Genomic DNA, 51,601 nt, shown 5'->3' on the forward strand with positions numbered 1-51,601 from the left:
CTTTCTTCTATCTTCAGTTTTCAAAGAACAGACATCGTCAGACACGATGTCGCGGCCCGCCTTCACTCTAGCTCCAGGGGCCATCCGAGGTCGCTCACGCGGCTCGCTTGATTTCGTCAACCAGGGCCTCTCAGAAGCGAACTTCCTCGCCGCCAGCGGCGCACCGCCCTCGTTGTTGAGGCGTATATAGGCCCCACCCTCCCAAACTGTCAACGACCTTTTCGACGTTTTTGAATTTTTTGCGACACTAATCGCCAATCCCAGCAATCCCCTGCGGAAGGTCCGGGAGGAGCCGCAACTTATCCCCAGCCGGCCCCTCGCCGAGCCCTAATGCAGCCCCAATCGGGGTCGATCTCTTACCTAACGCAGGTCAATTTCCGGCCTCGCGCGCGTTCCTTGGTAGGGGGACAGCTTCATCAGGAGCGCCTACAGGGGGAGCTTTCGTTGACTTCGACCGCCGCGGCAGGCAATTGTCGCGGCCATAGAGTTTGAACCGGGGCCGATCAGGGACGGGATACGCCACCGCTCTTCATGCAGGATGTGGACAAAGCCATAGCCGAACTCGGCAATGAGGCGCCGCTGATCGCGGACGGCCGCAGTGGGCCGCCCGACAGGCGCGAGGTCTCTGCGCGCTGGCTGTCGGGCACCTTCCTGACCGGCGTGACCTCCAGCGTCCTGATGGGCGTGGCGCTGTTTGCCGCCCTCGACGGCCGTGAGCAGCTGGCAACCCCGCCCGAGATCGCCGAACTTGCGGCCATGAGTTCGAGCAGCGACGACGGCGGCCAGAACGCCAAGGCCGATCGCCTCGTCCAGCCGCGCCAGATCGCCCGGGCGAAAGACCGGCGGCGGATGGAAGTCTCGATGTCCAGCCGTATCGGCGACCGCGACGTGGTGCGCACCGTTCCCTTCGTCCAGATCAAGATGGCGCTCGCCGGCGGCTACAAGACCAGCCGCTCCTACCCGCCCTTCGATCCGCTCGACGTCTTCGCCGAGGACGGCGCGGCCCAGACCGCAGCCCCCGCTGGACAGATCTACGGCGTGAAGGTCGAAAGCGAGATGAGCCTGAAGACGGTGGATTTCCCGATGGAAACCGCCGCCTTCGACGAAAAGAGCGACCTTTCGGCCGACGAGGTGGAGGAAGTCGTGCGCACCACCGGCGCCATTCTCACCGACGGCGACGTGCAGGTTGCGGCCCTTCACTATGTCGATCCCGAGCGATTCGGCGATTCGCTCGCCACCCAGGCGCTGACCGGCTCCTATGGCGTGCGAATCGTTCCCGAAAACGTCTCGGTCGCCTCGCGCAACGCCGCCGACGATTCGGCGATGGCCTATGCCGAGGAGATCATCCCCTTCTCCACCGAGCGCGAGATCGAAGACGCGCTGGCCGATTCCGGCTACACCGGCCAGGACGCCGCGGACATGGCCGAGGCCATTTCCAAGATGATCAACGGCACGACGCTCAAGGCCGGCACGGTGCTGCGCGTCGGGCTCGAAGTGCGCGGCGACGAGGCCCGCATCGTCCGCACCAGCGTCTATGACCGCACCCAGCACATATTGACCATCGCGCTGAACGATCAGCACCAATATGTGACGACCAACGAGCCCGACCCCAATCCGGAGCTGCTGACCGCCTTCGACGATTCGGTGCCGACGGTTGCGCGCGGCAATCTGCCGAGCGTCTATGACGGCATCTACCGGGCGGCCTTCTCCTACGGCATGTCCAAGGACATGACCAAGCAGCTCATCAAGCTCTTGGCTTCGGATGTCGACTTCCAGTCGCGCCTCAACCCGTCCGACCGGCTCGAAGTGCTGTTCTCCGAGCCCAATGGCGACGACCAGGCTTCCGACGATTCGCAGCTTCTCTATGTGTCCGCCACCTTCAGCGGCACGACTCGGAATTTTTACCGGTTCCAGTCGAACGACGGCAGCTTCGACTATTTCGACGAGGAAGGCCGCAGCTCCAAGCAGTTCCTGCTGCGCAACCCCCTGCCCAACGGCACCTTCCGCTCGGGCTTCGGCGCGCGGCGCCATCCTATCCTGGGCTACACCCGCATGCATACCGGCGTCGACTGGGCGGCCCCCACCGGCTCGCCGATCATCGCCGCGGGCAATGGCGTGGTGGAAAAGGCGGGCTGGGCCGGCGGCTATGGCAAGCAGACCATCATCCGCCACCCCAATGGCTACGAGACCTCCTACAACCACCAGAGCGGTTTTGCGTCCGGTATCGTGGCCGGCGCGAAGGTGCGGCAGGGTCAGGTCATCGGCTATCTCGGCTCGACCGGCCTCGCGACCGGCCCGCACCTGCACTACGAGCTGATGGTCAACGGCACCAAGGTCGACCCGATGCGCGTGCGCCTGCCGCTCGGCAAGGTGCTGAAAGGCGACGACCTGGTTGCGTTCAAGCGCGAACGCGAGCGCATCGACGACCTGCTCAAGGAAGACAAGAAGACCGCCTCGCTGAAGGTCGCCAGCGCCAAGGCCGGCGAATAATCATTTTTTTCTGTCCGGCCATGAAGGCTGGGTCACCCAGGCCACCGCCACCGATGCCGCGCAAAGTGCGGCCGACACCCAGGCGATCACCTCGAAAGCCCGATTCGTCGCCTCGACCCGCAAGGCCTCGGTTTCCGGAGCCAGCGCGGTTTGCGGTGCGGCACCAAACTCCACGCCCGCGACCGGGGCGCCGAGCACGCCGGTAAACACCAGCCCGGCAACCGCGCCGAGGGCTGCGACCGCCATCAGGCCGGCGGCGCGGGCGACCGCATTGTTCACGCCCGAGGCCAGGCCCGTATCGTCATCCGAAACGGCCAGCATCACCGCCGCCGAAAGCGGCGATACGATGATCGCCATGCCGAGCCCGTTGAGCAGAAGCACCGGGAAGGTGACCTCCCACAGTCGCATCATCGGCATGGTCAGCGCCAAGAGCGCATAGGACACGGTCATGATGGCCGCCCCCAGCGTCAACGGCAGGCGCGGCCCCCAGCGATCCGCCAGCCGCCCCGAATATCCCGACAAGAGCGCGATGAACAACGACAGCGGAATGAACAGCAGGCTTGCCTGCCACTCCTTCACGCCCCAGCCGGTAATCACCGTCATGGGCAGGAAGAACAGCACCGCGCTGAAGGCGAAGAACAGAAACAGCGTGTAGATGTTGGCGCCGGAGAAGATGCGCGAGCGGAACAGCTGGAGCTTCACCATCGGCGTGCGCGTGTGGCTTTCCCAAAGCACGAAACCGGCAAAGAGCAGCGCGCCGATCAGCAGCCAGACGCCCGGGCTGAGCCACTGCCCTTCCCTGGGCAGGCCGAAGCTGGTCATGCCCCAGGCCAATACGCCCAGGCTGACGGTCGCGAGGATGGAGCCCAGTATATCCAGCCGCCGCTTGGCCGAAGGCCGGTCGGCCGGCACCCGCGTCAGCAGCATCACCAATGTCACGATGCCGATCGGCACGTTGATGGCGAAGATCAGGCGCCACATCCAGGGTTCACCGAACGAAAGCACGACACCGCCGATGAACGGCCCCATCGCCGTCGCCAGCGAGGAATAGGCGGCCCATTGCCCGATTGCCGCGCCGCGTATGTCGGCGGGGTAGGCCTTGGCAATGATGGCGAGGCTGCCCGGCACCATGAAGGCAGCGCCGATGCCTTGCGCGGCGCGCATCACGATCAGCATCTCGGCATCGGCCGAAATCGCGCAAAGCAGCGACGTGACCATGAAGATGGCAATACCGCCGGCAAAGATGTTGCGCACGCCGAAGACGTCGCCGGCAACTCCGCCGAGCAGCACCAGCGCGGACAGAAAGAGCATGTAGCCATTGCTGATCCACTGCGCGTCGACCAGCGTGGCGCCGAGATCGGTGCGGATCACCGGCATGGCGAGCGAGACGACGGAGCCGTCGATGAAGCCCATGCTCGATGCGAGGATCGCCGAGAGCATGACGAACCGGCGGCCCTGCGGCGGGCAAAAGGTTCGTGTCACCGCCGGCGCAGCGTCTATGGTCGAATCGGATGATCCCCGTGCGGACATCGCCGGAATCTATGTCGGCGGCGTTTTCCCGGCTAGCCCCCGCCATCCAGACCTTTTTCGGCCCGGCGGCGTGCCTTCCAACAACCTATTCGACGAACTCGACCGGCACGCCGGGGCTGACCAGCTTGGCCAGCTGCTCGGCATCCCAGTTGGTCAGGCGCACGCAGCCATGGCTTTCGGTCTTGCCGATCTTGGACGGATCGGGCGTGCCGTGGATGCCGTAGGTCGGCTTGTCGAGCGCGATCCACACCGTGCCGACCGGCCCGTTCGGCCCCGGCGGAATGGTGAGGATCCTGTCGTTGTTGCCCTGCTTGAAGTTCAGCTTGGGATTGTAGGTGTAGTTGGGATTCAGCGCCACGCGCGACACGGCATGCGTGCCGGTCGGCGACGGCGTGTCGGACGAGCCGATGGTGGCCGGGTAGGCGACGACCAGCTTGCCGGCAGCGTCATAGGCGCGGACCTGCTTGCGTCCCTTGTCGGCGATGATGCTTGCAACCTTGCTCGCGGCCTGCCGCTTGGTATTCGCCACCCGGATGATGGTGCCGGGACGGTTGAAATTCGCCCCAGGATTGAGGGCCTTCAGATAGCCCTCGTCCATGTGGAAGCGCTCACCCAGCATTTCGATCACCGAGGTGTAGCTCATGCGGTCGAGCTGCGCTTTCTCGCTGTAGTCGGCAGGCACGGACGCCACGAACGGACCGGCCGCATCCTCGGGCGTGATCGTGTAGTTGACGAACGCATCGCCGCCGGTGGCCGCAAGCTGGGCCTTGATCTCGGCTGTATCGGTCGACCTCAGGCTGACGCCGGTGATATCGCGATAGGCAAGCAGGGCCTTGTCGACATTGCTGCCGAACTTGCCGTCGATGACGCCCGGCGAGGCCCCTGCCCGGTCGAGCAGTATCTGGATCGAAGCGACGTCTTCGCGCGCCGTAAACGTCGTGGGCGGTTCGGTAACCGCAGTGTCGTCGGCCGAAGGCGCCTCGATGATGGTCAGCTGCTCGGAGCTGTCCGGCGCGGTGCCCGGCTGGCTTGCGTTCGGCTCGCCGAGCGGTGCGCGCGTCACCGGTTCGCGCCGCACCACCTGCGGCTGCTGCTGCCGGTAGTCCGGATAGGACTGCTCGTCCGGGAACGCGCTGCCGGGCGGTGGCGGGAAATGGTCCTGCCCCAGCGAATAGTCCTGGTCGTCGTCATAGCTCGGCGATTCGGGATAACGCTCGCGCCAGCGGCCGCGCGGCTGGCTGTCGGTCTCGTAGGAATAGTCGTCGTCATAGTTGCGCTCGCGCGGCTGCGGACGCACCGCCCGCCGGTCGTTGCGGCTGCCAACCACGCCTCGGGGCGGCTGAACGGCGATGATCTCTCCGGTATAGGAATCGACGATGACGCGGTTGCCCTTGCCGTCGAAATAGATTTGTACGTCATGCGCTTGGGCCAGCTGCACGCCTGCGTCGGCTGGTTTGCTGATTCGCGTCGCCTCGAGCGCGCGCATGTCAGGCGCCGTCGCGGCTTCGGCAGCATAGGCCCAAAATCCGGCCGCAACCGCCGCAAGAAAACCAATCCTGCTGATCATATTCGCCAAATTTCCCCGGTAGTGCGCTGCCCCTCGGCAGCCTCCGCATGTTCAATCGCAAATGCGAAATCCGCCTAACGGTTCTCACATGAACCGGGCATGAAAATGGCCGCCCAAAGGCGGCCATTTGTCTGCGATTGCGCCCGTATCCTCAGGCGGCCTTTTCTTCTTCCACCGGCTTGGCCGCCTTGGTGCGGAAGTTCAGCCTGTCGGAGCCGGCGGTGATCTTCACCGTCGATCCGTCGAGGATATCGCCGAGCAGGATCTTCTCGGCCAGCGGATCCTGCAGTTCCTTCTGCATCACCCGCTTCAGCGGCCGGGCGCCATAGGCCGGGTCGTAGCCCTTGTTGGCCAGCCACTCGATTGCGTCGTGATCGAGCTGCAGCGTGATCTTGCGATCGGCAAGCAGCTTCTCCAGCCGCTTGAGCTGGATCTCGACGATCTTGTCCATGTCCTGGCGGCGCAGGCGATGGAACAGGATCACCTCGTCGATGCGGTTGAGGAACTCCGGCCGGAACGACGCCCTGACCACGGCCATGACCTCGTCGCGGACCTTGTCGACATCCTCATGCTCGCCGAGGCCGACCAGATATTCGGCACCCAGGTTCGAGGTCATGATGATCAGCGTGTTGCGGAAGTCGACCGTGCGGCCCTGACCGTCGGTCAGGCGACCGTCGTCCAGCACCTGCAGGAGCACATTGAAGACGTCCGGATGCGCCTTCTCGACCTCGTCGAAAAGCACGACCTGATAGGGCCGGCGCCGCACCGCTTCGGTGAGCACGCCGCCTTCCTCATAGCCGACATAGCCGGGAGGCGCGCCGATCAGCCGGGCGACCGAGTGCTTCTCCATGAACTCCGACATGTCGATGCGCACCATCGCGGTCTCGTCATCGAACAGGAAGGAGGCAAGCGCCTTGGTAAGCTCCGTCTTGCCGACGCCCGTGGGGCCGAGGAACATGAACGAGCCGATCGGCCGGTTCGGGTCCTGCAAGCCGGCGCGGGCACGGCGAACCGCCTTGGAGACAGCCTGCACCGCCTCGCCCTGGCCGACGACGCGCTTGGCAAGCTCGTCTTCCATCCTGAGCAGCTTCTCGCGCTCGCCTTCCATCATCTTGTCGACCGGAATGCCGGTCCAGCGCGAGACGATGTGGGCGATGTTGTCCGGCGTCACGGTCTCCTGAACCATGCCGCCCTTGCTGTCCTTGTCCTGCGCCTCGGCTTCCTTCAGCTTGCGCTCGAGCTCGGGGATCTTGCCATAGGCAAGCTCGCCGGCGCGCTGGAACTCGCCCTTGCGCTGGGCAATCGCCAGTTCGTTGCGTGCGTCTTCGAGCTGCTTCTTGAGGTCGGCGGCGAGACCCAACTTCTGCTTTTCGGCCTGCCACTTGGCCGTCAGCGCGTCGGATTCTTCCTCAAGCGAGGTCAGTTCCGTCTCGAGCCGGGCGAGACGATCCTTCGAAGCCTCGTCCTTTTCGACGCGCAGCGCCTCGCGCTCGATCTTCAGCTGCATGATGCGGCGGTCGATCTCGTCCAGCGCCTCGGGCTTGGAATCGACCTGCATCCTGAGCCGCGAGGCTGCTTCGTCCACCAGGTCGATCGCCTTGTCGGGCAGGAAGCGATCGGAGATGTAGCGATTGGACAGAGTCGCTGCCGAAACCAGCGCCGAGTCGGAGATACGCACCTTGTGGTGCTGCTCGTACTTCTCCTTCAGGCCGCGCAGGATCGAGATCGTGTCCTCAACCGTCGGCTCGTCCACGAACACCGGTTGGAAGCGGCGGGCAAGGGCCGCGTCCTTCTCGATATACTTGCGATACTCATCGAGCGTGGTGGCGCCTACGCAGTGCAGCTCGCCGCGCGCCAGAGCTGGCTTCAGCAGGTTCGACGCATCCATCGCGCCGTCTGCCTTGCCGGCACCGACCAGCGTGTGCATCTCGTCGATGAACAGGATGATGCCGCCGGCAGCCGACGTAACTTCCGAAAGAACCGCCTTCAGCCGCTCCTCGAACTCGCCGCGATATTTCGCGCCGGCAATCAGCGCGCCCATGTCGAGCGCCATCAGCTGCTTGTCCTTCAGCGATTCGGGCACGTCGCCATTGACGATACGCAGCGCCAAGCCCTCGGCGATCGCAGTCTTGCCGACGCCGGGCTCGCCGATGAGCACGGGGTTGTTCTTGGTGCGCCGCGACAGCACCTGGATGGTGCGGCGAATTTCGTCGTCGCGGCCGATGACCGGGTCGAGCTTGCCCGCACGGGCGTCGGCGGTCAGGTCGCGCGCATACTTCTTCAGCGCGTCATAGCCCTGCTCCGCGCTCGCCGAATCGGCGGTGCGCCCTTTACGAATCTCGTTGATCGCCTGGTTCAGCGCCTGCGGGGTGACACCGGCCTTGGCGAGAATTTCCGAAGTCTTGGCCGACTTCTCCATGGCCAGCGCCTGCAGCAGGCGCTCGACGGTGACAAAACTGTCGCCGGCCTTCTGGGCCAGATCCTCGGCGGTGGCAAAAACCTTGGCGAGCGGCTGGGCCATATAGAGCTGGCCATTTCCACCCTCGACCTTCGGCAGCGCATCGAGCGCGGCTTCGACGCCGAGCTTGACTTCGCGGGCGCGGCCGCCGGCGCGCTCGATCAGCGACGCGGCGAGGCCTTCGTCGTCATCGACGAGCACCTTCAGGATATGCTCAGGCGTGAACTGCTGGTTGTTTCGGGAAAGGGCAAGCGTCTGGGCCGACTGGATGAATCCCCGCACCCGTTCGGAATATTTCTCTAAGTTCATGTCTGTCTCCTTGCCGGTCCGGCCCGCTTTGCGGCACCGGATCAGATTGCGGTGACGAACCCGCTCAGCAGAGCCGGGTCCATTTCCAGCCAGATATGGGTATGCGCGGAATTTCCTCAAGACGGATTTTCCGGCCGCGCAAACAAAAACGGCGGAGACCTGAATCTCCGCCGTTCCAAACCTTGAAATCTGCCTGCCGCTCAGCCGTTGGCAGCTGCCAGAACCGAGTCGTCGCCCGGCCCATCGCTTGCCGGAGCTTCGCCACCGGCAGCTTCGTCCGGCTGGCGCTCGCCACGGCGCGGACGACGACCGCGACGCGGTGCGGCGGCCTTTTCCTCGGCCGGCTCGGCGGTCTCGGTCGAGCCGCCATTTGCTTCCGCCGCCGTCTCCGGCTGCGACTGCTCGACGGGCTGCGACTGGTCGACAGACTGCTGTTGGTCGGCAGACTGCGGCTGCGCCTGCACGGGATTCGGGCGGCGACCACGGCCACGGCCGCGGTTGTCGCCGCGGTGGCCGGCATTGTCAGCCGCCACTTCGCTGCTCAGCGCGACTTCGGCGGGCATGCCCTCGATCACCGGCTGCGGGCCCGAACCATTGCTCACGACCGGCGCTGCGACCTGCTCCGGCGCCGCTGCCGGGGCGCTCTGCTGCTGCTGGCCGCCGCTTGGTTGAACATTGCCGGCATTGTTGCCGTCGAACTCTTCGCGATCCTGATCATCGTCGTCGAAGTCGTCGCTGCGAGTGTTCTGGAATTGCTGCACCTGCGCCTGGGCGGCTGCGATGATGCGGTTGTAGTGCTCGGCGTGCTGCAGATAGTTTTCCGCCATCACCCGGTCGCCGGCGCTTTGCGCGTCACGAGCGAGGGTTGCGTACTTCTCTGCGATCTGCTGGGCAGACCCGCGAATCTTCACGTCCGGGCCGTTGCTCTCGTAATTGCGCGTAAGCGGATTTGGGCCTTTGCGACCATTGTTATTGTTGTTGTTGTTGTTACCGCCGCCATTGTTACGGCCGCGCATACGCCTGTTCTGCTGTTGTGGCCTCATCCGACTCTCTTCATCTTGAAAATAACCCGCGAGCGGGGCGCGTCAGCGGCCAGCCATCTCGTGGTGTTCCGACGGTGTTCGCCCGCAGTGCTTGCGTTGGCGTCACGTACCATTCCGTTCCGGTCTCATGTCACTTGCCGGGTGATCCCCGCACGAAGCAAAAGCGTCGTCTACGCAAGAAGGCAGTTTGTTTCCATGGGAACCGAATCGATAACAGCACTGCCTGCTTCGTCTCATCCGGTATCTCGAACCTAGCGGCATTCCCGAGAGTTGCCAAGTATTTTTTCGATCTACTACAACGCTTTGATTCGTCGCTGGAAAAGCAGCGTACGATCGTTTCCCGCAAGGTCATTTCCAGCTGCGAGAAGTTCAAATCCGGCTACGCCGAAAATGTCCGTTACACTTGTTCTCTGATCGAACCCGATTTCCAAGGCGACCCTGCCGCCAACTTCCAGATATGCCGCTGTCCCGGCGGCGATCACGCGATAAGCATCGAGACCATCATCCCCACCGTCAAGGGCAAGAAGCGGATCGAAGCCCCGCACTTCGCGCTGGAGAGCGCCAATATCCGTGTTCTTTATATAAGGCGGGTTTGAGACGATTAAATGGAAGCGCCCCGAAATTTTTGAGAACCAGTCGGATTCGACGGTTTCGAAGCGATCCGACAGGCCAAGTTGCTCGGCATTGCGGCGCGCGGTAGCCAGCGCGCCCGGCACGACATCGGCGCCAATGGCCGTCGCCTGCGGCACCTGGCTCAGCAGCGCAAGCGGAATGGCGCCGGTTCCGGTCCCGAGATCGAGGATGCAGCAGGCACCTTCCCGCTTCGCCACCTCGCGCACGAAGGGCAGCACCAAGTCGACCAGCGTCTCGGTATCGGGGCGCGGCTCGAGCGTTTCGGGCGACAGGAAGAGCCTCAGGCCGTAGAACTCGCGAAAGCCCAGGATGCGATGCACCGGCTCGCCTGCAAGGCGGCGGGAAAGCGCCGCTTCGATTTCGGCCAGCACCGGCGGCGCGAGCTCGCGGTCGGGCGAAACGATCGCATCGGTGCGGGTCGTGCCGGAAAAATGCTCGACGATCAGCCGCGCATCGAGGCCGGCGTCTCCGATGCCGGCTTCAGCGAGCCTCGCGCGCACGGTGCGCAGCAGCCCGGCCAGGGTCGCTGGTGTAGCCGTCGCGCCGGTCTCGGTCATATGCGTTGCCTTGCTCAGCCTTCCGAAAACTCGGCCAGGAGCTTCGACTGGTGGTCGGAAATCAGCGCGTCGACGATCTCGCCCATCTCGCCCATCATCACCCGGTCGAGCTTGTAGAGGGTGAGGTTGATGCGGTGGTCGGTCACGCGCCCTTGCGGGAAATTGTAGGTACGGATGCGCTCGGAGCGGTCGCCCGAGCCCACCTGCGCCTTGCGCGATTCGGAGCGCTCGGCATCGGCCTTCGAGCGCTCCATATCGAACAGGCGTGCGCGCAGGATCTGCATGGCGCGCGCCCGGTTCTGGTGCTGCGATTTTTCCGCCTGCACCACCATGATGCCAGTGGGCAAGTGTGTGATTCGCACCGCCGAATCGGTGGTGTTGACGTGCTGGCCGCCCGAGCCCGAGGCGCGCATCGTGTCGATGCGGATATCCTCCGCCCTGATCTCGATGTCGACCTCTTCGGCCTCCGGCAGCACCGCGACCGTGGCCGCCGAGGTGTGGATGCGGCCGCTGCCTTCCGTTTCCGGCACGCGCTGCACCCGGTGCACGCCCGATTCGTATTTCAGCTTGGCGAACACCCCCTTGCCGGAGACAGTCGCGATGATTTCCTTGAAGCCGCCGACCTCGCCTTCGCTGGCCGACGCCACTTCCATGCGCCAGCCCTGCTCGGCCGCGTAGCGCTCATACATACGGAACAGGTCGCCCGCGAACAAAGCCGCCTCGTCGCCGCCGGTGCCGGCGCGGATTTCGAGGATGGCGTTCTTTTCGTCTGCCGCATCCTTGGGCAGCAGCAGGATCTGGATCTCCTTCTGCAGGTCCTCGATCTTCTCCTCCACCGCCGGCAGTTCGCCTTCGGCGAGCGCGCGCATCTCGGCATCGGTGCCCTTGTCGGAGAGCATGGCCTCGAGGTCGACCACCTCCTGCTCGGCCGCGCGCAGCTCGCGGATCTTGGCGACCATCTCCTGGATGTCCGCATATTCCGAAGCCATCTTCACATAGGCATCCGGATCGGGGCCGGCCGCCATCTGCGCTTCGAGCATGTCGAAACGCTTGACTACCTGGTCCATGCGGTCGCGGGGCAGATTGATCATATGCGGTCTTTATACTTTTACAGCGGGATGGCGCGGTCGTCGGCGAAGGTCTGCAACAGCCCGCGCATCGGCAGATCGACACGCGGCCCGCCGAGATTGTCCTCGAGGAACGCCTTGATCTCATTCACCGGCAGTTCGGTCAGCATCGCCTTCACCGGGCCGATCGCGGCCGGCGACATCGAGATGGAGCGATAGCCGAGCCCGATCAAGGCCATGGCCGAGATCGGCTTGCCGGCAAGCTCGCCGCACAGCGTCACCGGCGTGTGGTTGCGCCGGCCGGCGTCCGCAATGTGCTTGAGCACGCGCAGGAACGGCACTGACAACGGGTCGAACCGGTCGGACAGCTGGGTGTTGCCGCGATCGGTAGCCATGACGAACTGGAACAAATCGTTCGAGCCGACCGAGACGAAATCCACCGACTTCATCAGCTCGTCGAGCTGCCACAGCAGTGAGGGCACCTCGACCATCGCACCGACCTTGAGGCTGGTCGGCAGCAGATGCGCGAAACGCGACAGATGCCGCACCTCGCGGTCAATGATCTCGCGCGCCTGGGCGATCTCGGCAAGCTCGGTCACCATCGGCAGCATCAGCTTGAGCTCGCGCCCGCCGGCCGCCTTGAGCAGCGCGCGCACCTGCGAGCGCAGCAGGCCCGGCCGGTCCAGCGTCAGGCGGATGGCGCGCCAGCCGAGCGCGGGGTTTTCCTCATGCGCGGTGTTCTTGAAGTAAGGCAGCACCTTGTCGCCACCGATATCAATGGTGCGGAAAGTGACGGGCTTGCCCTGCGCGGCGTCGAGCACGTCGCGGTACAGCCCCTCCTGCGCCTCGGCGCGCGGGAAGGTCGAAGCCACCATGAACTGCAGCTCTGTGCGGAACAGGCCGATGCCGCCCGCGCCGGCTTCCGCCAGCTGCGGCAGGTCGACCATCAGCCCGGCATTGATCAGGAGATCGACATGCACGCCGTCCTTGCTCTTGGATGGCTTGGTGCGCAGCTCGCGATAGAGCTCCTGCCGGCGTGCCCGGAACCGCACCTTCTCGGCATAGGCGGCCTCGACATCCGACTGCGGACGCAATTGCAGCGTGCCGTCCTCGCCGTCGACGATGATGGCGTCGCCATTTTCGGCCATCGACACGGCGCCCTTGGCCTGGCCAACCACCGGAATGCCCATGGCGCGGGCCACGATGACGACATGGCTGGTTGCCGTGCCGTCCTCCAGCACGAGGCCGCGCAGCTTTTCGCGAGGATAGTCCAGCATCTCCGCCGCGCCCATCGAGCGCGCGACGATGATCGCATCCTTGGGCAAGGTGGCGGCAACGTCTTCCGGCGCGCGGCCCATCAGCTGGCGCAGCAGGCGATTGGCGAGATCGTCGAAATCGCTCATCCGCTCGCGCAGATAAGGATCGGTCATGTGGAGCATGCGCGCGCGGGTGTCGCTCTGCACCTTTTCCACCGCCGCTTCCGCCGTCAGGCCGTTGCGGATCGCCTCTTCCAGCCGGCGCACCCAGCCGCGATCGTTGGCGAACATGCGGTAGGCTTCCAGCACCTCGCGGTGCTCGCCCTCGAAGGCCACCTCGCGGCGCTCCAGCATGTCGTCGATCGATAACCTGAGCGAGCCGAGCGCGGTTTCGAGGCGGCGCAGCTCCTGGTCGCTGTTCTCGTTGAACAGGTTGGTCACCACGATGCGCGGCTCGTGCAGCACTACATGGCCGAGGCCGACGCCATCGTTGAAGGCCAGGCCCTTGATGGTCGCAGAGCGGCGCAGGTCGAGTTCGAGGCCGCCATGGCGCGACAGCCGCGCCAGGTCGCCGGTGGCGATCATCTCGGCGATCACCATGGCGGTGGTTTCCAGCGCCTCGAGTTCCTCGTCGCGATAGTGGCGCTTGGTGCGGTTCTGCACGACCAGAACGCCCAGCGTGCGCCCTGCCCTCAGCACCGGCACGCCGAGGAAGGAGTGGTAGATCTCCTCGCCCGTTTCCGGGAGATAGGCGAAGGCCGGGTGTTCCTGCGCGTTGGAAAGGTTGAGCGGCCGGGCGCTCGCGGCAATGGTGCCGACCAGACCCTGGCCGAGCCGCAGCTGGGCCAAGTGGACCGACCCGGGATTGAGACCTTCGGTGGCGTAGAGTTCGAGCACCGAGTCGGCGCGCAGCACGTAGAGCGAGCAGACTTCCGCCACCATGTTGGAGGCGATGTCGCGCACGATACGGTCGAGCCGCTCCTGCGGCTCGAGCGGCTCTGCCATGAGCTCGCGGAGCCGTTTCAACAGAACGCGGGGACCGCCAGCCGTGTCACGCATCAGGCGTCGCTCCAAAATAACGTTGGCCGGCGTGCATTGTGCCACACGCCGGCTAACACGCGGGACGAAAAATCGTCTGTCTACTGCTTATCGAGCCCGTAGACGGAATGCAAAGTCCGAACGGCAAGTTCAGTATAGGGGCCGTCGATCAGGATCGAGATCTTGATCTCGGAAGTGGTGATCGCGCGGATGTTGATGCCCTTGTCGGCCAGCGCCTTGAAGGCGGTGGCGGCAACGCCGGCGTGGCTGCGCATGCCGATGCCGATGACCGACACCTTGGCCATGCCCTCGTCGTGCTGCACGGCGTCGAAGCCGATCTCGGAATTGATCTTCGCGAGCACGGCCAGCGCCTTGGAGACGTCGCCCGACGGCACGGTGAAGGTCATGTCGGTCGACTTGCCGTCCTCGGAGATGTTCTGGACGATCATGTCGACATTGATGTTGGCTTCAGCCAGCGGCCCGAAGATGCCGGCGGCGACGCCCGGCCGGTCGGCGACGCGGCGCAGCGAAATCTGGGCCTCGTCCTTGGCGTAAGCGATTCCGGTGACGACCTGCTGTTCCACGATTTCATCCTCGTCGCAAATAAGCGTTCCGGGCGGATTGTCGAAATCCCCCATTCCTGGCGCATCCGGGTCCTCGAAGGAGGAGCGCACGAAGGTGCGCACGCGATGCACCATGGCAAGCTCGACCGAGCGCACCTGCAAGACCTTGGCGCCGAGCGAGGCCATTTCGAGCATTTCCTCGAAGGAGATCTTGCTCATGCGCCGCGCCTTGGGCTCGATGCGCGGGTCGGTAGTATAGACCCCGTCGACATCGGTGTAGATATCGCAGCGGTCGGCCTTCACGGCAGCGGCGATCGCCACAGCACTAGTGTCGGAGCCGCCACGGCCAAGCGTGGCAATGCGGTTGTCCGGGCCAAGACCCTGGAAACCTGCAATGACGGCGACCTGCCCCTGCTTGAAGCGCTCGACCAGGAACGAACCGTCGATGTCGAGAATGCGGGCGGCGCCATGGGAGTTGTCGGTGCGGATCGGGATCTGCCAGCCCTGCCAGGAGCGCGCGTTGACGCCGATGTTCTGCAGGGCAATGGCCAGCAGTCCGGCAGTCACCTGTTCGCCGGACGCGACTACGGCGTCATATTCGCGCGCATCGTGCATGGCAGAGGCTTCGCGGGTCCAGGCAACCAGCTCGTTGGTCTTGCCTGCCATGGCCGAAACGACCACGGCAACCTCGTGGCCGGCATCGACCTCGCGTTTGACGTGGCGGGCCACATTGCGGATGCGGCTGATGTCGGCGACGGAAGTTCCGCCGAATTTCATCACAATACGCGCCATGGAAACCGGTCGCCCTTCACACTGTCCCCAGGGCCTGTCACGGCACCGGAAAATCCAAACGAAAGCGCCACGGATTCCGGGGCGCCAAGTCGCGGCCTCCATAGCCAAAAGCTGGCTGTTTCGCAAGTCGCGCATTGCCGCGTCCGATATGCGGCAAAGCATACTGATGGCAGGTTCGCGAGAGCCTCTACCCCAATCGTCATCCTCGGGCCGGAGCATGAGCGAAGCGAGTGCGGAGTTACGGCGACCCATGCCAGCTGCGCCAGAGCCGCCGCGGCGCAGAATGAGCATGAATCACGGCCCATGGCGCCATGGCGCCCCCTCTCCGTCTCGGGCTTCGCCCGAGCCATCTCTCCCCGAGAGCGGGGCGAGGAACCGTCACCCGCCAAGGTCGCGACCCCTCAGGACTTGGGTTCCTCGCCCCCATGAAATGGGGGAGAGGTGGCGCGCGAAGCGCGACGGAGAGGGGGGTGCGACGGCAGGAAACGGGGATGGATTCCTGAGAATTCCAAGATTGACCCGATCTAACTCCCTGAAATCATTTGCGTCAAAAGAAAATCTTAGCTTCTTTTCTCCCCCACATTCGCGCCTCCCCCATAATCCTCCCCATCGGCCTCACCGGGAACACGGGTCATGAACCGGATGAGCGTGGAGGGCGACGATGTCCGGGCTGGTGGCGCTAACGGTGGCGCTGCTGGATGATGAATCCCCAAGTCCGGGCCCAGGGTGTGGCTGGCCGCGCGAATGCGGAGGCGAACAAACCCAGGCAAGCGCATCGAACGGGCGGTCGAAGGGCCGCAAGATTTACCAAAACGAGCGCGTCCGACGACCGCCCGTCTTCCCAGGTTCCCTCATCCTGAGCATGTCGAAGGATGACAATGGCCAGACGGCAAAAGCCGGGCGTGGCAAGGACGAAACGCGCGCGCAAAAAATGTTGCCTTGACAATCCGCGCCGCACCGCCGACTTCCTTGAAACGAAGGAGACGAGCCATGCCCGAAGCCACGCGATCGACGATCGACACCGCAGAGGTGGAACGCTTTTCGGCCCTCGCCGCCGAATGGTGGAATCCGAACGGAAAATTCCGCCCTCTGCACAAGTTCAATCCCGTGCGACTGGCCTATGTGCGCGACCAGGTGGCCGCGCGCTTTGGCCGTGATTCGCATCAGGCGCGACCCTTCGAGGGCCTGCGCATCCTCGACATCGGCTGCGGCGGCGGCCTTCTGTGCGAGCCGATGGCCCGGCTTGGGGCCGAGGTCGTCGGCGCCGACGCCTCGGAGACCAATATCGAGGTGGCCAAGCTGCACGCGGCCGAATCCGGCGTGACCATCGACTATCGGGCCACCACCGCCGAAGCGCTGGCGGACGCCGGCGAAAAATTCGACGTGGTGCTCAACATGGAAGTGATCGAGCACGTTTCGGACCCGCAGCTCTACATCACCAAAACCAGCGAACTGGTGAAGCCGGACGGCATCATGTTCGTGGCCACCATCAACCGCACGCTGAAGGCGCTGGGCCTGGCGATTTTCGGCGCGGAATATGTGCTGCGCTGGCTGCCGCGCGGCACGCATCAGTTCAGCAAGCTGGTGCGGCCCGAGGAACTGGAGCAGATGCTGAGCAATGCCGGCATGATGATTACCGACCGCACCGGCGTCACCTACAACCCGCTTGCCGACCGCTGGCAGCGCTCCAGCGACATGGACGTCAACTATATGGTGCTGACGGAGAAGCGGCGGGTCGCCTGACGGGAACTCAGGCCGCCCGCAACTGCGCCTTGGTGGTCATTACCAGACCGATGGAAATCAGCACGGCGCCCAGCCAGGTTTCGAGCCGGTAGCTTTCGCCGAGGAACAGCATGCCTGAAATCAGGCCGATGGCCGCGGCGACATAGCCGATCTGGCTGAGATAGACCGGCCCGCCCACCGCCTGCAGGCGGAAGAACACGGCAAACATCGCCGACGAGACGATCACCTGCGCCACCACCAGCCAGGGCACATCGGCGAGCGGGGCGAAGGGACTGCCGCCCGCGCTGGACGCAGCCGCCACCAGCAGCATCACCGCCGCCGCAAGATGGCTTCCCGCCGCCAGCTGGATCGGCCCGCTGCCCTTTGGCCAGTCGACCGTGCGGTAGACATTGCCGACCGCGAGGCTGACCGGGATCAGAAGGCCGGCGGCAACCCAGATGGGGTCTGCGGGCTGGCTCGCCTCCCCGCGCGTCGTCGCAACCACCAGCGCGCCGACGAAGCCGACGCCGATGCCGGCAAGGCCCAGCATGCTCGGCCGTCGCAGCTTCAGCATCAGCGAAAAAGCCAACGTGAACAGCGGCGACATGGTGAACATGATGCCGGTGAAGCCGACCCCGAGATGCGGGATGGATGCGAATAGCAGCAGGTTCGGGATCGCATAGGACACCGCCGCCACGACCACGAAATAGCGCAGCTTGCGCCGGTCGAGGCCGATGCTGCCGCCGTTCGCCACCAGAGCCGAAAACAGCACCGCCCCCGCGCCGAAGGAGATGACGAAAGCCCAGATTGCCGGCGGAACGCCCGCCGCCGTCGCCATCTTGCCGAACGGCAAGGTGAGACCCAGCAACAGGCCGTTGACCAGCAGCAGGCCGATGGCCGAGTTCCAAAGAGCTTTCATCGCGCTTCCTTAATCGAATTCAGCGCGATCTGACCGAAAAACCGGCAAAGACGAATGCGCCAGCAGGCGGGAATGTGAGGGGCAATGAAAGCGGCCCGCCCGGAACCCGAGGTCGGACGGGCCAGCCGGCATGAGTTCAGTTGCGATCGTCTGGAAACACCGGCAGCGGCATGAAGTCGACGCCGTCATCGGCGAGGCTCTTTGCCTCGTCGGGTGTCGCCTCGCCATAGATGCCGCGCGCCTCGGTTTCGCCGAAGTGAATCTTGCGCGCCTCTTCGGCAAACTTATCGCCGACATAGTCGGAATTCTCGCGGATCTTTTCCGACAGCGCCTTGAGCTGCGCCAGCGCTTCGCGCTGCTGCGCGTTCACGGCGAGCGCGATCTTTTCCTGCTTGCGGCCGGTGGAAACGGCAGGCGCCATCAGCGCCTTTTCCACTTTGTGCGAGCCGCAGACAGGGCAATCGACGAGCTTGCGCTTCTTCTGCGCCTCAAAATCGTCATTGCTGCGGAACCACCCTTCGAACTCGTGGGCGTTATCGCAGGTAAGCGAAAAACTGATCAAGATGCTGCTCCCCGCAGCGGCTCTCCCTCGTTCGCCGTCACGGAACTGACGGAGAATTCGCGTGCATTCTTCAGATTGGGGATCTTGCCGCGCGCGGCGGCCGACAGCGAGGTATCGATCTCGGCCACGATCACGCCCGGTTCTTCGTGGTCGGCCTCGGCGAGGACCCTGCCCCACGGGTCGATGATGATCGAGTGGCCATAGGTCTCGCGGCCGTCCTCATGCTTGCCGCCCTGTGCGGCCGAGATCATGAAAGCGCCGTTCTCGATGGCGCGGGCGCGCTGCAGCACATGCCAGTGCGCCTCGCCGGTCTGGCGCGTGAAGGCGGCCGGAGCGGTGATCACATTGGCGCCTGCAAGAGCCTCGGCGCGGAAAAGCTGCGGGAAGCGCACGTCGTAGCAGATGGCAAAGCCCAGCTTTGCAAACGGCAGATCGGCGACGACAGCCTGCGTGCCCGGCTCATAGGCCGACGATTCGCGCCAGCTCTCGCCGTTGTCGAGATCGACGTCGAACATATGGATCTTGTCGTAGGTGGCGACGGTCTTGCCTTCGGGCGAAAGCAGTAGCGCGCGGTTGGCCAGCTTGCCGTCCTCGCGCACGATCGCCGTCGAGCCGACATGGATGTAGATGCCGAGTTCGCGCGCAAGCCTGGCGGCGGTTGCGGCGACGAGGTCCTTGTCCTCGGTGGTGAAGGCCGTCTGCCGGGCCTCCGCGTCGCGCACCATGGCGCCGGTCATTTCCGGCGACTGCACATAGGTCGCGCCCTTGGCCGCCGCTTCCCGCACCAGTGCTTCGAAGGTCTCGGCATTCTTCTTCGGATCGGTGCCCGACCGCATCTGGATGGCGGCTGCCTTGAATTTGCTCATGATCGTCTCCTCGGGGATCGGCGCTTATGCCAGCGTTCCGGTGGCGAGCAGCCCGTCGAGCCGCCCCTGCGCATCCAGGTCATGCAGATCGTCGCAGCCGCCTACATGGAAGCTACCGACAAAAATCTGCGGGAAGGTAAACCGTCCGGAGCGCTCGATCATTTCCTGGCGCAGTTCCGGCGCGGAGGTCACATCGCGCTCCTGAAAGGCAACGCCCTTCTTTTCGAGCAAACGCTTGGCGGCGCTGCAGTAGCCGCACATGGCACGGGTATAGATCGTTACATCGACCATCATCAACGTTCCCGGCGCAATCCGTCCTGTTCGAGGCGCTCCCTCCGATCAAGCGAAAATGCGCAAACAAATCAAGCCGCCGACGCTCGATATGCTCCGAGAATGGGCATTCCGTGCGCCGGCTATCGTCAGTCTATATAGTCTCTGCCTTGCCGGGCCGGAAGTCCCCCGGCAGCACGCGCGCAAATGTCAGCACGTCGACCGCGCTGGCGCCTCCCTTCTTCAGCGCCTTTGCCACGGCGCCGACGGTCGCCCCGGTGGTGTAGACATCGTCGACCACCAGCACTCGCCTGCCCCGCACCTCGATGTCGCGTTCGGGCGGCACGCGGAACGCGGCGCGCACATTGTCCTCGCGTTCTGCGCGCTGCAGCCCCACCTGCTGGCGCGTGACCTTGACGCGAACCAGCGCCATCGGCGCAAAAGGCAGGTCCGAGAGCTTTGCCACCACGCGGCCAAGCTCGGCCGACTGGTTGAAGCGCCGATGCAGGAAGCGTCGCCAATGCAGCGGCACCGGCACCACCACATCGGCATCGGCCACCAGGTCAGCGCCGGCACGCAGCATCCAGCGCGCCATCCATGGCGCCAGATGCGTGCGGTCGGAATATTTCAGGCCCTGCACCAGCTGCCGGGCCACCCCCGAGTAGGAAACAGCCGCGCGCGCCCGCTCGAAGGGCGGCGGATTGGCAATGGCCTCGGCAGACAGGAAGCCAACCCCCATATCATGGGTGAAGGGCGTGCCCATCACCTCGCACCAGGGCTTTTCGAGAAAGCGCAGCTGCGGCCAGCAATGCGCACAAAGCGAGCCCGGCTGCGAGACATGTCGCCGGCAGCCGGCGCAGACCGGCGGAAACAGCACGCGCGCCGGCCAATCCAGCGCGGCAAGGGCAAGGCTCTTGAATTGCGGCATCGGATCGGCCACGAGGTTCAGGCTGCTTGTCCGACCATAGGCTGGGCGCGGCCACAACATCAAGGATTTCGGCATTGCAGCCTCTGTTCGACACCAAGCTTCTCATCGCCCGCAAGCGCCGCGCCCTGGCGCGCCCAGTTGCAGGCGCCGATTTTCTTCTGACGCGAGTTGCCGAAGAGCTTTCCGACCGGCTCGCGACGGTGGAGCGGCGCTTCGAGAATGCCGTCGCCGCATTCTGCGTCACGCCCGCGGCGCGCGATGCGGTGCTGGCGAGCGGCAAGGCGGAAAAAGTGCTGCGCATCGAGTCCGATGCGGCCTTTCTGGCGGGTGACGAAGGACAGGTCGCAACGCCGGAAACCCTGCCGCTCGAACCCGAAAGCGTCGACCTCGTGGTTTCCCTCCTGGCGCTTCAGGAGGTGAACGACATTCCGGGCATGCTGATCCAGACGCGCCGGGCGCTGAAGCCGGATGGCCTCTTCCTCGCAGCCATGGCCGGAGCCGATACTTTGACGGAGCTGCGCGAAAGCCTGCTTGCGGCCGAGACCGAGATGTTTGGGGGCGTGAGCCCGCGCGTCAGCCCCTTTACCGACGTGCGCGATGCCGGCGCGCTTCTGCAACGCTCGGGCTTTGCGCTGCCGGTCGCCGACATCGATACGGTGACGGTGCGCTACGACCACATGTTCGCGCTGATCCGGGATTTGCGCGCCATGGGCGCGACCAACGCCTTGATCGACCGCTCGCGCCGACCAGCCACGCGGGCCCTTTTTTCGCGCGCGGCCGAAATCTACGCCGAACGCTTTTCGGATCCGGACGGGCGCGTGCGCGCCACTTTCTCTTTCGTCTGGCTGTCGGGCTGGGCCCCACACGCCTCGCAGCAGAAGCCGCTGAAGCCGGGATCCGCGCAGGTATCGCTGGCGCAGGTGCTGGACGAGCACAAGGAGAAGTAGGCCTCGGGCTGGGAGGCCGTGGCTCCGCCGGTTAGTTGCCGGTGGCCTTGAGGGCCTGGATCAGACGACTGTTGTTGTCGCTGAACAAGAATTCGAGGGCATCGCCTGCCTTGCCGACCCCGGCGACGATCGTCAGCGACAGGACCGCGACAATCAAACCGTATTCGACGGCTGTGGCGCCGCGCTGGTCTTTTAGGAATCGCCTGATGAATGATCGCATCGGTTCTCTATCCCTTTGCCGCGACCATAAGGACAAGCCATTAAGAAAGGTTAATGGAACAGCCTTAACGGTGGGTGAACCTGCAAAAACCGCGGTCCGCGCGCCTGTGAGGACAAAATCCCTCAGCAGTTGCCGCGGCGGGCGTCGTTCTCGCGAATGATGCAGACGGCGTTGGGCGAGGCTTGCAGCACGCTGCGCCGGATCGTGTAGTTGGTGGTGGTGCCGCTGATCGAGCCGGTGGTGGTCATGTCGACGCCGGATCGCGCCACCTGCGTGCGGGTGCGGGAGTCCAGCAGGGGAACTGCCAGCAGAGCAAAGGCAACCGCAGCCGTGCCGAACAACAGGGCAACGCGCAGGGCGCCCATGCCGGCTTCCTCGATACTCAGACCGCGACCGCCGCGAACCAGTTCCCACTGCTCCTCGGACTTCATCCGATCATCCCCTTGCGCCAATCGCCGGCGAGGCCAGCGTTGGCTCAATCTTTCACGATCGGTTAAATATTTGCTTAACGCTTTGCCTGCGCCGCCGGCTCCGCCTGCGCCGCGCCCTCCACGGGCCGCGCCAGCCAATTGTAGGCCGCGCCCGCAGCCATAAGCACGGCCGTGCCCACAAACACCGCGCGCATCCCGATGTGTCCACCGACGAAGCCGCCGGCGAGAGGCCCGACCACCTGCCCCGCATATTGCGCCGAAGTCGAGATGCCGAGCACGTTGCCGGCGATCCGATCCGGCACGTTGTGACGGATGACACTTGCGATACAAGGCAACAGGCCGCCCAACGCCAACCCCATAAGGAACCGCAGTCCCACCAGCTGCCAGCCGGACGTGACAAAGGCTTGCGGAACCAGCACGCCCGCAGACAGCGCCAGACATCCGGTTATGACCGCCCAGTGGCCGATGCGATCGGCGAGCTTGCCGAGCCGCGAAGCCGACAGGATGGCGCCGAGTGCGGCCGCCGACATGGCAAGGCCCGACACCATGGTGACCCGGCCAGCGTCCTGTACAAGCTGCGCGACATAGACGGTGATGATCGGCTCGATCGACATGGTGGCAACCATCAGCAACATGCCGGTGGCCAGCATGGCCAGGATCGGTCGCTTGTCGGGGATGGCGGCCCAGCCGCCCTTCTCCTTCGCCGCTTTCTTGTGCCGCGGCCGCGCCTCTTCCCGAATGAGGAAGGTGGTCGCCAGGAAGGTGACGAAGATCACGCCGCCGGCCAGCAGGAAGGTTTCGCGAATGCCGATGAGCTGCGGCAGGGCGCCGCCGATCAGCGGCCCGACCAGATTGCCGGCCATGACGCCCGACGACAGCACGCCAAGCGCCCAGCCCGAGCGCTGCTTGGGCGTCTGCGTGGCTACGAGGATGACGGAGCCTGAGGCATAGCCGCCGGCAATGCCGGCAAACAGCCGCAAACCCACCAGCTGCCACACATTCTGCGCCATGCCGATCAGCGACATGGACACCGCCATGCCGAGGCTGGCGCGGACCAGCATCGATTTCCGGCCATAGCGGTCGCCAAGCTGGCCCCAGAGCGGCGCCGTCAGTGCCGCGGAAAAGAAGGTCGCACCATAGGCGATGCCCGACCACTGCACGATCGATGCATGGTCGGTGACGCCGAGCTGCTCGACATAAAGAGGCAGGAACGGCAACAAGAGCGTCATGGCGATGATGGTGGTGAAGGAGCCCAGCAGGCACACCACAAGGTTTCGCCGCCAATGGACCGATTGGCCGTCGTCGCCGGCCGGCTCTTCGGCCGTCGGCGTCTTCTGCATTCCACTGTCCATGGGTCAGGCCTTTCCGACGATCGCAAAGCCGCGTGCCCTGAGACTTCGGCGATCCTCTTCCAGCGAAGTCAGAAGCCGGTCGCGCGTGTCACGTATGTGTTCGCAGATGGCCTGCGCCGCCGCATCGGCCTCGCGACGGCGGATGAGATCGAGCAGCAGCCGGTGCTCGGCCCAGGCATGGTCGCGCGATTGCTCGGTGCGCAGCTCCAGCCACCGCGCCCGCGACAGCCGAGTCATGGCGCCGGCGACTGCCTTGATCAGGAATTCATTGCCCGAGAGGCGCGCTACCTCGACATGGAAATCGGTGCCGACCCGGTGCCACTCTTCGCGCGGCGCATCCGGCTCGCAGGCATCGAGCAGTTCGGTAACCGCATCGATGTCGACCTCGGAGGCGCGCTCGCAGGCGAGCCGCACCGCACTTGACTCCACCGCCTCGCGGAATTCGGCCAGCGCCGCGATCTCGCCCAGCTCGATCGGCGCAACCATCCAGTTGCGACCGTCGCGGCGCACCAGTTCTTCCGCCTCCAGCCGCACGAGTGCTGCACGCACCGGCGTGCGCGAGCCGCCAAAGCGGCCTTCGAGCCAACGCTCGGTCAACCGCTCGCCGGGGGCGACTTCCAGCGACAGGATCATTTCCCGCAACTGGTCGTGGATCTGCTGCATCTGCGACATGGACACTCCAATCGGCCGCGCGGCCGCATCAGTCAAAGCTTGGATACCATCTTGGGATACCAAACTGGTATCCCATAGCAATCATGCCTGGCATCGGCAAGTGCCGGCTGGCGGGGCTTGCGCAAAAACGGTTGTGGACACTGCTTGACCCGCCATAAATTCAACCGAAACGGAAAGACGATCCGCGTAGTACGGGCCACGGGATCGACCGATGCAGCGACACGCGCCAGGCACTTACCCACCCCTCAACACGTTGAAGCCGGTCTGCGACAATGTCTGGATCGTCGACGGCCCGATCATCCGCTTCGGCCTGCCCTGGCCCAAGATGCACTTTCCGACGCGCATGACCGTCATACGCGTGGGCACTGAGCTGATGATCCATTCGCCGACGCCGCTCGTGCCCGAACTCAAGGCCGAGATCGAAGCAATCGGGCGCCCGCGCTGGATCATCGGCCCGAACCGCATTCACTATTGGTGGATTCCGGAATGGCGGGCAGCCTTTCCGCAGGCGAGCGTCTATCTTGCGCCGCGCGTCGAGGAACAGGCGCGCAGCCGCATCGATTTCGACCATTTCATGCTGGATCGGGACGGCGGCTATCCCTGGGATGCCGACATCGCCACGCTGCGTGTGACCGGCAGCTACATGACCGAGGCGGAATTCTTCCACCGGCCGAGCCGCACGCTGGTGCTCACCGATCTCGTCGAGAATTTCGAGCCCGGCAAGCTGAATTCCTGGTTCATGCGGCTTCTGACCCGGCTCGGCGGCGTGCAAGACCCGGACGGCCAGATGCCCAAGGACATGCGCCGCACCTTCCGGTCACGCCGCCAGCAACTGAAGGAGGCGGTGCAGACGATGCTCTCCTGGAATCCGGAACGCGTGATCCTCGCGCATGGCCGCTGGTACGAACGCGACGGCGCCAGGGAATTGCGCCGGGCCTTCCGCTGGCTGCTCGACTGAAGCGCGAGATTCCAGGTCTGGCCGAGGTTACCCGGCGAAGATCAGAGCAGGTCGATCAGGAAGGGGATCAGCGGCTCGTCGGCCGGCGGCATCGGGTAGTCGCGCATCTGGCGCGGGCGCACCCATTTCAGCGCCTGCCCCTCGCGCGGATGCGGCGTGCCCTCGAAACGCCGGCAGACATAGAGCGGCATCAGCAGGTGAAAATCTTCGTAAGAGTGGCTGGCAAAGGTCAGCGGCGCCAGGCACGCTACCTTGGTCTCGATGCCGATCTCCTCGTGCAACTCGCGGATCAGCGTCTCTTCCGGGGTTTCACCGGGCTCGACCTTGCCGCCGGGAAACTCCCACATTCCGGCCAGCGCCTTGCCTTCGGGCCTCTGCGCCAGAAGCACCCGGCCGTCGGCGTCTACAAGCGCGCAGGCCGCCACGAGAAGGATGCGCTTGCTCATGCTTCGACCTCCGGCGGCCTGCGGTAGTGGTAGCGGTACACCTCGGCGAAGCCGAGCGTCTCATAGAGATGGCGGGCAGCATCGTTCGATGCACCGACCTGAAGCCAGGCCTCGCGCGCGCCGCGCAGCCGCGCCCATTTCAGAGCCGAGCGGACGAGCCGTCGGCCGTGCCCCTTGCCGCGCTCGGCGGGGTCGGTTGCGATCTCGAACAGGCCGGCAAGCTCTCCGTCATGCACGCAGATGGCGGTGGCGAGCGGCCGGCCATCCTCCTCGAGCACGAACAGCCCAGCCTCGGGCCGGATCGCGCCGATGATTTCGGCAAGGCCGCTCCTCTGGGACTCCGGCAGTTCGTGGACCTTGGCCGAAGCAGCGACGAAGCGGCCGATATCCTTGAGCGGAATCTGGTCCAAGGCGTTTTCCACCCCGGCCTGCGCGAGCGGCAGTCGCATGACCAGCGATTCCTCGAACGCGCTCCAGCCCTTCTCGTCGAGATGCCGCGACAGTTCCGATCCCGAGAGCGGCGAGATGCGAAAGGTCAGCGGCCGGCCGCTTGCATCGAAGCGCTGGGCTGCGCGCGCGATGCGTTCGTCGAGATTGCCGACGTCGCTGGGATCGAGCGGATTGATCGAGTTCAGCCGCTTGGCCGAGTGCCCGGCCGTGAGGCGCACCAGCCATGTGCCGTCGTAATGCACGGCGGCAGCCGGCCAAGCGCGAAAGCCCGCCGCCTCGAGGCGGCGCACTTTCGCCAATGCCGGCGTCGGGCGCTGTTCGTCTTCCACGCGGGGTTTTAGCTCCGATAGTCGCCGTTGATGGCGACATATTCCTTGGTGAGGTCGCAGGTCCACACCGTGGCCTTGCCGCGACCGATGCCGATATCGGCACGGATGCTGATATCGTCGCGCTTCATATAGGCCGAGGTTTCCTGTTCCGAATAGTTCGGATCGCGCTCGCCATCGACGGCCAGGCGGTTGTCGCCAAACCAGATCGACAGGCGGTCGCGGTCGGCCGGCTCGCCGGACTTGCCGACGGCCATCACGACGCGGCCCCAATTGGCGTCCTCACCTGCAACCGCCGTCTTGACCAGCGGCGAATTGGCGATCGACAGTGCGATGCGCTTGGCCGAGCGCGCGGACTTGGCGCCGGTGACGGTCACTTCCACCTGCTTGCGGGCGCCCTCGCCGTCGCGAACCACCTGCAGCGCAAGGTTCTTGAGGATCTTGTTGAGCGCGCGCTTGAACTGCGCGAGACGCGCGTCCTTGGCGTCGGTGATCTTCGGCGCGCCGCGCTTGGCCGCAGCACCGGTGGCGAACAGCAGCAGCGTGTCGCTGGTCGAGGTGTCGCTGTCGACCGTCACGGAGTTGAAGGTGGGCGCAACGCCCTTGGAAAGCAGCGCCTGCAGCGCAGACGCCTCAATCGGCGCGTCGGTGGCGATGAAGGACAGCATCGTCGCCATGTCGGGCGCGATCATGCCAGCGCCCTTGGCGATGCCGTTGATGGTCACATCGACATCGCCGAGCTTCACGGTTGCGGTGGCCACCTTCGGATAGGTGTCGGTGGTCATGATCGCCTTGGCGGCTTCGGTCCACACTTCGGCCTTGGCGTCCTTGACCATGCCAGCCAGCAAATGGCTGAAGCGGTTGGCGTCGAGCGGCTCGCCGATCACGCCCGTCGAGGCCTGGAACACCTCGCCCGGCGTACAGCCGGCGGCAGCGGCTGCGGCCTTGCCGGTCATGCTCGTGGTCTCGCGGCCCTTCTTGCCGGTGAAGGCATTGGCATTGCCCGAGTTCACGACCAGGACGCGTGCCTTGCCACCGGAGAGGTTCTCGCGGCAGAAATCGACCGGCGCCGAGGGGCACTTCGAACGGGTGAACACGCCGGCAACCGCCGTGCCCTCGTCGAACACCATGGCCAGAAGGTCAGTGCGGTTCTTGTACTTGATACCGGCTTCGGCAGTGGCGATGCGCACGCCTTCAATGGCCGGCATCTTGGGATACTTTTTGGGCGCGAGGGGGGAAATCGTCTCGGACATGGGACCTCGTCAGGCGTAGAGCGCAAACCGAGGCCCCGTTTGCCCCATAGCGCGAAACCGCGCAAGGCGTTTTCGCGCATCAATACCTAGCAGCGGCGGGGATTGATGAAGCCAGAGAACAGCTTGTGCACGCCGGGAATGAGCCCCCAGACCATCGACGTCACCATGATGGGCACGATGATCAGCGTGCGCTGCCAGATCGACCAGCCTTCGGTCAATGGAGACACGACGTAAAGCAGCGTGGTGATGAGCGGATAGACGCCAAGCAAAACGAGCAATGCAAAGCGCGGGCGGGAAAAGCGCGAGGGGGCAGGAGCAGTCATGGCAACCTCAATCGAAACGGAACGTTCCGTTAAATAAAACGGACCGTTTCGTTTCGTCAAGCCCCTGTGCTATGCTGCCGGAAAAGAAAATGAGGGGGCTCGGAAGTCCGGGCGCAATGGCATGACCGAAACCACAGACGAAACCCGCCGCTCCATTGGCGCGCGCCGCAATCCGGCCAGCGCCGACGCCATTCGCGAGGCGGCCGAAGCCGTGCTGCTGGAGGCTGGCTACGCCGGCTTCTCCATCGAGGCGGTGGCCCGCCGCGCCCGTGCTGGCAAACCCACCATCTATCGCTGGTGGCCGAGCAAGGCGGCCCTGCTGATCGACGTCTACCAGCGCCAGAAGCGCGTCGACAATCCGGACACCGGCAATCTCGAGGACGACCTGGCACAGTTTCTGCAGTCGCTGTTCCAGCATTGGCGCGAAACGCCCGCCGGCAGCATTTTCCGCTCCGTCATTGCGGAGGCGCAGACCGACGAGGCGGCCGCAACGGCACTCACCGAATATGCACACAACCGCCGCGCCCACACCGGGCGCATGGTGGCCCGCGCCATCGAACGCGGCGAGGTGCGCGCCGATGTCGAGCCCACCGTGGTGGCCGACCTTGTCGCCTCCTATGCGTGGGTGCATCTCCTGACCGGCCGCATCACCGAGGACGAGGCGACCACGCGGGTCGCCATCCGCGCCATCGTCCACGGCATCCTAGCTGCGCCGACAGGCTGACAGCAGCAACCTCAATCCAAAAGCTGGACCGCCTTTTCCGGTGGACTGAAACATTGCGCGCGAAGGGTCTTCCGGCCCAGCCTTCACCATTCAAAGCAAGGATCATTTCATGACGGAACTGTCGGAACGCGCCGAAACGGGATGGGCCGACTTGCTGGCCGACGGCAGGCTGCCGCGCTTTGCCCTGATTTGCCTCGGCATCTGGCTGAACGCCGCCGACACGCTGGTAACCGCCACCATCATGCCGAGCGTAGGTGCCGAGCTTGGCGGCTATGCCTATTTCAGCTGGGCGGTGGCCGGCTTCCTGATCGGCGCGATCCTGGCAGGCGCAAGCGCCGGGCGCCTTTCCGAAATCCTTGGCCTGCGCCTTGCCACCACCATAGCCGGCCTGGTGCTGGCCTTCGGCTGCGTGCTCAGCGCGGCCGCACCCGACATCGGCGTCTTCCTTATCGGCCGCCTGCTGCAAGGCATCGGCTGCGGCTGGATCGCCGGCTTTGCCATGGTCGCCATCGCCGTTCTGTTTCCCGAGCGGCATCTGGCGCGGGTGTTCGCTTCGGTTTCCGGCGTCTGGGGCATCGCCACGATCCTTGGTCCGCTGTTTGGCGGCATTTTTGCCCAATCCGGCGACTGGCGCCTGGTGTTTTGGCTGTTTGCGGCACAGGCGCTGATCTTCGGCGCCGCCGCACCCTTCCTGCTCAAGGGCACCGTGAAGTCGCAGGGGCATACCGGCGTGCCCTGGCTCCAACTCATCACGCTGGCGCTCGGCGTCAGCGCCATTTCGCTCGCCGACACGATTCCCCAGCCGGCGATCACCATAGCGCTCGTCGCGGTTGGGCTTGTCGTCCTCGCGCTCGTCCTGAAGATCGACGGCAAGGCCAGAGTGCGACTGCTGCCGCACCGCGCCGGCGACCTTCGCACCATCTGCGGCTCGGGCTATGCGGCCATCTTCGCTCTGACCGCTTCTTCCATGGGCCTGACCGTCTACGGCCCGGCGATCCTGCAAACCTTGCGCGGGCTGTCCCCGCTCATGGCGGGTTATGTCGTGGGTGTGCAGGCCCTGTCATGGACGCTGGCAGCCTTCACGGTTGCCGGTGTGACCGGCCGAGAGGGTGAAATGCGCTGGATCCGGCGGGGTGCGGCCTGCATCCTAGCCGGCGTCACGCTGCTCGCTCTCCTGATGAAGAGCGCCCCGCTTGCACTGGTAATCGCCGCCGCGGTGGTGGTCGGAGCCGGCTTCGGCTTCTCTTCGAGCCTGATGAACCGGCGCATCCTGGGCGCCTTGGCCGACGAGGACCGCGCCATCGGCGCTTCGGCCTTCATCGCGGTGCGCCAGTCGGGCGGCGCGGTGGGCGCCGCGATTGCCGGCGCGACGGCAAATCTCGTCGGCTTCGGCGCCGGACTGACGGTCGCCAGCGCGGAGGCCACGGCCGTCTGGGTCTTCGTTACCGCCTTGCCGATGGCAATCGCCGGCTTCTTCGCAGCCCGACGGCTGACCGGATCGGCCGTAAAGGCCTGACCCGACAAGCGACCAAAAGAAAAAGGCAGCGCACGCGGCGCTGCCTTTTCGATTTTCTTGTGGGGACATCGCCCCGACAAAGAACTTACTTCGACTGGTCGATCTGATCGACGGCCTTCTTGAGGTCCGGATCGGTCACGTCAACCTTGGCGTTGCCGCGCAGCGACTTGACCAGCTCGAAATACTTGTCGCGCAGCAGCAGCGAACGGATCTGAGCCTTGACCTGGTCGAATGCCGGCGGCTGCTGGGTGCGCTTGTCCTCGACCTTGATGATGTGCCAGCCGAACTGGGTCTTAACCGGCTCCTTGGTGTAGGAGCCCGGCTCCAGCGCGAAAGCGGCCTTCTCGAATTCCGGCACCATCTGGCCGGGGCCGAAATAGCCGAGGTCGCCGCCATTGGCGCCCGAACCCGGATCGCTCGACTTCTCCTTGGCGAGGTCTTCGAACTTCGCGCCGCCGTCGAGCTGCTTGATGATCGCCTCGGCTTCTTCCTTGGTCTTCACCAGAATGTGACGGGCGTGAACCTCGTTGACCGGCGGTGCTGCGGCGATTTCCTTGTCGTAGCGGGCGCGGATCTCATCGTCGGTGATCGCCTTCGACACTTCCTTCTCGACGACTTCGCTGTGCAGCGCGCGGTCCTTCAGGAACTCCATGCGGCGCTGGAAGTCGGGATTCTTGTCGAGCCCCTTGGCTTCGGCTTCACCGGCCAGGAGACGGATTTCGATGACGGCGGAAAGGGCCGCAGCACGACGCTGCTCGGCCGGAAGCCGCGAAAACTGTTGATCAAGATCGCTTTCGGCAACCTGAAGATCACCTTCGGTGATGGGCTTGCCGTTGACGGTGGCGATGACGGCAGCGGGGTCGACGGGCTTGGCCGGCGCCTCGGCGGCGGGCGGCGTCTCCTGCGCAAAAGCCTGCATGGCAGCCGGCGCAGACAGCGCAAGCATCACGCCCAGGCTGGCAAGCGAGGCGCGTCGGAACGAAAAAGGCATCAGAAATTCTCCAGTGGGTATGGATGAAACCTTCAAGTCAGCACAAATAAGGCCGAATTAGGCGCGGGCAAGAGCAACGCTGCCACGTTGACATCGCTTGAGCCCCCTCTTATCTGTCCTTCGACTTCGCGTCCAGAACCCTTTTCCGGGCGCTTTTCGGTGTTACCTTCTAAGATGAACCTTGGCGGGTTCCGCCGGCACCCTGTCGGCAAGTTTCGAACTGAAAGGCCTTTTGATGGTCAGTCTCGGCGGCATCGCCCGTAAGATTTTCGGCTCCTCCAACGATCGTCGCGTGAAAGCGACCCGGCCGCGCGTCGCGGCTGTCAACGCGCTCGAGAACGAAATGCGCGCGCTTTCGGATGATGAGCTGCGCGCCCTCACCACCAAGTTCCGCGAAGAACTCGCCAATGGCGCAAACATCGACGACTACGTGGTCCCGGCCTTTGCGGTGGCCCGCGAAGGTGCCCGCCGTGCGCTCGGCATGCGCCCCTTCGACGTGCAGCTGATCGGCGGCATGGTCCTGCATGACGGCGGCATCTCCGAAATGCGCACCGGTGAAGGCAAGACGCTGGTGGCCACCCTGCCCGTCTATCTCAACGCGCTGACCGGCAAGGGCGTCCACGTCGTCACCGTCAACGACTACCTCGCCAAGCGCGACTCCGAGTGGATGGGCCGCATCTACAAGTTCCTCGGCCTCACCGTCGGCGTCATCGTGCACGGCATGAGCGACGAGGAACGCCGCGCGGCCTACGCCTGCGACGTGACCTACGCCACCAACAACGAGCTCGGCTTCGACTATCTGCGCGACAACATGAAATATGAGCGCGCCCAGATGGTGCAGCGCCCGCACAATTACGCGATCGTCGACGAAGTGGACTCGATCCTGGTCGACGAAGCGCGCACGCCGCTCATCATCTCCGGTCCGCTCGAAGACCGCTCCGAGATGTACAATACGGTGGATGGCTTCATCAAAACGCTGCTCCCGGCCGACTATGAGGTCGACGAGAAGCAGAAGACGGCGATCTTCACCGAAGAGGGCACCGAGAAGGTGGAGAACGTGCTGCGCGACGCCGGCCTGCTCAAGGGCGAGTCGCTCTACGACGTCGAGAACGTCGCCATGGTCCACCACGTCAACAACGCGCTGAAGGCACACCAGCTCTTCCAGCGCGACAAGGACTACATCGTCAAGGATGGCGAGATCGTCATCATCGACGAGTTCACCGGCCGCATGATGCCCGGCCGCCGCTATTCGGAAGGCCTGCACCAGGCGCTCGAGGCCAAGGAGCACGTGCAGATCCAGCCCGAGAACCAGACGCTGGCCTCGGTCACCTTCCAGAACTACTTCCGCATGTATGAGAAGCTGGCCGGCATGACCGGCACGGCCTCGACGGAAGCGGAAGAGTTCGGCAACATCTACGGCCTCGAAGTGACCGAAGTGCCGACCAATCTCCCCGTCCAGCGCATCGACGAGGACGACGAGGTCTACCGGACCGTCGAGGAGAAGTACAAGGCGATCGTGCGCGAGATCCGCGAGGCCCATTCCCGCGGCCAGCCGACGCTCGTTGGCACCACCTCGATCGAGAAGTCCGAGCATCTGGCCGCGCGCCTGCGCAAGGAAGGTTTCAACAATTTCGAAGTGCTGAACGCCCGCCACCACGAGCGCGAGGCATCCATCGTCGCCCAGGCCGGCAAGCCGGGCGCGATCACCATCGCCACCAACATGGCCGGTCGCGGCACCGACATCCAGCTCGGCGGCAACGCCGAGATGCGCATCGCCGAAGAGCTGGGCGATATGCCGGAAGGCGCGGAGCGCACCGCGCGCGAGCAGGCGATCCGCGATGACATCGCCAAGCTCAAGGAAAAGTCGCTGGCTGCCGGCGGCCTTTACGTCATTGCCACCGAGCGTCACGAAAGCCGCCGCATCGACAACCAGCTTCGCGGCCGTTCCGGCCGTCAGGGCGACCCTGGCCGCTCGAAGTTCTTCCTCTCGCTGCAGGACGACCTGATGCGCATCTTCGGCTCCGAGCGCATGGACGGCATGCTCCAGAAGCTCGGCCTGAAGGAAGACGAGGCCATCATCCATCCCTGGATCAACAAGGCCCTCGAAAAGGCGCAGAAGAAGGTCGAGGCGCGTAACTTCGACATCCGCAAGAACCTGCTCAAATATGACGACGTCCAGAACGACCAGCGCAAGGTGGTCTTCGCCCAGCGTCTCGAGCTCATGGACGGCGAGAACCTCTCCGAGACCGTCGCCGAAATGCGCCAGGACGTGATCGACGATCTCGTCGCGAAGCACATTCCGGAAAATGCCTATGCCGAGCAGTGGGATTCCGCTGGCCTGAAGGAGGAGGTGCAGCAGTACCTCAATCTCGACCTGCCGATCGAGGAGTGGGCGCAGGAAGAAGGCATCGGCGAGAACGACATCAGCGAACGCATCACCGAGCGCGTTGACGCCGCCGCCGCCGACCGCGCCGAGCGCTTCGGTCCCGAGGTAATGGCCTATGTCGAGCGTTCGGTCGTTCTGCAGACGCTCGACCATCTGTGGCGCGAGCATCTGGTCAATCTCGAGCATCTGCGTTCGGTGGTCGGCTTCCGCGGCTATGCCCAGCGCGATCCGCTGAACGAATACAAGTCCGAATCCTTCGAGCTGTTCCAGGCCATGCTCGGCAATCTGCGCCAGGTGGTGACGGCACAGCTGATGCGCGTCGAGCTGGTGCGCGAGGCTGCCGAAGCTCCGCCGCTGCAGGCGCCGGAGACTTTTGGCCAGCATATCGATGCCACCACCGGCGAGAACGATTTCGCCGATGGCGACACCATGGTTGCGACGGCCGTTCTGGAAGACACCCGCGTGGTGGCTCCGGAAGACCGCGATCCGAAGAACCCCGCCACCTGGGGCAAGGTCGGCCGCAACGAGGCATGCCCCTGCGGCTCGGGCAAGAAATACAAGCACTGCCACGGCGCTTTCGCCTGAGGCTTCGCTTAAGCGGAAAAGTTCGAAACGGCGGCCCAGTGGCCGCCGTTTTGGTTTCAGGCTTGCCGAATTCAGATGGACAGATAGTTGCCGATCTCGGCCTTGATGCCGTTCTGCGCCAGGAACTCCTGCGGGTCGAAGTTCATCTTGCGCTGCATCGCCTGGACATTGACCTTCGCCGGCGCCAAAGCCGCCGCATCCTCCCACTCGACGATGGTCACGATATGGTGCTCGTTCCCGGCAGCCTGTTCGAGCAGCATGTCCTGCAGAAAGCCCGGTTGCGTGCGAAGCACTTCATGCGTCTGCCGCACCCTGTCGAGAAACTCCGCTCGCACCGAAATGGGGACCGCGAACCTGTCCACCCTGTAGATGCGCTGTGATTTGCTTGTATTGCCGGGCATTGATCTCTTCCTCTCGTTACGTTGACGAACGAGGCTCTACGACCTCAAGTTAAGTTGAGGTCAAGCGAAGATTTCAACCACCACGTGACGCCCGCTCGGGCAGCATGAACAGCGCGCCCGAACCGTTTCTTAAAGAGTTTGGCTTATCGCGGATGGGTAATGTGCAAGATCGGAGTCTAGTGCGTGCGCTTTTCCGCGGCAACGACGGCTGAGCGTCTCCTGCCCGCGCCGCTGGCCGGCGCACAGATCGTCAGCAATCCAGCGACGGCTACGACCATCGTGTTCGCCGCCGTTGCGGGCTTTCCTGCACCGTCTAGCGCAGGCTTGGTATCGACCTTCGTGCCCGCCGCACAAGCGCAGGAGGCCTACTGATGGCGGCAATCCCCCTTCTGGAGGAAACCAGCGGCGGTCCTGCCGGAGCGATGATCTCCGGCTTCGTCGGTTTCGGCAGCCGGGCCGCCGATCCGGCGCACGAGGAACTTTTGGCCAGTCATCGCCCGCCACGCCGGCTGGCGATCTACCCGGCCTCGGCCGGCTTCGACCTGATCGAAGAGCTGGATCATCTCTGCGCGCGCACGATCGAGCCCAACATCTTCTTCAACCCGCGCTTCCTCGCGCCGGCCATGCCGCGGCTGGAGGACCGTGAGGTGCGCCTCGCGGTGATGCGCGACGGCAATGAATACCGCAGCCGCCTGCGCCTGCTGCTGCCCTATTCGATCGAAAGGCCGAACGTTCCGCTCGGCGTTCCGATTCTGCGCACCTGGGCGAACCCGTTCGGGCCGCTCGGCACGCCGCTTATCGACCGCGACGATCCCGAAGGCGTGCTGGAAGATTTCTTCGACATACTTTCGCGGCCGCATCTGAAGCTGCCGAAGGTATTTGTGCTGCCTGACATGATGCTGGACGGAACCGTGGCAACCGTGCTGCGCCGCGTGGCCGAAACGCGCGGCCTGACCATTACCACGACCAACGAGGTCGAGCGCGCCTTCCTGGATAGCGAGCTCGAAGGCGACGACTATCTCAAGGCCTCGCTCAGGCAGCACCATTACCGCGAGTTCCGCCGGCTGAAGCGGCGGCTGGCCGAGCAGGGCAAGCTCGAGCACGTCGTGGCAAGAGGACCGGACGAGATCCGCGAAGGCGTCGAGACCTTCCTGACCATCGAGGCCGCCGGCTGGAAGGGCCGTCGCCGCACGGCCATGGCCGTCGACCGCTTCCAGGCCGCTTTCGCGCGCGAAGCCATGCATCGCCTGGCTGAACGCGATCTCGCCCGGGTGCACTCGCTGAAGCTAGACGGCGAGACCATCGCCTGCCTGCTCGTCTTCATCGAGGCCGGTGTAGCCTACACCTGGAAGACGACATATGACGAGCGTTATTCGGCCTTCTCGCCGGGCACGCTGCTCATGATCGAGGTGACCAAGCAGCACCTCGACGATCCCAACGTCATGGTGAGCGACTCCTGCGCGAGGCCCGACCATCCGGTGATGAACCGGCTGTGGTCGGAGCGGCGACGGATAGGAACCATCCTGGTCGGTCTGACCCCCGACGCCGACCGTCTCACGCGGCAGGCGGCCTCGCAGTTCCACCTTAATCGCGAAACGCGAAACATCGCGCGCCTGGTGCGAAATCGGGTGCGCAGCCTGCTCAAGCGGCGCTGACGCCGCTCACGCTTAGAGCGAGGCCTCGCGCCGGGCACGATCGCGGAATATCCGTCGGATGACCTTGCCGCTGGTGGTCAGGGGCATGGAATCGACGAACTCCACCTCGCGCGGATATTCGTGCGCCGACAGCCGCTCGCGCACCCACAGGCTGATCTCGTCGGCCAGCTCGGCGCTGCGCGGAAAACCTTCCTTCAGCACCACATAGGCCTTGACGATCTCGGTGCGCAGTCTATCCGGCTTGCCGACGACGGCCGCCAGCGCCACCGCTGGGTGGCCAGTCAAACAGTCCTCGATCTCGCCGGGGCCGATCCGGAAACCGGCCGAGGTGATGACGTCGTCGTCGCGGCCGAAGAAGTGCACATAGCCGTCGCCGTCCTCGATGCCCTGGTCGCCCGTAGTCATCCACTCGCCGATGAACTTCTTGGCCGTCGCTTCCGGGTTCTGCCAGTATTCGAGGAACATCACCGGGTCCGGCCGCCGCACCGCGATCTGGCCGACCTCGCCGGCCGCGACCCGCCTGCCCTCCCCGTCGATGATCGCAACGACATGGCCCGGCACCGCCTTGCCGATAGCGCCGCCGCGCGAGACGCCGATGCCGGCGCAAGACGAAAGTACGAGATTGCATTCGGTCTGGCCGTAGAATTCGTTGACGGCAAGGCCAAGCTCGCTGCGCGTCCAGTCATAGGTCTCGCGCCCGAGCGCCTCGCCGGCCGAGCCGACGCTGCGCAGGCCAAGCCGGAAGCGGCTTCCGATGCCGCGCACGCTCTTCAGCATCCTGAGCGCCGTGGGCGGGATGAAGGCATTGCGCACCTTCATCCGCTCCATGAGGACGAGAGCAGCCTCCGGATCGAATTTCTCAAAACGGCTCGCAACCACCGGCACGCCGAAATAGAGCGCCGGCAAAAGGGCGTTGAGCAGGCCGCCGGCCCAGGCCCAGTCGGCAGGCGTCCACATCAGGTCGCCCGGCTGCGGCAGGAATTCATAGGCCATCTGCGCCCCCGGCAGATGACCGAGCAGGACGCGGTGACCGTGCAGTGCGCCCTTGGGCGGCCCCGTCGTGCCCGAGGTGAAGATCATCAGCGCCGGATCGTCAGGCGTGGTGTCCTCCGCAACGAAGGTAGCAGGCTGGCGGGCAAGCAAGCGGTGATAGTCGAGCGCGCCATTTTCGGCACCGTCGATCGAGACAACGGTCTCCAGTTCGCTCAGGCGACCGGCGATCTGTGCAAGCTTGCCGCAGCCGGCGGAGTTGGTGACGACCAGTTTCACGCCTGCGGTCTGCAGCCTGTATTCGAGCGCCTCGACCCCGAACAGCAGCGCCAGCGGCACGGCGATGGCGCCAAGCTTGTAGATGGCGAGATGCGCGATGACAGTCTCAAAGCACTGGGGCAGGAGTAGCGCGACGCGATCGCCGCGCTGGACGCCCAGACTGCGCAGCGCATTTGCGAATGCGTTGGATTTTGCGGCAAGCTGGCCAAAGCTCAGGCGCTCGACAGTACCATCGGAACCGTAGTCGAACAGCGCCGGGCGATCCGGCTCGCGCGCGGCCCAGTGATCCGAGACGGCCACGCCGATGTTGAAGCGTTGCGGGATCTTCCAGCGAAAATCGCTGTAGAGGCTCGCGTAGTTCTCCCGCCGTTCGAGCATGAATTTCTTGTCTGCGCCTGTGGATGAGCCGGCTTTCTCTCCGGCACGCGCAGATAAGGACGGCACGGCCCCGGCGTCAACCGGAGCACGTCATTTCCATGCCCCACGGAATCAAAGACCCGGTGCCAAGGGCTACCTTTTGGGAAAAGGCGCTGCCTTGGGTCACCGGGTCTTCGCGCCGGCGCGGGGGACGGGCGCGGGCGGGAATAGGACCGTTAGCGGCCAGTCCTATTCCATAGCGAATGCTGCTTACTTCGCAGGGGCAGCAGGCACCACCACCGGTGCTACCGCCTGCGGTATCGGTAAGAGACAGCCGTAGAACCCGCCGAAGCCATACGCGCCCGTGCTGCCGACCTCGCAGAAGGAGTAAGGGCCACTGCCGTTCCGATCGCGTTGATTCAGATTGATGGTCGGGGTGGGCGTAGGCTTGGGTGGCTTCGGGGGCTTGGGCGGCTTCGGGTGATGCGGATGGTGCCCGTGATGGCCGTGGTTTCCGTTGCCATTTCCGTTGCCATTGCCATTCCCGGAATTTCCGTTGCCGTTGTTGTTACCGTTGCCGTTTCCGGAATTTCCGTTGCCGTTGTTGTTGCCGTTACCGTTTCCGGAGTTTCCGTTCCCGTTATCGTTGCCGTTGCCGTTCCCGGAATTGCCATTGCCGTTGCCATTCCCGTTACCGCTTCCGGTATTGCCGTTGCCATTTCCGTTGCCGTTGTCGTTGCCGAGATTTCCATTTCCGTTGCCGTTGCCGTTGTGGTCACCGGCGCTGCTGTTGCCATTCCCGCCGCCGTTCCCCTCGCCGGCAGCGGAATGGACAGCCGTGAGGATTGGAGCAGACAAGAACAACGTCGTAGCCAGGACTAGTGGCAAGCGTTGTATGGCGATAGGAACTCTATACATCTTCGCCTCCTGCAATTTCCGTGGCGATTACTCAGCTATTTCCGTTGTTGTTGCCGTTATTGTTGCCGACGTTGCCGTTGCCGTTGTGGGAACCACCATTGTGGGTGCCATTCCACGAACCGACATTGCCGTTGCCGTTATGCGACCCGCCGTTGTTCCAGCTGCCGTTGTTAGAGCCGACATTGCCGTTGCCATCGTGTGAGCCGCGGTTCCAGCTGCCGTTCCAAGAGCCGATATTGCCGTTACCGTTGTGCGAGCCCTTGTTCTTGCTGCCGTTCCAGGAGCCGACATTGCCGTTGCCGTTGTGCGAGCCGTTGTTCCAGCTGCCGTTCGAGCCGCCGACGTTGCCGTTGCCGTTGTTCGAGCCGTTGTTCCAGCTGCCGTTTGAGCCGCCGACGTTGCCGTTGCCGTTCTTCGAGCCGTTGTTGTAGCTCCCGTTCACGCCGCCAACGTTGCCGTTGCCGTTGTTCGAGCCGTTGTTGTAGCTGCCGTTCAAGCCGCCAACGTTGCCGTTGCCGTTGTTCGAGCCGTCGTTGAAACTGCCGTTGTAGGCGCCGACGTTGCCGGAGCCGTTGTTCGTGCCGGTATTGCCGACGCCATTCATGGCGCCGATGTTGCCGTTACCGCCGTTGAACGCGCCGATGTTGCCGGAGCCGGTATTGCCGTAGCCCCAATTGGCCCCGCCTTGGGGCCCTCCCACCTTGGCGGCCTCGGCCATTACGCCCGAGACATCGACCGCCGAGGCAGTTCCCACGGATGCCAGGCAGCCCGCCGCGACGGCCATGCTGACAAAAGATGCTTTCACATAGTTCATGACACACTCCTGAGGCTGAACGCGGCGGCCGGCCACCGCGTCACTGCTTGGAATTTTGGGTGAACGAGTTCGGGGCCGCCGTCACGCCGAACCAAAGGCGGCGGCCCCGACCGCAGGCTGACTAGTTGTAGTTGCCGTTGTCGCTGCCGTTGTACCAGCCGCGGTTCGTGTTGCCGTTGTAGTTGCCGTTCCAGGAACCCCAGTTGCGGTTGCCGTTGTGACGACCGTTGTACCAGCCCCAGTTGGCATTGCCGTTGGCGTTGCCGTTGCCATCGCCCCAGTTGCCGTTGCCGTTACCGTTGCCGTTATACGATCCGGAATTGCTGTTGCCGTTGCCGTTACCGTTGCCACTGCCCCAGTTACCGTTGCCGTTGCCGTTACCGTTGTGCGACCCGGAATTGCCGTTACCGTTGCCGGTACCGTTGCCACTGCCGCTATTGCCGTTGCCGTTGCCGTTGCCGTTGTGCGACCCGGAGTTACCGTTGCCGTTGCCGACACCGTTGCCGCTACCGCTATTGTGGTTGCCGTTGCCGTTCCCGTTGTCGGAACCGCTATTGGCGTTGCCGTTGCTATTGCCGTTTCCGTTACCGGTATTGTTGTTTCCGTTGTTGTTGCCGTTGTTGGAACCGGTATTGCTGTTGCCGTTGTTGTTGCCGTTGTTGCTACCAACGTTGCCGTTGCCATTACCGTTTCCGTTACCGCTACCACCGCCATTACCGCCGCCACCGCCAGCAGCGGCAAGGGCAGTCATGGCGACAAGCGCAGTCGCTGCGAGTAGGATCTTTCTCATGACGGATTCCCTTCAGTGTCAGTTAATTGAGAGAATTCTTAAAAGATAAGTTGCCATACAAAGCTCGGCTTACTGGAGCCTCGTCCGCAATTAGGTCATGGTTGCTTCTAAGCAGATGAATAACAATTCGGGATAAATACATTTATTTGTCAGGCTAAGGACGAATTCATGCTTCGTCTCAGTACGGGGCCATTAGGGAAAAACCTGACAGGAGGGGTCCAAGATAATGGAATAGAAGGTTGCGGATTGTTCCGCATTCAATTCTGGAACTCCTGAGCTATAATCGGGTTATCAAGAAACCGTCTGGTTTTGAGCTAAAAGTTGTTTGGATCAAGCAGGGGCGGAGGGTCCTAGGAGCACGAGCGGTCGGCGGGAACCGCGACGCATTCCACGATCGCCCCACGGCATCGGAGCCATCGATATATGGCTCCGCACAGGAAGAGGGTGCTTGTAATGTCGGAGACATTCCGCTTTCCCGACCTGCGCGGCATGGATCCTGCACGGAACCTTGGCGGCCGCCAGAAGCTGATCGCCAGCCTGACCTTGACCATCGGCTTCACCGTGCTCGTCAGCAAGGTCCTCTGGGTCAGCTTCCTGTCCCCTACCTATCGCCGCTATGGCGAGGAGGATTGGCTGCTGATCTTCGCCCTGTCCCTGATCGTCATGCTGGTTTTTGCGCTGGTTCGCTCGGCGGGCCGGGTGGCGGCGTCAGAAGCGGAATGGCAGGACGTGCAGCGCGCCCTGCAGGAAAGCCAGGCGCGGCTTCATGCCGTGGTGCGCAGCCTGCCTGTCGGCGTCGCGGTCGCCGAGGCCTCGAGCCACCGCATCGTGCTCAGCAACGACCAGTTCCGTCATCTCTGGCGCGTCAGCGACAGCGAGCAGGTAAGCATCGCCACTGGCGCCGACCTCGGTTACCGCCAGGATGGCCGCGCCTACGAAACCAAGGACTGGCCGCTGGCCCGCGCGCTCGAAAACGGCGAGGTCACGCTCGACAAGGAAATATGGATCAAGCGCGGCGACGGCACGCGCGGCTGCGTCTCGACCAATGCGGCGCCGATCCGCGACGAGAATGGCGAGATCAGCGCGGCAGTCGTCGCGCTCACCGACATCACCGACCGCAAGGCTGCCGAGGCGGAGCGCGACCGGCTCACTCGCCGGCTGCTGAAGGCGCAGGAGGAAGAGCGCCTGCGCATCGCCCGGGAACTGCACGACGAGCTGGGCCAGGACCTGACCGCGCTGTCTCTGGGCCTGAAGAGCCTGGAGCCCGTGCTGCAGGATGACGCGAAGTTGACGAAGTTGGCCGAGTTGCGCGCCATCGTCGAGCATATGAGCGTCGAGGTCCACAGCACGGCCTCTTCGTTGCGACCGACCTCGCTGACGGATCTCGGCCTGCGCCAGGCACTGGACTGCCTTGTCGCCTCCTGGGCCGAGCGACTGGGCATCGCCGCCGACGCCCATCTCGAAGGGCTCGACGAGCAGCTGAGCGACGAAGGACAGGTGGTCATCTATCGGGTCGTCCAGGAGGCCCTCACAAACATCGCCAAGCACTCCGGCGCAAATTCCGTCAGCGTCACCGCGCAGTGGGCCGACGGTATCGTCAGGGTGGCCGTCGAGGATGACGGCCGCGGCTTCGACCCGAGCGACCCGACCCCAAACGAGGACAAGCACATGAAAAGTCTCGGCCTTTCCGGCATGCGCGAGCGGCTGGCGCTCGTCGGCGGCTATCTCAGCGTCGAGACGGCCCCCGGACAGGGCACCACTGTCTATGCGGCACTCCCTACATCCCCATCGTTCCAACTTTGAGCGAGCAAATGACGCAGTCGCAACAAAAACGTGTCTTCCTGGTTGACGATCATCCCGTGGTTCTGGCCGGCGTGAAATCGATGGTCGAAGCCCAGCGCGATCTCAAGGTCGTGGGCCTGGCAGGCGAAGCCGAAAGCGCCATGCGGGGCATCGAAGAAACCGACCCGCATATTGCCGTCGTCGATGTGTCCCTGCCGGGAACCAACGGCGTCATGCTGATCGAACGACTTCGCCAGCGCTTTCCGGAACTGGCGGCCCTGGCGCTGACGGTCCACGAAGAGTCGGCCTACGTCCATCAGCTGCTGCAGGCCGGGGCGCGTGGCTTCATCCTGAAACGGTCCGCAGCCGAAGAGCTGATCCACGCCATCCGTTCGGTCCTCGCCGGCGGCATCTATATCGACCCGGTGATGGCGGCCAAGATCCTCAGTACGCCAAAGACCCCGATCGCCAGCGCCGAGTCGCTGAGCGATCGCGAGGTCTCCGTCATCAAGCTGGTGGCCAAGGGCTACAGTAACAAGGAGGTCTCGGCGCAGCTGTCGCTCAGCGTCAAGACGATCGAGACCTACCGGGCGAGAGCGGCCGAAAAGCTCGGCCTGCGCACGCGCGCAGCACTCGTTCGCTATGCGACGCTGGAAGGCTGGATGGTGGAGTAGCGGGCGCGATCAGCCTTCGCCTTCATTTCGCGGTGGCGGCGCGGCTCGGCTTTTTGGACGCCCGGTCGGATGTTGCGGCGGCGCGTTCCGCTCTTTTCGCGGCACGCTCGCAGAGCCCCCTGAATTGCTCCACCTCCTCCTCGGTAAGATGCTCGATGCCGATGAAGCGGTTTTGACCCTCGCCGACCCGGATGAGCTCATCGAGCTTGGCTTGAATGGCGGCACCCTCGCGGTTCTGCGTGTTCTGGATCAGGAAAACCATCAGAAAGGTGACGATGGTGGTGCCGGTGTTGATGATGAGCTGCCAGGTATCGGAGAAACCGAGAAACGGCCCCGTCGCCGCCCAGATCACGATGATAAGGCAGCAGACGATGAACGTCGTCGGCATGCCCGCTGCATGCGCGACCTTGTTGGCAATCGAAGAGAAAAGTCTGTCTGATGTCATTGTCGGCAATTCCCGATGAAGGCGAGGCGCCGGCAGATGGTCGCGGGCGGCCAGATAAAAAACGGAGCGACCAGCTTATTGTTCCTGCAAGGGGAATTGGCAGCAAGAAACGGATTTTCAACCAGAGTGCGGAGTGCGAGGATTCCGGCAGATACCGATACCAGCATACGAGGTCTGCTCATGAACGTCGAACCGAAACCGATCCCTGCTGGAGAGACAACTAGGTCCGCCGAAGAGCGCATCGCTGCCCGGGATTGGCCCGCCCTCGCCACCGAGCTGGACGACTATGGCTGCGCCATCATCGATAGCTTGCTGACGCCCGAGGAATGCGCGGAGATCGCCGCGCTCTATCCGCATGAGGAGCATTTCCGCAGTCACATCCACATGGCGCGGCACGGCTTCGGCAAGGGGGAATACCGCTATTTCAGATATCCGCTGCCCGATCTGATCGTCGGGCTGAGGACCGCGCTATATCCCCGCCTCGCGCCGATCGCCAATGCCTGGAACGAGCGCATGGGGGTGGACGCTCGCTATCCGCAAAGCCATGCCGATTTCCTGAAACTCTGCCACGAAGCCGGCCAGACCCGCCCGACGCCGCTTCTGCTGCAATATGTTCCGGGCGACTTCAATTGCCTGCATCAGGATCTCTATGGCGACCTCGCTTTTCCCCTGCAGGTGGCGGTCCTGCTTTCCGAACCGGGCCGCGATTTCACGGGCGGCGAGTTCGTGCTGACCGAACAGCGGCCACGGATGCAGAGCCGCGCCGAAGTGGTGCCGCTGAGACAGGGCGATGCGGTCGCATTTGCCGTGCACAACCGGCCAGTCAATGGCTCCAGAGGCGTCTATCGGGTCAATCTGCGCCACGGCGTCAGCCGCCTGCGCTCGGGCCGGCGGCATACACTCGGCATCATCTTCCATGACGCCAAATAGGATACGCATGACGGCCGGAACCCAATCACCACTCGCGCTGGTTCTCGAGACGCTGGACACGCCGCTGGGCGGCTTCACGGTTGTGACGGACCGGCAAGGCTGGTTGCGTGCCGCCGAGTTCGCCGATCGCCGGCACCGTCTCGACCGGTCGCTCGGCCTGCGCTTTGCCCGCGAGGGCTTCGAGCTCAAGGAAGGCACAACGCCAGCGAATATCAGTTCCGCACTCCGGAACTATTTCGACGGCGATGCCGGCGCTATTGATCGCATTCCCGTAGTCCTCGACGGCACGGATTTTCAGAACAAAGTCTGGAATGCGTTGCGGTTGGTCGAAGCGGGCAGACCGATCTCCTATTCGACGCTTGCCGCCCGCATCGGCAAGCCCGAAGCGGTGCGGGCGGTGGGTGCCGCCAATGGCGCCAACCCGTTTTCCGTCGTCATTCCCTGCCACCGGCTGGTGGGTGCCAATGGCGCATTGACCGGCTACGGCGGCGGCATCGAGCGTAAGCGCTGGCTGATCGATCACGAGGCATCGAGCCCACGCTTGCGCTGACCAGTCAGCCATCGCCCGTTCACGACCCCGTCGCGGCCATGTCGACCGGCTGGGCGGGCGCGACACGGAGTGGCCGAAGCGTCTGGCCACGCGGATCCCTTCCCAGATGCAGGGTGCGCGTAAAGAAGTGCCCGTTGATACCGCGGCCGATATTGATGATGGCGGCATCGGGCAGATGATGCTCCAGCATCGCGAAGATGCGGTGGCGCGCGTCGCTCTCAAGCATGTCCAGCGCCTCGTCGATCACCACCCAATCCGACTTGTGCAGAGCCAGCCGGGCAAAGGAAATGAGCCGCTGCTCGCTCTCGACGAGCTCCCGGTCCCAGCGCGCGGTGCGGTCGAGGGATTCGGTCAGTCGCCCCAGCCCCGACTCCACCAGAACCGCCGTCAGGTCGGCCTGCGCAAACGTTTCGGAGCTTCGCGGGTAGCATAGCACCTCGCGCAGCGTGCCCGGCGGCAGATAGGGCATGCGCGGCACGAAGGTCGGCGGCTTGCCCGATGGCAGGCCAATGCGTCCACTGCCCCAAGGCCAGAGCCCCGCAACCGCACGGAAGAACAGCGTCTTCCCCACGCCTGGGTCGCCGGTGACCAGCACCCGTTCGCCGGGCAGTACTTCAACATGCTTGTCGACCAGCCGCGTGCAGCCGCTTGGCGAAGCGACCTCGAGATTGTCGAAGGTCATGCGTTCGCCATCCAGCGGCACCAGTTCGATGCGCTTTTCCATATCGTGCAGAACGTCGGTCTTGAGCAGCCCCATCCGGAAGGCCGAAACACGCAGCAGCGTGGCGCGCCAGTCCGCGATATTGCCGATGTTGTCGATGAACCAGCGGAGCGAAGCGTGGACCTGGTTGAAAGCGCTGACCGCCATCATCAGCCCGCCGAAGCTGATGTCCCCATGGAAATAGACCGGGGAAGCAACGATGATCGGCGCGATCACCGTAAGCCAGCCATAGCTCGCGGTGACCCAGGTGAGCCGCGTGGTCGCAACGACGATGCTGCGCAGTGCGGACAGCAGGCTCGCGAGATCGAATTCCAGCCGGCGCTTCTCATCTGCCTCGCCGGCCGCAAGCGATATCGCATCGACGTGTTCGTTGACGCGCATCAAGGAGGAACGCAGCTCGGCCTCGCGCGCATAGCGGTCGCCGTTGAGCTTGATGAGCGGGCGGCCGACCAGCCAGCTCAGCCATGAGCCCATCCCGGCATAGGTGATCGCCGCCCAGACCATATAACCGGGGATGACGAAACTCTTGCCGGCGATATGGAACGTAAATCCCTGGGAGAGCGTCCAGAGCACGCCGATGAAGCTGACGAGCAGCACCGAGGCCTGGAAAAGGCCGACGCCGAGGTCGGTCGAAAGCTCGCTCAGGTGGCGGGCATCCTCGTGCAGACGCTGATCCGGGTTGACGCCGATGGCACCGGCATTGGCCAGGCGGAAGGCCCGGCGCGGGCGCATCCACTCGGTGATCAGGTCGAGCGTCAGCCCTTCACGCAGCTTCAGCCGGAGCATCTGGTTGAGCCATGTCTGCGCAACGTTCAACAGCAGAAGGAAGATCGCGATGTAGGCGAATACCGAAAGCTGGTGGAAGAATTCATGCAGATCACGCCGTTCCAGCGCGTCGTAGAAGGGCCGGTTCCAGCTGACCAGCAGGACCTGCCCATACGCCGTCGCGGTGACGACGATGATCATGCCCGCTCCCAAGCCGAACAGAACGTAGCGGACCGGCGAGGCCATGAAAGCTCGCCACATCATGATCAATTGCCGGGCAAGGCTTTCCTCGATGCCGGCGGGCGGTTTGATTTTCGACTTGCCTTGTGCCTGATCCGCCATCGGTGCAGATCCTTTCCTCGCAGCATGCACTGTAGAAATATAGTGCTTCGCAAGGCGGTCCTTTTACCAGCCCCTCTTAAGCAAATGTCTGGTAGCTGGTCGTGATCGGTCGAGGACGGTCATGGCGCGGAAATTCGTACGGCACCGCGCCCGGAAGAATGGCCCTGCCCCATAGAAGGCGAGGGCCATGATGCACGAATTACTCGTGGATCGTGTAGGAGCCGAGATCGCAGAGGTTCTGCGTGTCGGTCGTCGTGGTGAGATCGGAATCCTCGGTGAACTCGAAACGCATGTCGTAGTTGCAGACCGAGCGGCCGTCGGCGATGGTCACAGTGGCGCTTTCGCCCGGGTTGAGCACGTCGCGGCCCAGAACGTCGGCTTCCCAATTGTCGACGCCCGTGGGCGACGTGTAGAACTCGGTGAGCACCGAACCCGTACCGTTGGTCAGCGTGAAGACCAGATCTTCCGCCTTCGCGGAAACTGCAGAAGCCAGACAGACCGCCACAGCGCCGGCAGCAATTGCACGAACGTCAAATGTCATGGAAATGTTTTCCCCCTGCCCGTAATTGGGCCGGATTTCGATAACAGCAGTTCGTGAACATGGGAATATGGCCGGACCCGGCACCCTGAAATATTTGAATCCGCTTGGTAAAGCGCTGATTTTCGCAAGCGTTGTCAGCAAGCGACTGACTTAGATCACCTCTCGCCGCAAGCCGCCTGCCTACCCGCGATGTGCTCGATCCAGATGCGATAGAACAGATGGTCGGAATGGCTGGAGAGCAGCGGCGGATCCGGCGTCAGGGCGCCCGGCTCCCACCAGTTGGCATGCTGCTGCAGCAGCGACCAGGCGTAGTGCCGGTCGCGTGGGCCGGTCAGTTCCTCGTAGAGGCCGTCGACCACCACGCTGCGCCAGCCCGGATGCTTCGAGCAGTCGTCGATCTCGATGCAGACGCGGGGGTTTTCGCGCATCCACAAAAGCTTCTTGCCCGGCATTGAGAAGCTGTAGAGATGATGGCCGTCGAAGGCGTAATAGATCGGAACGACATAGGGCTGGTCATTGTACGAACAGGCCAGCCTGCCCAGCCGGCATGCCCAAAGCAGGGCGGTGCAATCGGCTCGCGTCATTTCCTTCACGAACATGGCCGGGCGCTCGGGTCTTTGTCCCTCCCCGCGCTGTAAATCTAATACGCAGACATGCGCCGAGCAAACGTCTCGCATTGGCGAATGGTCGAATGCGATCGCTGCCTGCCGGGCCTATCCAATTGAAATATGACGATATTTTCCGTTTACAATTAAGTAATATCTTATGAATAGGCTCAGGTCATTAAATATTGACCTACTAGGTTCGGAGTGCTCCTCCGAAACATTTTTTATAAAACTAATATATCAAATTTCATAAGGTAATCGGCCAGCTATTCGACCAAGCGCCAAAGCTTCTCATCTGACTCTCATTTCATCCTAGGAAGTCGTCTCCGGCCTCGCGTCGGACGTCTCTTATTTCACAACCCGCATGTTCACCCGGTGCAAAGCCAAGGGCTTTTCACCGCGCGGCCGGACTTTTTCCGGCGGCGATGGCCTGCAGGAACGCGACGTTTCAAATTATTCGTTTTTAAGGAAATCCGATGAGTTCCATTCCATTTGACGCAGCAGTTCCTGCGCCCCAGGTCAGCGCCCCATCGCAGAAGCGCAGTTTCTCGCTCGCCAATCTCAGCATCATGCGCAAGCTGGTTCTGGCCTTCTCGGTCATCATGATCATCAGCATTGCGGTGGCGCTTCTCATGTCGAGATCGCTCTCGACCGTCGAACATGCGAGCACGGAGTTCGAGGCGGCGAGCCGTCTGCTGACGCATCTGGGCAAGGCGGAAGCCCTGCATCTCGACCGCGTGAACCTTGCGGGTCAGTATGCGCTGGCTCAGAAGCCCGACGTGCTCAAACTCTACCGAGAGACCACGCAGCTCTTCGAAGCACAGATCGCAGACGCGAAGCATGAGGCCAAGGACAACGAGGCACTCACCTCGGTCATCGAAAAGTTCCACCTGACCGCAAGGCAATGGCGCCTCGATGTCGGCGATCCGCTGGTCGAACTCGCCAGCAATCCGGGAACCGTGTTCCAGGCCCGCGAGCTTGCCGTGTCCGATCGCGCAGCGCAGGCGCAGCAGGCCGTGCGCCCGACGGTTGTCGAGGTGCAGAAGCAGGTCTCCAGCTGGCTCGAATCCATCGGCAAGCTCAAGGACGACGCGCTGACCTCTACCGACCATCTTCAGATCGCCGGTGGGGTGACCACCGTCCTCGCTCTTGCCCTCATCGCCTGGCTCCTCTCGCAACAGATCGCCAAGCCGGTAAGCCAGATGACGGCGGCGATGCGCAATCTCGCCGCTGGCGACCACAACATCGTCATCCCGGCGGTGGGGCGTCGCGACGAGGTCGGGCAGATGGCAACCGCGGTGCAGAGCTTCAAGGACGCGGCGATCGAGAAGATCCGCCTCGAGACCGAGGCCGAGAGCAGCCGTCGCCGCGCCGAGGAGGAACGGGAGGCCCGCGCCGCCGCGAAGGCCGAAGAGGACCGCCAGGATCAGATCGCTATCTCGGCACTCGGCGAGGGCCTCGACCGGCTGTCGAGCGGCGATCTTGTCTTCCGCATCGACGCGCCGTTCCCCGACAAGCTGGTCAAGCTGCGCTCCGACTTCAATGAATCGGTCGACAAGTTGCAGCAGACGATGCTCAGCATCACCGGCAGCGTGAATGCGATCCACGCCGGCACCGGCGAGATCTCGACCGCCGCCGACGATCTGTCGCGGCGCACCGAGCAGCAGGCGGCAAGCCTCGAGGAGACCGCGGCCGCGCTCGACCAGATCACCGCCACGGTGAAGAAGACCGCCGAGGGCGCCAGCCATGCCCGCGACGTCGTCTCCGAGGCCAAGGGCGACGCCGAGGCGTCCGGCGCGGTGGTGCGCCAGGCGATCGCGGCGATGGGCACGATCGAGAAGTCGTCCGACCAGATCGGCCGCATCATCGGCGTCATCGACGAGATCGCCTTCCAGACCAACCTTCTGGCGCTCAATGCCGGCGTCGAGGCGGCACGCGCCGGGGACGCCGGCCGCGGCTTTGCCGTCGTCGCCTCCGAGGTCCGCGCCTTGGCGCAGCGCTCGGCGGAAGCGGCGCGCGAGATCAAGAACCTGATCTCGGCCTCGACCACCCAGGTCGGCGAGGGCGTCAAGCTGGTCGCCGCCACCGGCCAGGCGCTGGAGCGCATCGTCGTCCAGGTCGCCGAGATCAACGCCGTGGTGACCAACATCGCGGCTAGCGCGCACGAGCAGTCGACCGGGCTCGACCAGGTCAACACCGCGGTCAACCAGATGGACCAGGTGACGCAGCAGAACGCGGCGATGGTCGAGGAATCGACGGCGGCGAGCCACTCGCTGGCGCAGGAGACCGACGCGCTGGCGCGCCAGATCGGCAGCTTTAGGCTCGGCAACCCGGCTTCGGTCGAGACCATCCACCCGGCGGCCAAGGCCAGCCCACGCCGCAAGCCCGAGCTTCGGGTTGCCAGTGGCGGTTACAGCGCTGCCACCGCCCGCGCCGCGGCCCCTGCCGAAGACGGCTGGCAGGAATTCTAAGCCCGGCTCCCACCGGAAAGTGGGGCCAGATACCAAAGGTTGTAATGCCGTCACGGCATCATTCGAAAGCGTGCGCTCCGGAAGGTTGCGCGGACAGGAGGCGAGACAACCATAGATACGAAGTTCCGCCCCTCAGGATTGGGCTGGTGCTATCTACATGCAAAATAACGGGAATATTGGGCGTTTTTACGTTTCGGTAATGCGCGGTGTGCTTACCCTTGAGTCATGTCAGGGGCAGGTCACGACAGGGAGTGACAACGATAAGCGCATCGATGAGGGGAACAGGCTGACCAAGCCGGAAACTCATCACACGGAATGTAAGAACTGAAACGCCGCCGGCGGACCCGCCTTCTTGAGAAGGCCTGCCGGCAAGCTCGAAGCCCCCAACTTCCCGTTAACAACCCGCAAAGTTGCCCAAGGTGCGAGGCGCAGGCCTTCCGCCGCACGGCAGAACGCGTCCCGACGACCGCTTTGCGGGGCACCACCGAATCCTAATCCGATGCCAAGGAAACAACCGATGAGTTCCCTCCCATACGACGCGGCAGCGCCTGCGCCCAACACCTACGCCCCAGGGAAAAGACGCGGCTTCTCGCTCACCAATCTCAACATCACACGCAAGCTTGCGCTGGGCTTCTCGGCCGTCATTCTGGTCAGCGTCGTGGTGGCGTTCCTGGTGATGCGGTCCGTCGTCACGATGGAAGCCGCCGGGAAGGATTATGAGATTGCCAACCGCCTGCTGACCAATATCGGCAAGGCAGAAGCCGCAAACATCGATCGGATGAACCTCGCCCGCTTCTACCTGCTGTCGCTGCGGGAAGACATCCAGAAGCGCTATTTCGCCTCGGCCAAAGACTTCGACAGAGCGATCGACGCTGCGAAGAAGGACGCTGCCGGCGACCAGCTGCTGCAGGACTCCATCGAAAACATTCGCACCATGGCACGTCAGTGGACCTCCGAATACGGCGATCCGGGAGTCTCATACGCGTCAAAGCCAGATACTTATAGTCGAGGACGCGAACTGATCACCAACGCGACGGGATCCGAAAAGGCGGCCATGGCGCGCTCGGCGATTTCGGAGGTGCAGACCAAGATCGCTTCCTGGCTGGATGACGTCACTGTTAGGAAGAACGATGCCGCATCCGTCGTCAAGGATGTCCAGCTCGGCGGTGCGATCGGTATCGTCGCCATTCTCGTTCTGATTGGCTGGTGGCTGTCGCTGCAGATCGCGCGGCCGGTGAACCGGATGACCGAGGCGATGCGCAAGCTGGCGGCGGGCGACCATCTGGTGGCGGTGCCGGCTGTCGGCCGTCGCGACGAGGTCGGGCAGATGGCGACGGCGGTGCAGAGCTTCAAGGACGCGGCGATCGAGAAGATCCGCCTCGAGACCGAGGCCGAGACGGCGCGCCAGCGGGCCGAGGAGG

The 51,601-nt window shown here is 64.0% G+C and carries 47 protein-coding genes; 17 read left to right on the top strand and 30 right to left on the bottom strand.

Annotated elements, in window-relative coordinates; translation table 11 throughout:
• Positions 1-531 precede the first annotated feature (531 nt).
• Positions 532-2,490 carry a M23 family metallopeptidase gene (locus C7I85_RS27015; protein WP_106727108.1) on the top strand — a complete coding sequence of 653 codons (1,959 nt, stop codon included), beginning with the start codon at positions 532-534 and terminating at the stop codon, positions 2,488-2,490.
• Here C7I85_RS27015 and C7I85_RS27020 read toward each other — a convergent pair whose 3' ends face one another.
• From C7I85_RS27020 to C7I85_RS27055, 8 genes are all read right to left on the bottom strand, one after another.
• A complete protein-coding gene (locus tag C7I85_RS27020) occupies positions 2,491-3,972 on the bottom strand; it encodes an MFS transporter (RefSeq protein WP_245445126.1) in 1,482 nt (493 codons plus the stop codon).
• A gap of 133 nt (positions 3,973-4,105) precedes the next feature.
• Entirely contained in the window at positions 4,106-5,587 is a 1,482-nt protein-coding gene (locus C7I85_RS27025; protein WP_106727110.1) for a L,D-transpeptidase family protein, read from the bottom strand.
• Between the two features lie 151 nt (positions 5,588-5,738).
• Positions 5,739-8,354, bottom strand: coding sequence for an ATP-dependent chaperone ClpB (clpB, locus tag C7I85_RS27030; protein WP_106727111.1), 2,616 nt, complete (start codon positions 8,352-8,354; stop codon positions 5,739-5,741).
• Positions 8,355-8,554: 200 nt separating this feature from the next.
• On the bottom strand, positions 8,555-9,397 hold the full coding sequence (locus tag C7I85_RS27035) for a DUF4167 domain-containing protein (RefSeq protein ID WP_245445127.1): 843 nt from the start codon (positions 9,395-9,397) through the stop codon (positions 8,555-8,557).
• A gap of 293 nt (positions 9,398-9,690) precedes the next feature.
• On the bottom strand, positions 9,691-10,587 hold the full coding sequence (gene prmC / locus C7I85_RS27040; RefSeq protein ID WP_106727113.1) for a peptide chain release factor N(5)-glutamine methyltransferase: 897 nt from the start codon (positions 10,585-10,587) through the stop codon (positions 9,691-9,693).
• A 14-nt stretch (positions 10,588-10,601) separates the two neighbouring features.
• On the bottom strand, positions 10,602-11,678 hold the full coding sequence (prfA, locus tag C7I85_RS27045; protein ID WP_106727114.1) for a peptide chain release factor 1: 1,077 nt from the start codon (positions 11,676-11,678) through the stop codon (positions 10,602-10,604).
• 17 nt (positions 11,679-11,695) lie between these two features.
• The gene (gene ptsP, locus C7I85_RS27050) at positions 11,696-13,969 is read right to left on the bottom strand and encodes a phosphoenolpyruvate--protein phosphotransferase (RefSeq protein WP_106727115.1); all 2,274 of its coding nucleotides are present in this window, start codon (positions 13,967-13,969) and stop codon (positions 11,696-11,698) included.
• An 80-nt stretch (positions 13,970-14,049) separates the two neighbouring features.
• Positions 14,050-15,303 (bottom strand): aspartate kinase, encoded by a 1,254-nt coding sequence (locus C7I85_RS27055; RefSeq protein WP_106727116.1) that lies wholly within the window; start codon positions 15,301-15,303, stop codon positions 14,050-14,052.
• Between the two features lie 661 nt (positions 15,304-15,964).
• On the opposite strand from C7I85_RS27055, the gene C7I85_RS30720 reads away from it, so the two are divergent.
• Positions 15,965-16,246 (top strand): hypothetical protein, encoded by a 282-nt coding sequence (locus C7I85_RS30720; RefSeq protein ID WP_146148980.1) that lies wholly within the window; start codon positions 15,965-15,967, stop codon positions 16,244-16,246.
• A gap of 47 nt (positions 16,247-16,293) precedes the next feature.
• Positions 16,294-17,046, top strand: coding sequence for a bifunctional 2-polyprenyl-6-hydroxyphenol methylase/3-demethylubiquinol 3-O-methyltransferase UbiG (ubiG, locus tag C7I85_RS27060; protein ID WP_106727117.1), 753 nt, complete (start codon positions 16,294-16,296; stop codon positions 17,044-17,046).
• 7 nt (positions 17,047-17,053) lie between these two features.
• Here ubiG and C7I85_RS27065 read toward each other — a convergent pair whose 3' ends face one another.
• The 5 genes from C7I85_RS27065 to C7I85_RS27085 all read right to left on the bottom strand — a co-directional run bounded on the left by C7I85_RS27065 (position 17,054) and on the right by C7I85_RS27085 (position 20,582).
• Positions 17,054-17,944 (bottom strand): DMT family transporter, encoded by an 891-nt coding sequence (locus C7I85_RS27065; RefSeq protein WP_106727118.1) that lies wholly within the window; start codon positions 17,942-17,944, stop codon positions 17,054-17,056.
• Between the two features lie 136 nt (positions 17,945-18,080).
• Positions 18,081-18,506, bottom strand: a complete 426-nt coding sequence (locus C7I85_RS27070; protein ID WP_106727119.1) for a DUF1178 family protein — start codon at positions 18,504-18,506, stop codon at positions 18,081-18,083.
• Positions 18,503-19,372: a carbon-nitrogen hydrolase family protein gene (locus C7I85_RS27075; protein WP_106727120.1), complete on the bottom strand. Its 870-nt coding sequence runs from the start codon at positions 19,370-19,372 to the stop codon at positions 18,503-18,505. Before C7I85_RS27075 ends, C7I85_RS27070 begins: the two co-directional genes overlap by 4 nt.
• 24 nt (positions 19,373-19,396) lie before the next feature.
• Positions 19,397-19,663 (bottom strand): glutaredoxin 3, encoded by a 267-nt coding sequence (gene grxC / locus C7I85_RS27080; protein ID WP_106727148.1) that lies wholly within the window; start codon positions 19,661-19,663, stop codon positions 19,397-19,399.
• Positions 19,664-19,796: 133 nt separating this feature from the next.
• Positions 19,797-20,582, bottom strand: a complete 786-nt coding sequence (locus C7I85_RS27085; RefSeq protein ID WP_106727149.1) for a ComF family protein — start codon at positions 20,580-20,582, stop codon at positions 19,797-19,799.
• Between the two features lie 62 nt (positions 20,583-20,644).
• Between C7I85_RS27085 and C7I85_RS27090 the strand changes: the two genes are divergently transcribed.
• Positions 20,645-21,517: a methyltransferase domain-containing protein gene (locus tag C7I85_RS27090; protein WP_106727121.1), complete on the top strand. Its 873-nt coding sequence runs from the start codon at positions 20,645-20,647 to the stop codon at positions 21,515-21,517.
• Between the two features lie 31 nt (positions 21,518-21,548).
• Here C7I85_RS27090 and C7I85_RS27095 read toward each other — a convergent pair whose 3' ends face one another.
• The 4 genes from C7I85_RS27095 to C7I85_RS27110 all read right to left on the bottom strand — a co-directional run bounded on the left by C7I85_RS27095 (position 21,549) and on the right by C7I85_RS27110 (position 24,192).
• Entirely contained in the window at positions 21,549-21,737 is a 189-nt protein-coding gene (locus tag C7I85_RS27095) for a Flp family type IVb pilin (RefSeq protein ID WP_106727122.1), read from the bottom strand.
• Positions 21,738-21,859: 122 nt separating this feature from the next.
• Entirely contained in the window at positions 21,860-22,168 is a 309-nt protein-coding gene (locus C7I85_RS27100; protein WP_106727123.1) for a hypothetical protein, read from the bottom strand.
• A gap of 74 nt (positions 22,169-22,242) precedes the next feature.
• Entirely contained in the window at positions 22,243-23,508 is a 1,266-nt protein-coding gene (locus tag C7I85_RS27105) for a multidrug efflux MFS transporter (protein WP_106727124.1), read from the bottom strand.
• A 15-nt stretch (positions 23,509-23,523) separates the two neighbouring features.
• Positions 23,524-24,192: a GntR family transcriptional regulator gene (locus C7I85_RS27110; protein WP_106727125.1), complete on the bottom strand. Its 669-nt coding sequence runs from the start codon at positions 24,190-24,192 to the stop codon at positions 23,524-23,526.
• 211 nt (positions 24,193-24,403) lie between these two features.
• Between C7I85_RS27110 and C7I85_RS27115 the strand changes: the two genes are divergently transcribed.
• Positions 24,404-25,150 (top strand): DUF4336 domain-containing protein, encoded by a 747-nt coding sequence (locus C7I85_RS27115; RefSeq protein WP_106727126.1) that lies wholly within the window; start codon positions 24,404-24,406, stop codon positions 25,148-25,150.
• Positions 25,151-25,191: 41 nt separating this feature from the next.
• Here C7I85_RS27115 and mutT read toward each other — a convergent pair whose 3' ends face one another.
• The 4 genes from mutT to C7I85_RS27135 form a co-directional block, all read right to left on the bottom strand.
• Positions 25,192-25,596, bottom strand: a complete 405-nt coding sequence (mutT, locus tag C7I85_RS27120; protein ID WP_106727127.1) for an 8-oxo-dGTP diphosphatase MutT — start codon at positions 25,594-25,596, stop codon at positions 25,192-25,194.
• Positions 25,593-26,375, bottom strand: coding sequence for a GNAT family N-acetyltransferase (locus C7I85_RS27125; protein ID WP_245445128.1), 783 nt, complete (start codon positions 26,373-26,375; stop codon positions 25,593-25,595). The genes mutT and C7I85_RS27125 overlap by 4 nt, the downstream gene beginning before the upstream one ends.
• Positions 26,376-26,383: 8 nt before the next feature.
• The gene (gene argJ, locus C7I85_RS27130; protein ID WP_106727129.1) at positions 26,384-27,625 is read right to left on the bottom strand and encodes a bifunctional glutamate N-acetyltransferase/amino-acid acetyltransferase ArgJ; all 1,242 of its coding nucleotides are present in this window, start codon (positions 27,623-27,625) and stop codon (positions 26,384-26,386) included.
• 86 nt (positions 27,626-27,711) lie between these two features.
• Entirely contained in the window at positions 27,712-27,948 is a 237-nt protein-coding gene (locus C7I85_RS27135; protein ID WP_106727130.1) for a hypothetical protein, read from the bottom strand.
• Between the two features lie 121 nt (positions 27,949-28,069).
• Here C7I85_RS27135 and C7I85_RS27140 point away from each other — a divergent pair, with 121 nt between their 5' ends.
• Both C7I85_RS27140 and C7I85_RS27145 read left to right on the top strand, forming a co-directional pair.
• Complete coding sequence (locus C7I85_RS27140) at positions 28,070-28,672, top strand: TetR/AcrR family transcriptional regulator (protein WP_106727131.1); 603 nt, start codon at positions 28,070-28,072, stop codon at positions 28,670-28,672.
• Positions 28,673-28,781: 109 nt separating this feature from the next.
• Positions 28,782-30,188 (top strand): MFS transporter, encoded by a 1,407-nt coding sequence (locus tag C7I85_RS27145; protein WP_106727132.1) that lies wholly within the window; start codon positions 28,782-28,784, stop codon positions 30,186-30,188.
• An 85-nt stretch (positions 30,189-30,273) separates the two neighbouring features.
• Here the strand turns inward: C7I85_RS27145 and C7I85_RS27150 are convergent, their stop codons facing one another.
• On the bottom strand, positions 30,274-31,179 hold the full coding sequence (locus C7I85_RS27150) for a peptidylprolyl isomerase (protein ID WP_106727133.1): 906 nt from the start codon (positions 31,177-31,179) through the stop codon (positions 30,274-30,276).
• Between the two features lie 235 nt (positions 31,180-31,414).
• On the opposite strand from C7I85_RS27150, the gene secA reads away from it, so the two are divergent.
• On the top strand, positions 31,415-34,150 hold the full coding sequence (secA, locus tag C7I85_RS27155; RefSeq protein ID WP_106727134.1) for a preprotein translocase subunit SecA: 2,736 nt from the start codon (positions 31,415-31,417) through the stop codon (positions 34,148-34,150).
• A 71-nt stretch (positions 34,151-34,221) separates the two neighbouring features.
• Here secA and C7I85_RS27160 read toward each other — a convergent pair whose 3' ends face one another.
• Entirely contained in the window at positions 34,222-34,551 is a 330-nt protein-coding gene (locus C7I85_RS27160) for an antibiotic biosynthesis monooxygenase family protein (RefSeq protein WP_106727135.1), read from the bottom strand.
• A gap of 183 nt (positions 34,552-34,734) precedes the next feature.
• Here C7I85_RS27160 and C7I85_RS27165 point away from each other — a divergent pair, with 183 nt between their 5' ends.
• Entirely contained in the window at positions 34,735-34,923 is a 189-nt protein-coding gene (locus C7I85_RS27165) for a hypothetical protein (RefSeq protein WP_106727136.1), read from the top strand.
• Positions 34,923-36,206 carry a GNAT family N-acetyltransferase gene (locus tag C7I85_RS27170; RefSeq protein WP_106727137.1) on the top strand — a complete coding sequence of 428 codons (1,284 nt, stop codon included), beginning with the start codon at positions 34,923-34,925 and terminating at the stop codon, positions 36,204-36,206. Before C7I85_RS27165 ends, C7I85_RS27170 begins: the two co-directional genes overlap by 1 nt.
• A gap of 12 nt (positions 36,207-36,218) precedes the next feature.
• Here the strand turns inward: C7I85_RS27170 and C7I85_RS27175 are convergent, their stop codons facing one another.
• Positions 36,219-37,853, bottom strand: coding sequence for an AMP-binding protein (locus C7I85_RS27175; RefSeq protein ID WP_106727138.1), 1,635 nt, complete (start codon positions 37,851-37,853; stop codon positions 36,219-36,221).
• A gap of 480 nt (positions 37,854-38,333) precedes the next feature.
• Between C7I85_RS27175 and C7I85_RS31220 the strand changes: the two genes are divergently transcribed.
• A complete protein-coding gene (locus C7I85_RS31220; protein ID WP_181257414.1) occupies positions 38,334-38,714 on the top strand; it encodes a hypothetical protein in 381 nt (126 codons plus the stop codon).
• A gap of 67 nt (positions 38,715-38,781) precedes the next feature.
• On the opposite strand, the gene C7I85_RS31225 is transcribed toward C7I85_RS31220, so the two are convergent.
• On the bottom strand, positions 38,782-39,564 hold the full coding sequence (locus tag C7I85_RS31225) for a hypothetical protein (protein WP_106727139.1): 783 nt from the start codon (positions 39,562-39,564) through the stop codon (positions 38,782-38,784).
• 121 nt (positions 39,565-39,685) lie between these two features.
• Positions 39,686-40,354 carry a hypothetical protein gene (locus C7I85_RS31850; protein WP_342587322.1) on the bottom strand — a complete coding sequence of 223 codons (669 nt, stop codon included), beginning with the start codon at positions 40,352-40,354 and terminating at the stop codon, positions 39,686-39,688.
• Between the two features lie 453 nt (positions 40,355-40,807).
• Between C7I85_RS31850 and C7I85_RS27195 the strand changes: the two genes are divergently transcribed.
• Together C7I85_RS27195 and C7I85_RS27200 are read left to right on the top strand one after the other, a co-directional pair.
• The gene (locus C7I85_RS27195) at positions 40,808-42,157 is read left to right on the top strand and encodes a PAS domain-containing sensor histidine kinase (protein WP_181257415.1); all 1,350 of its coding nucleotides are present in this window, start codon (positions 40,808-40,810) and stop codon (positions 42,155-42,157) included.
• 8 nt (positions 42,158-42,165) lie between these two features.
• A complete protein-coding gene (locus C7I85_RS27200) occupies positions 42,166-42,810 on the top strand; it encodes a response regulator (protein WP_106727141.1) in 645 nt (214 codons plus the stop codon).
• A gap of 22 nt (positions 42,811-42,832) precedes the next feature.
• Here the strand turns inward: C7I85_RS27200 and C7I85_RS27205 are convergent, their stop codons facing one another.
• Entirely contained in the window at positions 42,833-43,255 is a 423-nt protein-coding gene (locus C7I85_RS27205; RefSeq protein WP_106727142.1) for a low affinity iron permease family protein, read from the bottom strand.
• Positions 43,256-43,435: 180 nt separating this feature from the next.
• On the opposite strand from C7I85_RS27205, the gene C7I85_RS27210 reads away from it, so the two are divergent.
• Positions 43,436-44,185 (top strand): 2OG-Fe(II) oxygenase, encoded by a 750-nt coding sequence (locus C7I85_RS27210; protein ID WP_106727143.1) that lies wholly within the window; start codon positions 43,436-43,438, stop codon positions 44,183-44,185.
• A 7-nt stretch (positions 44,186-44,192) separates the two neighbouring features.
• Entirely contained in the window at positions 44,193-44,735 is a 543-nt protein-coding gene (locus C7I85_RS27215; protein ID WP_106727144.1) for a methylated-DNA--[protein]-cysteine S-methyltransferase, read from the top strand.
• 19 nt (positions 44,736-44,754) lie between these two features.
• Here C7I85_RS27215 and C7I85_RS27220 read toward each other — a convergent pair whose 3' ends face one another.
• The 3 genes from C7I85_RS27220 to C7I85_RS27230 form a co-directional block, all read right to left on the bottom strand.
• On the bottom strand, positions 44,755-46,563 hold the full coding sequence (locus tag C7I85_RS27220) for an ABC transporter ATP-binding protein/permease (protein WP_106727145.1): 1,809 nt from the start codon (positions 46,561-46,563) through the stop codon (positions 44,755-44,757).
• A gap of 199 nt (positions 46,564-46,762) precedes the next feature.
• Positions 46,763-47,104 (bottom strand): hypothetical protein, encoded by a 342-nt coding sequence (locus C7I85_RS27225; protein WP_106727146.1) that lies wholly within the window; start codon positions 47,102-47,104, stop codon positions 46,763-46,765.
• 155 nt (positions 47,105-47,259) lie between these two features.
• Positions 47,260-47,703, bottom strand: coding sequence for a pyridoxamine 5'-phosphate oxidase family protein (locus tag C7I85_RS27230; RefSeq protein WP_106727147.1), 444 nt, complete (start codon positions 47,701-47,703; stop codon positions 47,260-47,262).
• Positions 47,704-48,185: 482 nt separating this feature from the next.
• On the opposite strand from C7I85_RS27230, the gene C7I85_RS27235 reads away from it, so the two are divergent.
• Positions 48,186-50,180 carry a methyl-accepting chemotaxis protein gene (locus tag C7I85_RS27235; RefSeq protein ID WP_210203089.1) on the top strand — a complete coding sequence of 665 codons (1,995 nt, stop codon included), beginning with the start codon at positions 48,186-48,188 and terminating at the stop codon, positions 50,178-50,180.
• Positions 50,181-50,697: 517 nt separating this feature from the next.
• Positions 50,698-51,601 (top strand): HAMP domain-containing protein (locus C7I85_RS27240; RefSeq protein ID WP_181257416.1); only part of this gene is annotated, 904 nt, incomplete at its 3' end.

The sequence above is a fragment of the Pseudaminobacter soli (ex Li et al. 2025) genome, assembly GCF_003012705.1.
In the GTDB taxonomy this organism is placed as follows: Bacteria; Pseudomonadota; Alphaproteobacteria; order Rhizobiales; family Rhizobiaceae; genus Pseudaminobacter; species Pseudaminobacter soli.

Bases quoted from the DNA above. Each gene is read 5' to 3' on its own strand.
- C7I85_RS27015 (WP_106727108.1), top strand. From the start codon at position 532: ATGCAGGATGTGGACAAAGCCATAGCCGAACTCGGCAATGAGGCGCCG.
- C7I85_RS27025 (WP_106727110.1), bottom strand. From the start codon at position 5,587: ATGATCAGCAGGATTGGTTTTCTTGCGGCGGTTGCGGCCGGATTTTGG.
- clpB (WP_106727111.1), bottom strand. From the start codon at position 8,354: ATGAACTTAGAGAAATATTCCGAACGGGTGCGGGGATTCATCCAGTCG.
- C7I85_RS27035 (WP_245445127.1), bottom strand. From the start codon at position 9,397: ATGAGGCCACAACAGCAGAACAGGCGTATGCGCGGCCGTAACAATGGC.
- prmC (WP_106727113.1), bottom strand. From the start codon at position 10,587: ATGACCGAGACCGGCGCGACGGCTACACCAGCGACCCTGGCCGGGCTG.
- prfA (WP_106727114.1), bottom strand. From the start codon at position 11,678: ATGATCAATCTGCCCCGCGACCGCATGGACCAGGTAGTCAAGCGTTTC.
- ptsP (WP_106727115.1), bottom strand. From the start codon at position 13,969: ATGCGTGACACGGCTGGCGGTCCCCGCGTTCTGTTGAAACGGCTCCGC.
- C7I85_RS27055 (WP_106727116.1), bottom strand. From the start codon at position 15,303: ATGGCGCGTATTGTGATGAAATTCGGCGGAACTTCCGTCGCCGACATC.
- C7I85_RS30720 (WP_146148980.1), top strand. From the start codon at position 15,965: ATGTCCGGGCTGGTGGCGCTAACGGTGGCGCTGCTGGATGATGAATCC.
- ubiG (WP_106727117.1), top strand. From the start codon at position 16,294: ATGCCCGAAGCCACGCGATCGACGATCGACACCGCAGAGGTGGAACGC.
- C7I85_RS27065 (WP_106727118.1), bottom strand. From the start codon at position 17,944: ATGAAAGCTCTTTGGAACTCGGCCATCGGCCTGCTGCTGGTCAACGGC.
- C7I85_RS27075 (WP_106727120.1), bottom strand. From the start codon at position 19,372: ATGAGCAAATTCAAGGCAGCCGCCATCCAGATGCGGTCGGGCACCGAT.
- grxC (WP_106727148.1), bottom strand. From the start codon at position 19,663: ATGGTCGATGTAACGATCTATACCCGTGCCATGTGCGGCTACTGCAGC.
- C7I85_RS27095 (WP_106727122.1), bottom strand. From the start codon at position 21,737: ATGCGATCATTCATCAGGCGATTCCTAAAAGACCAGCGCGGCGCCACA.
- C7I85_RS27100 (WP_106727123.1), bottom strand. From the start codon at position 22,168: ATGAAGTCCGAGGAGCAGTGGGAACTGGTTCGCGGCGGTCGCGGTCTG.
- C7I85_RS27105 (WP_106727124.1), bottom strand. From the start codon at position 23,508: ATGCAGAAGACGCCGACGGCCGAAGAGCCGGCCGGCGACGACGGCCAA.
- C7I85_RS27110 (WP_106727125.1), bottom strand. From the start codon at position 24,192: ATGTCGCAGATGCAGCAGATCCACGACCAGTTGCGGGAAATGATCCTG.
- C7I85_RS27115 (WP_106727126.1), top strand. From the start codon at position 24,404: ATGCAGCGACACGCGCCAGGCACTTACCCACCCCTCAACACGTTGAAG.
- mutT (WP_106727127.1), bottom strand. From the start codon at position 25,596: ATGAGCAAGCGCATCCTTCTCGTGGCGGCCTGCGCGCTTGTAGACGCC.
- argJ (WP_106727129.1), bottom strand. From the start codon at position 27,625: ATGTCCGAGACGATTTCCCCCCTCGCGCCCAAAAAGTATCCCAAGATG.
- C7I85_RS27135 (WP_106727130.1), bottom strand. From the start codon at position 27,948: ATGACTGCTCCTGCCCCCTCGCGCTTTTCCCGCCCGCGCTTTGCATTG.
- C7I85_RS27140 (WP_106727131.1), top strand. From the start codon at position 28,070: ATGACCGAAACCACAGACGAAACCCGCCGCTCCATTGGCGCGCGCCGC.
- C7I85_RS27145 (WP_106727132.1), top strand. From the start codon at position 28,782: ATGACGGAACTGTCGGAACGCGCCGAAACGGGATGGGCCGACTTGCTG.
- C7I85_RS27150 (WP_106727133.1), bottom strand. From the start codon at position 31,179: ATGCCTTTTTCGTTCCGACGCGCCTCGCTTGCCAGCCTGGGCGTGATG.
- secA (WP_106727134.1), top strand. From the start codon at position 31,415: ATGGTCAGTCTCGGCGGCATCGCCCGTAAGATTTTCGGCTCCTCCAAC.
- C7I85_RS27160 (WP_106727135.1), bottom strand. From the start codon at position 34,551: ATGCCCGGCAATACAAGCAAATCACAGCGCATCTACAGGGTGGACAGG.
- C7I85_RS27170 (WP_106727137.1), top strand. From the start codon at position 34,923: ATGGCGGCAATCCCCCTTCTGGAGGAAACCAGCGGCGGTCCTGCCGGA.
- C7I85_RS27175 (WP_106727138.1), bottom strand. From the start codon at position 37,853: ATGCTCGAACGGCGGGAGAACTACGCGAGCCTCTACAGCGATTTTCGC.
- C7I85_RS31220 (WP_181257414.1), top strand. From the start codon at position 38,334: ATGGCCGTGGTTTCCGTTGCCATTTCCGTTGCCATTGCCATTCCCGGA.
- C7I85_RS31225 (WP_106727139.1), bottom strand. From the start codon at position 39,564: ATGAACTATGTGAAAGCATCTTTTGTCAGCATGGCCGTCGCGGCGGGC.
- C7I85_RS31850 (WP_342587322.1), bottom strand. From the start codon at position 40,354: ATGAGAAAGATCCTACTCGCAGCGACTGCGCTTGTCGCCATGACTGCC.
- C7I85_RS27195 (WP_181257415.1), top strand. From the start codon at position 40,808: ATGTCGGAGACATTCCGCTTTCCCGACCTGCGCGGCATGGATCCTGCA.
- C7I85_RS27200 (WP_106727141.1), top strand. From the start codon at position 42,166: ATGACGCAGTCGCAACAAAAACGTGTCTTCCTGGTTGACGATCATCCC.
- C7I85_RS27205 (WP_106727142.1), bottom strand. From the start codon at position 43,255: ATGACATCAGACAGACTTTTCTCTTCGATTGCCAACAAGGTCGCGCAT.
- C7I85_RS27210 (WP_106727143.1), top strand. From the start codon at position 43,436: ATGAACGTCGAACCGAAACCGATCCCTGCTGGAGAGACAACTAGGTCC.
- C7I85_RS27215 (WP_106727144.1), top strand. From the start codon at position 44,193: ATGACGGCCGGAACCCAATCACCACTCGCGCTGGTTCTCGAGACGCTG.
- C7I85_RS27220 (WP_106727145.1), bottom strand. From the start codon at position 46,563: ATGGCGGATCAGGCACAAGGCAAGTCGAAAATCAAACCGCCCGCCGGC.
- C7I85_RS27225 (WP_106727146.1), bottom strand. From the start codon at position 47,104: ATGACATTTGACGTTCGTGCAATTGCTGCCGGCGCTGTGGCGGTCTGT.
- C7I85_RS27230 (WP_106727147.1), bottom strand. From the start codon at position 47,703: ATGTTCGTGAAGGAAATGACGCGAGCCGATTGCACCGCCCTGCTTTGG.
- C7I85_RS27235 (WP_210203089.1), top strand. From the start codon at position 48,186: ATGAGTTCCATTCCATTTGACGCAGCAGTTCCTGCGCCCCAGGTCAGC.